This is a genomic window from Streptomyces sp. NPDC046197 (genome assembly GCF_040646295.1).
Lineage (GTDB): Bacteria > Actinomycetota > Actinomycetes > Streptomycetales > Streptomycetaceae > Streptomyces.
This window is the reverse complement of the sequence record NZ_JBEYZY010000009.1, coordinates 1-55,531: the sequence shown is the minus strand read 5'-3', so window position 1 is coordinate 55,531 and position 55,531 is coordinate 1. Positions and strand designations below refer to the sequence as shown.

47 protein-coding genes and 3 pseudogenes are annotated in these 55,531 nt (G+C 72.8%); 23 read left to right on the top strand and 27 right to left on the bottom strand.

What is annotated here, in order from left to right; translation table 11 throughout:
* The first annotated feature begins 181 nt into the window (after positions 1-181).
* Positions 182-3,490: a bifunctional lysylphosphatidylglycerol synthetase/lysine--tRNA ligase LysX gene (gene lysX / locus AB0A61_RS15005; RefSeq protein ID WP_361291656.1), complete on the top strand. Its 3,309-nt coding sequence runs from the start codon at positions 182-184 to the stop codon at positions 3,488-3,490.
* A 139-nt stretch (positions 3,491-3,629) separates the two neighbouring features.
* Entirely contained in the window at positions 3,630-4,469 is an 840-nt protein-coding gene (locus tag AB0A61_RS15000; protein ID WP_361291655.1) for a polysaccharide deacetylase family protein, read from the top strand.
* Positions 4,470-4,545: 76 nt separating this feature from the next.
* On the opposite strand, the gene AB0A61_RS14995 is transcribed toward AB0A61_RS15000, so the two are convergent.
* Positions 4,546-5,223, bottom strand: coding sequence for a class F sortase (locus AB0A61_RS14995; protein ID WP_361291653.1), 678 nt, complete (start codon positions 5,221-5,223; stop codon positions 4,546-4,548).
* A gap of 330 nt (positions 5,224-5,553) precedes the next feature.
* Here AB0A61_RS14995 and AB0A61_RS14990 point away from each other — a divergent pair, with 330 nt between their 5' ends.
* Positions 5,554-6,558: a hypothetical protein gene (locus tag AB0A61_RS14990; RefSeq protein WP_361291651.1), complete on the top strand. Its 1,005-nt coding sequence runs from the start codon at positions 5,554-5,556 to the stop codon at positions 6,556-6,558.
* Between the two features lie 332 nt (positions 6,559-6,890).
* Here the strand turns inward: AB0A61_RS14990 and AB0A61_RS14985 are convergent, their stop codons facing one another.
* The 3 genes from AB0A61_RS14985 to AB0A61_RS14975 all read right to left on the bottom strand — a co-directional run bounded on the left by AB0A61_RS14985 (position 6,891) and on the right by AB0A61_RS14975 (position 8,555).
* Positions 6,891-7,388, bottom strand: coding sequence for a hypothetical protein (locus tag AB0A61_RS14985; protein WP_361291649.1), 498 nt, complete (start codon positions 7,386-7,388; stop codon positions 6,891-6,893).
* 257 nt (positions 7,389-7,645) lie between these two features.
* Positions 7,646-8,410, bottom strand: coding sequence for a hypothetical protein (locus tag AB0A61_RS14980; protein WP_361291647.1), 765 nt, complete (start codon positions 8,408-8,410; stop codon positions 7,646-7,648).
* Between the two features lie 16 nt (positions 8,411-8,426).
* The gene (locus AB0A61_RS14975) at positions 8,427-8,555 is read right to left on the bottom strand and encodes a hypothetical protein (protein ID WP_361291645.1); all 129 of its coding nucleotides are present in this window, start codon (positions 8,553-8,555) and stop codon (positions 8,427-8,429) included.
* A gap of 741 nt (positions 8,556-9,296) precedes the next feature.
* On the opposite strand from AB0A61_RS14975, the gene AB0A61_RS14970 reads away from it, so the two are divergent.
* From AB0A61_RS14970 to AB0A61_RS14960, 3 genes are all read left to right on the top strand, one after another.
* Positions 9,297-10,262, top strand: coding sequence for an SCO0930 family lipoprotein (locus tag AB0A61_RS14970; RefSeq protein ID WP_361291643.1), 966 nt, complete (start codon positions 9,297-9,299; stop codon positions 10,260-10,262).
* 284 nt (positions 10,263-10,546) lie between these two features.
* Positions 10,547-11,359 (top strand): SAM-dependent methyltransferase, encoded by an 813-nt coding sequence (locus AB0A61_RS14965; RefSeq protein ID WP_361291641.1) that lies wholly within the window; start codon positions 10,547-10,549, stop codon positions 11,357-11,359.
* A complete protein-coding gene (locus AB0A61_RS14960; protein WP_361291639.1) occupies positions 11,356-13,497 on the top strand; it encodes an EAL domain-containing protein in 2,142 nt (713 codons plus the stop codon). The genes AB0A61_RS14965 and AB0A61_RS14960 overlap by 4 nt, the downstream gene beginning before the upstream one ends.
* 130 nt (positions 13,498-13,627) lie before the next feature.
* Here the strand turns inward: AB0A61_RS14960 and AB0A61_RS14955 are convergent, their stop codons facing one another.
* A complete protein-coding gene (locus AB0A61_RS14955) occupies positions 13,628-14,512 on the bottom strand; it encodes a LysR substrate-binding domain-containing protein (protein WP_361291637.1) in 885 nt (294 codons plus the stop codon).
* A gap of 120 nt (positions 14,513-14,632) precedes the next feature.
* Between AB0A61_RS14955 and AB0A61_RS14950 the strand changes: the two genes are divergently transcribed.
* The 5 genes from AB0A61_RS14950 to AB0A61_RS14930 all read left to right on the top strand — a co-directional run bounded on the left by AB0A61_RS14950 (position 14,633) and on the right by AB0A61_RS14930 (position 19,916).
* Entirely contained in the window at positions 14,633-15,304 is a 672-nt protein-coding gene (locus tag AB0A61_RS14950; RefSeq protein ID WP_361291635.1) for a succinate dehydrogenase, read from the top strand.
* A 1-nt stretch (position 15,305) separates the two neighbouring features.
* Positions 15,306-17,255 carry a fumarate reductase/succinate dehydrogenase flavoprotein subunit gene (locus AB0A61_RS14945; RefSeq protein ID WP_361291633.1) on the top strand — a complete coding sequence of 650 codons (1,950 nt, stop codon included), beginning with the start codon at positions 15,306-15,308 and terminating at the stop codon, positions 17,253-17,255.
* A complete protein-coding gene (locus tag AB0A61_RS14940; RefSeq protein ID WP_361291631.1) occupies positions 17,252-18,001 on the top strand; it encodes a succinate dehydrogenase/fumarate reductase iron-sulfur subunit in 750 nt (249 codons plus the stop codon). Before AB0A61_RS14945 ends, AB0A61_RS14940 begins: the two co-directional genes overlap by 4 nt.
* 350 nt (positions 18,002-18,351) lie before the next feature.
* Positions 18,352-19,122, top strand: coding sequence for a GNAT family N-acyltransferase (locus AB0A61_RS14935; RefSeq protein ID WP_361291629.1), 771 nt, complete (start codon positions 18,352-18,354; stop codon positions 19,120-19,122).
* Complete coding sequence (locus tag AB0A61_RS14930; RefSeq protein ID WP_361291628.1) at positions 19,122-19,916, top strand: lysophospholipid acyltransferase family protein; 795 nt, start codon at positions 19,122-19,124, stop codon at positions 19,914-19,916. The genes AB0A61_RS14935 and AB0A61_RS14930 overlap by 1 nt, the downstream gene beginning before the upstream one ends.
* A gap of 77 nt (positions 19,917-19,993) precedes the next feature.
* Here AB0A61_RS14930 and AB0A61_RS14925 read toward each other — a convergent pair.
* The 3 genes and pseudogenes from AB0A61_RS14925 to AB0A61_RS14915 form a co-directional block, all read right to left on the bottom strand.
* Positions 19,994-20,858, bottom strand: a pseudogene (locus AB0A61_RS14925) (hypothetical protein); the annotation flags it as partial.
* Between the two features lie 148 nt (positions 20,859-21,006).
* Positions 21,007-22,380, bottom strand: a complete 1,374-nt coding sequence (locus AB0A61_RS14920; protein ID WP_361291626.1) for an FAD-dependent oxidoreductase — start codon at positions 22,378-22,380, stop codon at positions 21,007-21,009.
* Complete coding sequence (locus AB0A61_RS14915; RefSeq protein WP_361291624.1) at positions 22,370-22,579, bottom strand: ferredoxin; 210 nt, start codon at positions 22,577-22,579, stop codon at positions 22,370-22,372. The genes AB0A61_RS14920 and AB0A61_RS14915 overlap by 11 nt, the downstream gene beginning before the upstream one ends.
* A 77-nt stretch (positions 22,580-22,656) precedes the next feature.
* Between AB0A61_RS14915 and AB0A61_RS14910 the strand changes: the two are divergent.
* The 3 genes and pseudogenes from AB0A61_RS14910 to AB0A61_RS14900 form a co-directional block, all read left to right on the top strand.
* A pseudogene (locus AB0A61_RS14910) lies at positions 22,657-22,887 on the top strand (PAS domain S-box protein); the annotation flags it as partial.
* Between the two features lie 7 nt (positions 22,888-22,894).
* Positions 22,895-23,140: pseudogene (locus AB0A61_RS14905) on the top strand (diguanylate cyclase); the annotation flags it as partial.
* A 367-nt stretch (positions 23,141-23,507) separates the two neighbouring features.
* Positions 23,508-24,905: an FAD-binding oxidoreductase gene (locus AB0A61_RS14900; RefSeq protein ID WP_361291622.1), complete on the top strand. Its 1,398-nt coding sequence runs from the start codon at positions 23,508-23,510 to the stop codon at positions 24,903-24,905.
* 15 nt (positions 24,906-24,920) lie between these two features.
* Here AB0A61_RS14900 and AB0A61_RS14895 read toward each other — a convergent pair whose 3' ends face one another.
* On the bottom strand, positions 24,921-25,154 hold the full coding sequence (locus tag AB0A61_RS14895; RefSeq protein ID WP_361291620.1) for a hypothetical protein: 234 nt from the start codon (positions 25,152-25,154) through the stop codon (positions 24,921-24,923).
* 70 nt (positions 25,155-25,224) lie between these two features.
* Here AB0A61_RS14895 and AB0A61_RS14890 point away from each other — a divergent pair, with 70 nt between their 5' ends.
* Positions 25,225-25,716, top strand: coding sequence for a hypothetical protein (locus AB0A61_RS14890; RefSeq protein WP_361291618.1), 492 nt, complete (start codon positions 25,225-25,227; stop codon positions 25,714-25,716).
* Positions 25,717-25,746: 30 nt separating this feature from the next.
* On the opposite strand, the gene AB0A61_RS14885 is transcribed toward AB0A61_RS14890, so the two are convergent.
* The 11 genes from AB0A61_RS14885 to AB0A61_RS14835 form a co-directional block, all read right to left on the bottom strand.
* Positions 25,747-25,962 carry a dodecin gene (locus AB0A61_RS14885; RefSeq protein WP_361291616.1) on the bottom strand — a complete coding sequence of 72 codons (216 nt, stop codon included), beginning with the start codon at positions 25,960-25,962 and terminating at the stop codon, positions 25,747-25,749.
* 320 nt (positions 25,963-26,282) lie between these two features.
* Positions 26,283-27,245 carry an L-histidine N(alpha)-methyltransferase gene (egtD, locus tag AB0A61_RS14880; RefSeq protein WP_361291614.1) on the bottom strand — a complete coding sequence of 321 codons (963 nt, stop codon included), beginning with the start codon at positions 27,243-27,245 and terminating at the stop codon, positions 26,283-26,285.
* Entirely contained in the window at positions 27,242-28,069 is an 828-nt protein-coding gene (gene egtC / locus AB0A61_RS14875; protein WP_361291612.1) for an ergothioneine biosynthesis protein EgtC, read from the bottom strand. Before egtC ends, egtD begins: the two co-directional genes overlap by 4 nt.
* Complete coding sequence (gene egtB, locus AB0A61_RS14870; protein WP_361291610.1) at positions 28,069-29,385, bottom strand: ergothioneine biosynthesis protein EgtB; 1,317 nt, start codon at positions 29,383-29,385, stop codon at positions 28,069-28,071. Before egtB ends, egtC begins: the two co-directional genes overlap by 1 nt.
* Positions 29,382-30,731: an ergothioneine biosynthesis glutamate--cysteine ligase EgtA gene (egtA, locus tag AB0A61_RS14865; protein WP_361291608.1), complete on the bottom strand. Its 1,350-nt coding sequence runs from the start codon at positions 30,729-30,731 to the stop codon at positions 29,382-29,384. Before egtA ends, egtB begins: the two co-directional genes overlap by 4 nt.
* Before the next feature lie 460 nt (positions 30,732-31,191).
* A complete protein-coding gene (locus AB0A61_RS14860) occupies positions 31,192-31,638 on the bottom strand; it encodes a type II toxin-antitoxin system PemK/MazF family toxin (protein ID WP_361291606.1) in 447 nt (148 codons plus the stop codon).
* Positions 31,639-31,782: 144 nt separating this feature from the next.
* A complete protein-coding gene (locus tag AB0A61_RS14855) occupies positions 31,783-33,207 on the bottom strand; it encodes a M1 family metallopeptidase (RefSeq protein ID WP_361291604.1) in 1,425 nt (474 codons plus the stop codon).
* Positions 33,204-37,367 carry a Pls/PosA family non-ribosomal peptide synthetase gene (locus AB0A61_RS14850; RefSeq protein ID WP_361291602.1) on the bottom strand — a complete coding sequence of 1,388 codons (4,164 nt, stop codon included), beginning with the start codon at positions 37,365-37,367 and terminating at the stop codon, positions 33,204-33,206. The genes AB0A61_RS14855 and AB0A61_RS14850 overlap by 4 nt, the downstream gene beginning before the upstream one ends.
* A gap of 317 nt (positions 37,368-37,684) precedes the next feature.
* Positions 37,685-39,196 carry an SPFH domain-containing protein gene (locus tag AB0A61_RS14845; RefSeq protein WP_361291600.1) on the bottom strand — a complete coding sequence of 504 codons (1,512 nt, stop codon included), beginning with the start codon at positions 39,194-39,196 and terminating at the stop codon, positions 37,685-37,687.
* A 133-nt stretch (positions 39,197-39,329) separates the two neighbouring features.
* Positions 39,330-39,548 (bottom strand): hypothetical protein, encoded by a 219-nt coding sequence (locus tag AB0A61_RS14840; protein WP_361291598.1) that lies wholly within the window; start codon positions 39,546-39,548, stop codon positions 39,330-39,332.
* Between the two features lie 176 nt (positions 39,549-39,724).
* Positions 39,725-41,197 carry an amidase gene (locus AB0A61_RS14835; protein WP_361291596.1) on the bottom strand — a complete coding sequence of 491 codons (1,473 nt, stop codon included), beginning with the start codon at positions 41,195-41,197 and terminating at the stop codon, positions 39,725-39,727.
* A 263-nt stretch (positions 41,198-41,460) separates the two neighbouring features.
* On the opposite strand from AB0A61_RS14835, the gene AB0A61_RS14830 reads away from it, so the two are divergent.
* The 3 genes from AB0A61_RS14830 (at position 41,461) to AB0A61_RS14820 (ending at position 44,232) form a co-directional block, all read left to right on the top strand.
* Positions 41,461-42,072: a hypothetical protein gene (locus AB0A61_RS14830; RefSeq protein ID WP_361291594.1), complete on the top strand. Its 612-nt coding sequence runs from the start codon at positions 41,461-41,463 to the stop codon at positions 42,070-42,072.
* A 259-nt stretch (positions 42,073-42,331) separates the two neighbouring features.
* The gene (locus AB0A61_RS14825) at positions 42,332-43,369 is read left to right on the top strand and encodes a permease (protein ID WP_361291592.1); all 1,038 of its coding nucleotides are present in this window, start codon (positions 42,332-42,334) and stop codon (positions 43,367-43,369) included.
* The gene (locus AB0A61_RS14820; protein ID WP_361291590.1) at positions 43,366-44,232 is read left to right on the top strand and encodes a TIGR03943 family protein; all 867 of its coding nucleotides are present in this window, start codon (positions 43,366-43,368) and stop codon (positions 44,230-44,232) included. The genes AB0A61_RS14825 and AB0A61_RS14820 overlap by 4 nt, the downstream gene beginning before the upstream one ends.
* Here the strand turns inward: AB0A61_RS14820 and AB0A61_RS14815 are convergent.
* Positions 44,216-45,208 carry an alpha/beta hydrolase gene (locus AB0A61_RS14815; RefSeq protein WP_361291588.1) on the bottom strand — a complete coding sequence of 331 codons (993 nt, stop codon included), beginning with the start codon at positions 45,206-45,208 and terminating at the stop codon, positions 44,216-44,218. The two genes, AB0A61_RS14820 and AB0A61_RS14815, sit on opposite strands and share 17 nt — an antisense overlap.
* Before the next feature lie 290 nt (positions 45,209-45,498).
* Here AB0A61_RS14815 and AB0A61_RS14810 point away from each other — a divergent pair, with 290 nt between their 5' ends.
* On the top strand, positions 45,499-46,380 hold the full coding sequence (locus AB0A61_RS14810; RefSeq protein WP_361291586.1) for an LLM class F420-dependent oxidoreductase: 882 nt from the start codon (positions 45,499-45,501) through the stop codon (positions 46,378-46,380).
* Between the two features lie 220 nt (positions 46,381-46,600).
* Here AB0A61_RS14810 and AB0A61_RS14805 read toward each other — a convergent pair whose 3' ends face one another.
* The gene (locus tag AB0A61_RS14805) at positions 46,601-47,164 is read right to left on the bottom strand and encodes an NAD(P)H-dependent oxidoreductase (protein WP_361291584.1); all 564 of its coding nucleotides are present in this window, start codon (positions 47,162-47,164) and stop codon (positions 46,601-46,603) included.
* A 122-nt stretch (positions 47,165-47,286) separates the two neighbouring features.
* Here AB0A61_RS14805 and AB0A61_RS14800 point away from each other — a divergent pair, with 122 nt between their 5' ends.
* On the top strand, positions 47,287-47,967 hold the full coding sequence (locus tag AB0A61_RS14800; protein ID WP_361291583.1) for a helix-turn-helix domain-containing protein: 681 nt from the start codon (positions 47,287-47,289) through the stop codon (positions 47,965-47,967).
* 7 nt (positions 47,968-47,974) lie between these two features.
* Here AB0A61_RS14800 and AB0A61_RS14795 read toward each other — a convergent pair whose 3' ends face one another.
* Entirely contained in the window at positions 47,975-49,111 is a 1,137-nt protein-coding gene (locus AB0A61_RS14795; protein WP_361291582.1) for an NAD(P)/FAD-dependent oxidoreductase, read from the bottom strand.
* Between the two features lie 38 nt (positions 49,112-49,149).
* On the bottom strand, positions 49,150-49,833 hold the full coding sequence (locus AB0A61_RS14790) for a TetR/AcrR family transcriptional regulator C-terminal domain-containing protein (protein ID WP_361291580.1): 684 nt from the start codon (positions 49,831-49,833) through the stop codon (positions 49,150-49,152).
* A gap of 172 nt (positions 49,834-50,005) precedes the next feature.
* On the opposite strand from AB0A61_RS14790, the gene AB0A61_RS14785 reads away from it, so the two are divergent.
* Positions 50,006-51,040, top strand: coding sequence for a LacI family DNA-binding transcriptional regulator (locus tag AB0A61_RS14785; protein ID WP_361291578.1), 1,035 nt, complete (start codon positions 50,006-50,008; stop codon positions 51,038-51,040).
* Positions 51,041-51,216: 176 nt separating this feature from the next.
* Here AB0A61_RS14785 and trxA read toward each other — a convergent pair whose 3' ends face one another.
* Complete coding sequence (gene trxA / locus AB0A61_RS14780; protein ID WP_361291576.1) at positions 51,217-51,603, bottom strand: thioredoxin; 387 nt, start codon at positions 51,601-51,603, stop codon at positions 51,217-51,219.
* 119 nt (positions 51,604-51,722) lie between these two features.
* Here trxA and AB0A61_RS14775 point away from each other — a divergent pair, with 119 nt between their 5' ends.
* Positions 51,723-53,153: an NAD(P)/FAD-dependent oxidoreductase gene (locus tag AB0A61_RS14775; RefSeq protein WP_361291574.1), complete on the top strand. Its 1,431-nt coding sequence runs from the start codon at positions 51,723-51,725 to the stop codon at positions 53,151-53,153.
* A gap of 26 nt (positions 53,154-53,179) precedes the next feature.
* Here the strand turns inward: AB0A61_RS14775 and AB0A61_RS14770 are convergent, their stop codons facing one another.
* The gene (locus AB0A61_RS14770; protein WP_361291572.1) at positions 53,180-53,824 is read right to left on the bottom strand and encodes a peptide deformylase; all 645 of its coding nucleotides are present in this window, start codon (positions 53,822-53,824) and stop codon (positions 53,180-53,182) included.
* Between the two features lie 115 nt (positions 53,825-53,939).
* Positions 53,940-54,287 (bottom strand): tetratricopeptide repeat protein, encoded by a 348-nt coding sequence (locus AB0A61_RS14765; protein ID WP_361291570.1) that lies wholly within the window; start codon positions 54,285-54,287, stop codon positions 53,940-53,942.
* 165 nt (positions 54,288-54,452) lie between these two features.
* On the opposite strand from AB0A61_RS14765, the gene AB0A61_RS14760 reads away from it, so the two are divergent.
* The gene (locus AB0A61_RS14760; protein WP_361291568.1) at positions 54,453-55,418 is read left to right on the top strand and encodes a pirin family protein; all 966 of its coding nucleotides are present in this window, start codon (positions 54,453-54,455) and stop codon (positions 55,416-55,418) included.
* Positions 55,419-55,531 lie beyond the last annotated feature (113 nt).

Here is a 55,531-nt window from a genome sequence, read left to right as displayed (position 1 = left end):
CCCTCGACGGCCGCCGCACGCAAGCCCTGGGGGTGTCTTTCGGATCACCGCGGACCCGGGGCGATGCGAACGACACCCCCTGGACGCCCTCGCACCGGGCACCGCGGACCGGACCCCTCGACGGGCGCCGCGGGCGGGGTGTTCCTACAGTCGGAACCATGAGCGCCACCCCGTCAATGCCATGACCGCCACAGTCAACGGCGCCCGCCGCCGGGACGCGGCGGGCCCCGGACAGCCGCCCGCACACGGCCTCCTGAACCGGGTGCCCGAAGGTTTCGCCGCCTTCTTCGGCGCCCTCGGCCTGCTCTGTGCGCTCCTGGACCTCATCGCCCCGCTGCGCGCCCTGCTCCGCCCGGTCGTCCACGTCCTCGACCTTCTGCTGGTCCCGGTCAGCGCGAACCTCGCCTACGCCGTCTTCCTCTTTCTGCTCGCCGGCGCCACCGCCGCCCGCAAACGGGTCGCCTGGTGGCTGGTCGTCGTCTACCTCGGTCTGCTGATCCTGACCGACATCGTCGGTGTGATCTTCGGCCGGTACGCCGAGTCGCTGCCGTCCCTGATCGTGTGCGGCCTCGCCCTGCTGGTGCTGATCGCCGCCCGCGGAGAGTTCTACGCCGCCTCCAGACGCGGCGCCGTATGGCGGGCGCTGGCCGTGCTGGCCGTCGGCCTCGTGGTGGCGATCGTGGTCGGCTGGGGTCTGGTCGCGCTCTTCCCCGGCACACTGCCCCAGGGCCAGCACCTGGCCTGGGCCGCCAACCGGGTCCTCGGCGGCCTGGCCGCCTCCGGCCGCGACTTCGACGGCCGCCCGCCCCGCGCCGTGACCTTCCTGCTCGGCCTGTTCGGCGCGCTCGCCCTGCTCAACGCCGCCGCGACGCTGTTCCGCTCGCAGCGCCTGGAAGCGGCCCTGCACGGCGACGAGGAACCGCGCATCCGCGCCCTGCTGAAGGCCTACGGCGAGGACGACTCCCTCGGCTACTTCGCCACCCGCCGCGACAAGGCGGTCGTCTTCTCACCCAGCGGCAAGGCCGCGGTCACCTACCGCGTCGAGGCCGGCGTGTGCCTGGCCAGCGGCGACCCCGTCGGCGACCGGGAGGCCTGGCCGCACGCCATCGCCGCCTGGCAGGACGTGGCCCGCCGCTACGCCTGGGCGCCCGCCGTGATGGGCGCCTCCGAAGAGGGCGCCACGGCCTACGCCCGCGCCGGACTCGGCGCCCTCCAGCTCGGCGACGAGGCGATCGTGCACGTCGCCGACTTCGACCTCGACGGCCGGGACATGCGGGTGACCCGACAGGCCGTGCACCGGGTGCGGCGCACCGGCGCCACCTGCCGGGTCCGCCGCCACGCCGCCCTCACCGAGGCGGAGATGGAGGAGGTCGTCGACAAGGCCGACTCCTGGCGCGACACCGAGACCGAACGCGGCTTCTCCATGGCGCTGGACCGTCTCGGCGACCCGGCCGACGGCGACTGCCTCCTCGTCGAGGCCCTCGGCACGGACGGCCGGCTGCTCGCCCTGCTGTCCTTCGTGCCCTGGGGCCGCGACGGTGTCTCCCTGGACCTGATGCGCCGGGACCGCGCCGCCCCGAACGGCGTCATGGAGTTCATGGTGGCCGAACTGTGCGCGGCCGCCCCGAAGCTCGGCGTGCGCCGGGTGTCGCTGAACTTCGCGGTGTTCCGCGCGGTCTTCGAGGAGGGCGCCCGCATCGGCGCCGGCCCGGTGCTGCGGCTGTGGCGCAGGCTGCTGCTGTTCTTCTCCCGCTGGTGGCAGCTGGAGGCGCTGTACCGGTCCAACGCGAAGTACCACCCCGAGTGGTACCCGCGGTTCATCTGCTACGGGGAGACCGCCTCCCTGGCCCGCATCGGCCTCGCCTCCGGCATCGCCGAGGGCTTCGTCCCCGTACCCTCGCTGCGCAAGCTCTGGGGCAAGGGCCGCCAGGGACGCGGTCCCCGGCCCGCCACCACGGAGGGCCTGCCCCCGCTCTCCGCGCTGGGCCTCGACGAGACGCCCGCGCCCGGCCCGGGCGAGGAGCACCCGGTCCGGCCCGGCGACCCGCTCGCCGGCCTGCCCGAACAGGTCCGCGTCCGGCACGCGAGGCTCGACCGGCTGCGCGCCGCCGGCGCCGACCCCTACCCGGTGGGCGTTCCGGCCCGCACCCACACCCTCGCCGAGGTCCGCGAGGGCGAACAGGCCACGGTGGCCGGCCGGATCATGCTGGTCCGCGACTTCGGCGGCATCGTCTTCGTCGTGCTGCGCGACTGGACCGGCGACCACCAACTGGCCCTCACCCGGTCCGGCACCGGCCGCAGCGCCCTCGACCGCTTCACCGCCGACACCGACATCGGCGACCACATCACCGCCACCGGCCGCGCGGGCGTCAGCGACCAGGGCGAACCGACGGTCTTCGTCACCTCCTGGCAGCTGCTCGGCAAGTGCCTGCGCCCGCTGCCCGACAAGCGCCGCGGCCTCGCCGACCCCGAGGCCCGGGTGCGCCGCCGTTACCTCGACCTGGTCGCCAGCCACGACGCCCGCGCCATGGTGCGCGTCCGCTCCACCGTCGTACAGGCCCTGCGGCAGGGCCTGCTGGACCGTGGCTTCCTGGAGGTCGAGACGCCGATCCTGCAGCAGATCCACGGCGGCGCCAACGCCCGCCCCTTCACCACCCACATCAACGCCTACGACCTCGACATGTACCTGCGCATCGCGCCCGAGCTGTACCTGAAGCGGCTGTGCGTCGGCGGCCTTGAGAAGGTGTTCGAGATGGGCCGCACCTTCCGCAACGAGGGCATCTCCCACAAGCACAATCCCGAGTTCACCATGCTGGAGGCCTACCAGGCCTACGCCGACTACGAGGTGATGCTCGACCTCACCCGCGAACTGGTCCAGGGCGCCGCGACCGCCGCCTTCGGCCGCCCGGTCGCCCGCAAGGACGGCACCGAGTACGACATCTCCGGAGCCTGGCCGGTCAAGACCGTGCACGGGGCGATCTCCGAGGCGCTCGGGGAGGAGATCGGGCCGGGCACGGACCTGGAGACGCTGCACCGCCTCTGCGACCGGGCCGGCGTGCCGTACACCGCGGGCGACGGCTCCGGCGACATCGTCCTGGAGATGTACGAGCGGCTGGTGGAGGAGCGGACGACGCTGCCCACCTTCTACAAGGACTTCCCGACCGACGTCTCCCCTCTGACCCGGCAGCACCGCACCGACCCGCGGCTCGCCGAACGCTGGGACCTCGTCGCCTTCGGCACCGAACTCGGCACCGCCTACTCGGAGCTGACCGATCCCGTCGAACAGCGCCGTCGCCTCACCGCCCAGTCCCTGCTCGCCGCCGGGGGAGACCCGGAGGCGATGGAGCTGGACGAGGAGTTCCTCGACGCCCTCGAGTACGCCATGCCACCGACCGGCGGACTCGGTGTGGGCGTCGACCGACTGGTCATGTTCCTCACCGGCCTGACGATCCGTGAGACGCTGCCGTTCCCCCTGGTGCGCCGCCGCTGAGCCGGGGCGCGGAGCTCTTTGCGCAGCCGTGGGCAGGGCGTTACCCGGCCTAGCGGCCACTGGGCCGGGCGAGTGTTTTCCTGCGCCCGCTCCGGTGCTCCAGGCGTGAGCCGGTCCCCGGCCGGGCGACTGATGAGTCATGCAAAAGGATCAGTTGCTCACGCGGCGCCGGGCTCTGCTCGCCGGGGTCGCCGCGCTGGGGACGGCGGGCGCGGCCGGCACGGCCGGTCTGCTGCTCTCCGGTTCCTCCGACACTCCGGCACGGTCCGCCGCCGCGGGCCCCCAGGCGCGCAGCGCCCTCAAGCCCGAGGCCTACCGTCTCCAGCCCCTGACCGGCGACGGCGCCGCCCACCCCGAACCTGCGGCGCTGCCGGTGCGGCACGAGCCCATCCTGCGCATGTCCGGAGGCGGCAACACCATGCTGCTGACGTTCGACGACGGCCCCAACCCCGAGTACACCCCGCACATCCTGGACACCCTTGCGAAGTACGACGTCCGCGCGACGTTCTTCGTGTGCGGGGAGATGGCCGACTGGAACCGGGACCTGCTGGCCCGGATGGCCGACGAGGGCCACGTCGTCGGCAACCACACCTGGACCCACCCGCTGCTCACCCAGCTCACCCGCGGCGAGATCCGCTCCGAGATGGAACGCACCAGCGCCGTCATCGAGAAGGCCTACGGCCAACGCCCCCTGTGGTTCCGTGCCCCCTACGGCGCCTGGAACCGGGCCGCCTTCCAGCTCGGCGCCGAGCTGGACATGGAACCGCTGGCCTGGACGGTCGACAGCCTCGACTGGACCGTCCCCGGCACCAGCACCATCATCGACCGCGTCGAGAACGGAGCCGGCCCCGGGGTCGTGGTGCTCTCCCACGACGCCGGCGGCGACCGCTCGCAGACCGTCCGCGCGCTGCGCAGCTATCTGCCGCACCTGCTGGAGGACGGCTACCACTTCACCGTGCCGCGCAGGAACTTCACCTGACCCGGCCCAGGGCGTCCGGACCCGCCCGCGGGGGGCAGGGCCGGACGCCTTGTGTTCTGTCCGGCCCACGGACCGCTCAGCGGGACTCGACCAGGCGGGCGAACACGACGACGTTGCCGTCGTACCCGGTCTGCTTGGAGTAACCGCCGCCGCAGGTGATGACCCGCAGTTCCGGTGTGCCCTTGGAACCGTAGACACGGTCGCCGGGGAAGCTGCTCTTTTCGAAGACCTCGATGCCGTAGATCTCGAAAACGGCCGTCTTCCCGTCCTGGCGGTGGATTTCGACGCGGTTGCCCTTCTTCAGCGCACCCAGCCCGTAAAAGACGGCCGGCCCCATCTTGTTGTCGACATGGCCGACGACCACGGCCGTCCCCTTTTCCCCGGGCGTGACCGCACCGGTGAACCAGCCGGCCAGATTCGGGTTCTCCGGCGGCGGCGCGGCGATCCAGCCGTCCTGGTCCAGACCGACCGCCGTGACGGGCGCGTCGACCTGGATGGTGGGAATCCTGATCCGGTCGGGCACCGAGTACGGCAGCGGTTGCGTGGTCCCGGGGGAGGCGCTCGGCGTGCGGGTGCTGTCCGGGGCGACCGCCGTCGCGGGCTGCGGAGGACCCACGTCGAACTCCCCCGAACCATTGCGGATGAGCGCAAGTCCGGTGAGCAGAACAAGCGCTATCACGCCCCACGGGGCGCGCTTCTTCTGCGGCTCCGGCTCCTCCTGTCCGGCAATCCTGGACAGCTCGCTCGCAGACATTCGCCATCCCCTCTCGACGCGGCCGTCGCCGCCGTCGTTCGCGCATACGGAAACGCTAAGTCCCGCGCGTCAAACCGGCGACGGGGCAGACACGAACGGGTGGCCACGCTCTTTGGTGCGCCATCCGAGTCGCCCCGGACGGGGAATTTCTGACGGTCCGTGACCTGCGGTGATGTTCGATCGGCGGAATTACTTCCGCGACTTGGCTCACCGGTACGGACCACTGCCGAAATGCGGCCGCGTGCCGGACATCTGAGGGTTTTTCCGGGAGGTGCTTTCTCGCCGAACCACCGGGTACGGGTCCCCGGGGTGCCTTCCGCGGAGGATCTCATGCGTACTACTCGTGCCCCGCTGGCCACTGTGGCCGCTGCGGTCGCCGCCCTGGGGCTCGCCGCCCCGGCGGCCGTGGCGAGGGGGAATGAGCTACCGGGCTTGGCAGGGGACGGCGGTGCCCCGGTGGTTCCGGGCAACGGTGTCGCCGTCGTTCCGGGCAGCGGTACCGGCGCCGTGCCGGGGAACGGAGCCGTCGTCGTTCCCGGCAATGGTCTCGGGAACGGCTTCGGCAACGGTTCAGGAGGTGGTCAGGGCAACGGCTCCGGCAACGGCCAGGGCAACAGCTTCGGCAATGCTCCGGGCGGTGGCCAGGGGAACGGATACGGTGCCGGCCAGGGCAATGGTCAGGGCAACGGCAACGGCAACGGCAACGGCAACGGGCAGGGCAACGGCAACAGCGGTCGGGCCAACGGCAGCGTGCAGGGCAACGGCAACGGGCAGGGCAACGGCAACGCCAACAACGGTCAGGCCGGCGGCGACGGGCAGGGCAACGGCGTCGGCGACGTGCCCGGCGGTGGCCAGGGCAACGGCCTCGGCGACGGGCAGGGCACCGGCGTCGGCGGCCAGGGCAACGGTGCCGTCGGCCAGGGCAGCGGTGGCGTCGGCATCCGCAACATCGTCGCCCAGCCCAGCGTGATCGCCCGCGGCGCTCAGCTGACGCTCACGGCCGACGGCTGCCGCAACGGCGGCACCATGTCCTCGCGCGTGTTCCCGGACACGCCACTGAGGCCGACCGGCAGCGGCGACCGTGCCACGGGCATCGGAACCGTCCGTGCGGACGCCAACCCGGGCACCTTCGACGTCACCGTCCGCTGCGACGGCCGGACCCTGACGCGTCCGGCGGCCCTCACCGTCCTCGGCGGCGTCCACGGCGGGGTCGGCGGCGGCACCTCGACCGGGGCGACCCCGACCGACATGGCGATCGGTGGCGGGATGGTGGCCGCTGCCGTGGTGGCGAGTGGCGTGTTCTGGAGGCGTCGCCGCTCCGAGAAGCAGATCTGACGGGGCGGCGCCGAGCACCCTGCCCGGCAGTCCGGCCGGTGATCCCCCGGCTCACCGGACCGCCTTCCCGTCCTCACCGGATCCGGCCTCCGCAGCCGCGGAGGCCGGATCCTTCTGTCTTCCCGGCCGGGTCTTCCCGACTGGGGGACCGGGTCCTCCCGGCCCCGGATCCCGCGATCTTCCCGGTCACCGATCGGCTGTGAGCCGTCGGCCGCCGCGCGCAAACAGGCCTTCGCCCTGGGAGCCGGCACGGTCCGCGCCCGCCCACACAGGCCTCCGCCCCGGACCTCGCAGGGTCCGGGGCGAAGGCGTGTGAGGTGGAAGAGGCGTGATCAGGCGGCTTCCTCGCCGGTGCGGCGGCGCGAGAGGTAGTACGCCGCGCCCACCGAGCCCGCGATGAGTGCGGTGCCCATGCCGATCTCCTTGAGGTCGAAACCGGCGATGGTGCCGCCCTCACCCGCGCGGACGCCGTGCTGGAAGTGCTCCGGCTTGCCGCCGTCGTCACCGCCGGAGCGGTCCTCTCCACCACGTCCGCCGGAGCGGTCCTCTTCACCGCGTCCGCCGGAGCGGTCCTCACCGCCACGTCCGCCGGAGCGGTCCTCACCGCCACGTCCGCCGGAGCGGTCCTCGTCACCACCGTCGTCGGAGTCGGAGTAGCTCTTGCCGCCTCCGCCCCCGGAGTGACTGTCTCCGCCACCCCCGTAGGAGCGGCTGTTGCTGCCGCCACCGTAGGAGTGACTGTCACCGCCGCTGGCTACGGCGGCCGGTGCGGAGAAGGTGAGTGCGGTCACGCCCAGCAGTGCGGCCGAAACGACGCGTATTACGCGCATGATGAATCCTCCGGTCCCCGAGGAGCAGCTGCGGACCTTTTCCGCTTGTGCCAGAAATGCACCTCGATGATCGAAACGCTAGGAACATGTGCGCCCGGGCGCGATCGCTCCCGGGCGAACGGGGCAACCGTGTGCGCCGCACAGGGGACGGCGTTCCTGCGGCCGGGGGACGGAACGCTCGACGGGCCTCACCCGACGGTCCGTCGGATGAGGCCGCGTCAGGCGCTGAGGGTGCCTCGGCGCCGGCTGAGACACAGTCAGTGCGGGATGTGCGGGAACATGTTCAGGTACGGCTGCGCCGACGCCGCGATCCCCCGGCTGTACGGCGCGTCGAAGTCCCAGATCAGGAAGAGCAGGAAGGCGATCAGCGCGGAGAACAACCCGGCGAGGATCAGCTCCCGTGCCGTACGCCTGATCTGCAGGGCGAAGATCATGCCCACGGTGATCACGGCCCCGGTGATCAGCCCGAACCACACAACGCCGGGCATGGTCTCCCCGGTGGAGTCGGAGCGTGCGGCGCGGGCCTGGTCGGCGGCGGTCACCTGGTCCACGAGCGGTTGGTAGGCCTGTGCCTCGAAGTCCGACTTCGGCCGGTAGTCCGTGACGTCCGCCCGGACGCGGTCGAGCAGCTGGTCGCCCTGCTTGGTGACGCGGCCGTGGTCGGCCATGGTCTTCCACTCGGTGCCGACGACGTGTCCGACATAGGCGTCGACATCGGTGCGGATCCGGTCGCGGACGTCCGCCGGATAGACCCGGACGCGCTCGGAGATCTCGTGCAGTGCCTGGGCCTCCGCCTGGACGTGGTCCTGGGCGGCGACACGTGCCTCCCAGACACCGGCGATGGCCAGGCCCAGCACGATGGCGTACACCACGCCGATCCACATCGTCATGTACTCGATGACGTCCGGGGTCTCACTGGGATCCTCGTCCTCGGCCGCCCGGCGGTGCCGCAGGAAGGTGACGATGACGACCACGACGCAGGCGGCCAGCATCGCGAGGGCGAGAACAAGCCATTCCGACAACAGGTGCCTCCAGTAATCAGCGCGGGCGGAGCGCGGCGACGGCGGCCAGTGCGGGCACCGCGATGAGCAGGACGTAGGTGACCGGCGACGGACCGTGCTGCGGTGCGGGCCGGTGCGGTTGGGGGTGGTAGCTCGGGTAGCTCACCGGCGACGCCGCAGGACGAGGTCTCGGGGCGGGTTTCGGGGGCGGTGCGGGAGCCGGCGGGGGCGGGGCCGCCGGCCGTGGCGCCGCGCGGGCCGGTCGCGGCGGCGGCGGAGGTTCCGGCTTCGGTGTGGGTCTGGGCGTGGGCGCCGGCTTGGGTGGTGGCGGCGGTTTCGGACTGGGCTTCGGAGGCGGCGGAGGCGGCGGAGGCGGTGGAGGGGGAGGTGGGGGAGGCGGCGGGGGAGGAGGCGTGGGGGTCGGCGTGGGCTTCGGGCAGGGCGGGGGCAGGGTGGGCCAGGAGTGCCCGCCGGCCGCCGCCACGGCCACCGTGCCGCCGGCTCCCGTGACGGCGTACGCGCAGGCGTCGGCCGCGGCCGGTGCGGCGGGCACGCCCACGCACATCCACGCCAGGGTCACCGGGATCAACGCCCTTAGCGCCAGGGCGAATCGTGTCGGTTCGGGTCGTTGCACGTCGGAGAGCATGAGCCTTGGCCGGTGCGGGCACGCCGTGGTGCCGGTGGATTGCCCCGAAGGAGGGATGAAGGCCGCTGGGCGGGTTTGATCGGCCGGCCGCGGTGGGGGGCGTAATACGCAGGTGTGTGCGGAGTTGGCTCGAAAGGTTCACAGCGTTCGGCAAGAAATTTGTGCTGCGGCTGAACACAACCGTCCCTCCGCTGCGTATCCAATGTCGTGCGGCGGCGCAGTAGGGCGCTGCAACACCCTTGTGATTATCGGGAGTTGACGATGAAGACCTCCTGGCGGAGCGCCTCGCTCGTGGCCACGGCCGCGGCCGTGCTGGCGCTGACGACGGCGTGCGGTCAGGAAAACGCAGCCCCGTCGGCGGGCAGCCAGAACGTGGGTGCGACGGCTCCGGCCGGTGGATTCGGCAGCGGCGGTGCGGGTGCGGGTACCGCAACGGGTGCCGGGGCGGGCAACGGCTACGGTGCCGACGGCCAGCAGGGCGCCGCCGCCGCGGCGAAGCCCGCGGGTCAACTCGCCGTCTCCGGCAACGCCCGGCTGGGCAAGGTGTTGACGGACAGCGCCGGAATGACGTTGTACCGCTTCGACCAGGACACGGCCGAACCCCCCAAGTCCAACTGCGACGGCGACTGCGCGAAGGCCTGGCCTCCGGTCCCGGCGAACGATGCCACGGCGGGCGCCGGCATCAACAAGGCCCTGCTGGGCGAGGTCACCCGCTCCGACGGCACCAAGCAGCTGACCATCGGTGGCTGGCCGGCGTACCGGTACGCCAAGGACACCAAGGCCGGCGAGATCAACGGTCAGGGGGTGGGCAGCAAGTGGTTCGCCCTCGCCCCCGACGGCAAGAAGGCCTCGCTGGCGAGCCTGCCCGGTCTGTCGGTGAAGAAGACGGAACTGGGCGACATCGTCGTCGACAAGAACGGCATGACGGTCTACCGCTTCCTGAAGGACCAGGCGTGGCCGAAGCCGGTGTCGGCGTGCACCGGCAGCTGCCTGGACAAGTGGCCCGCCGTGGCGCCCGTCGCCCCCGAGGACACCAAGGGTGTCCAGAAGAAGGGCCTGATGGGCTTCACCCGGCCGGACGGCCCCAAGCAGATGACCGTCGACTGCTGGCCGATCTACACCTTCTCCGGCGACAAGGTCCCCGGCGACATCAACGGTCAGGGCGTCGGTGGCACCTGGTACGCCGTGTCCCCCGAAGGAAAGCCGGTCGGCGCGCCGGCGAAGTAGGCATCACCCGCGACAGACGACCGAGAGTGCCGGACGAAACGGCACGCACCGGACCGGACCGCCCCCTCCGCACCGCACGGAGGGGGCGGTTCGCCGTGCGGTGCGGGCGCCCGTCCGGTGGTTGCGCCAGATCCCCGCAAACCGTCGTGACGCGGGCCCGAACGGGCAAGTGCCGCAGGTGGTGACCTAGAACGGATGGTCAATTTCCGGTTCCGCTCGCCCCTTTGGCGGGCGATCAGTAGCCTCAGCTCGAACACCGGATCGCCTACGCCTTGGAGAGACAGATGGAGCGTCCTGCTTGGGCCCCACGGAGTATTGACATCTCGGTGCCGAGCGTCGCTCGTATCTACGACTACTACCTGGGCGGATCGCACAACTTCGAGGTGGACCGGGTCGCGGCCCGCAGGGCGATGGAGTTCATGCCGGGACTGCCCAAGATCATGCAGGCGAACCGGGCGTTCATGCGCCGGGCCGTGCGTCACGCCGTGGCCGAAGGCGTCACCCAGTTCCTGGACATCGGCTCCGGCATCCCCACCTTCGGCAACGTCCACGAGGTCGCCCGGGCCGCGTGCCCCGGCGCGCGCGTGGTGTACGTCGACCACGACCCGGTGGCCGTCGCGCACAGCCAGGCGGTCCTGGCCGGCGACGACGGCACGGACGTCGTCGCGGCGGATCTGCTCAAGCCCCAGGAAATCCTCAACAGTCCCCAAGTGCAGCGGCTGATCGACCCGAATCGGCCAGTTGGGCTGCTTCTCGTTGCCATACTGCACTTCGTGGAGGACGCGGACGACCCGTACGGTGCGGTGGCCGAGTTGCGCGACGCGCTCGCGCCCGGCAGCCTGCTCCTGCTCACGCATGCCTCGTACGAGGGAGTCCCGCTGCCGCCGGAGCGGAGCGAGGGCGCGGTCGACGTGTACAAGGACATCCGCAACCCGCTGATCATGCGCTCGCGCGAGGAGATCGCGCGGTTCTTCGAGGGGTACGACATGGTGGAGCCCGGACTGGTGCCGATGCCGCACTGGCGGCCGGAGACGGCACCGGAGGACGAGGATCCTTATGCCTTCTCCGGCTTCGCGGGCGTGGGGCGTACGGCGTGATCGCGGGGCCGGACGAGCCGGAGGACAGACTGCGCCGGTTTGCGACGATCTGGAGCCGGGCGGTCTTCCCGGTGACCTCGACCTCGCTCACCCGGCCGGAGCTCGAGGAGCAACTGCTTCCGCTCGCCCGCCGGTTGAGCCGGGCGCTGCTGGCCAGGGGCTTCGACGCGGGTGAGGGCGAGGCGGTCGGCGGTGCCCTCGTCGGCGCGCACTGCACCTCCCCCGAGGCGCTCAGCCGCTCCCTGGACTGCGTGGACGCCTACCTCGTCCTCTACTGCGGCGAGGACGGCCCCCAGGAGGACCTGCGCGCCCGTTCCGCGCGGCTGCAGCACGCCATGGCCGCCGGGTTCGCGCGGGCGCTGCGCGAGCGGACGCTGGCCGAGCAGGAGGCGATCGCGCAGGCCGCGCTCCGCGCGCAGGGCGTGGTCGCGCAGGCGCTGCACGCGAGCGAGGCCCGCTTCCGGGCGGTGTTCGAAGGGGCGGCGATAGGAATCGGCATCGCCGACCTGGACGGAAACGTGCTCCAGGTCAACGGCGCGCTGCTGCGCATGTTCGGCGGTTCCGAGCAGAACGTCCGCGGACGCAACGTCAGGGAGTGGACGCACGCCGAGGACGCCCCCCAGGTCTGGCGGCTCTACGACGAACTGGTGCGCGGCGAGCGCGAGCACTACCACGTGGAAAAGGCCTTCTACCGGCCCGACGGAACGGTCCTGTGGACCAACCTCACCGTCTCCCTGCTGCGCGACGCCGACGGCATGCCCCAGTACCAGCTCGCCCTCATGGAGGACACCACCGAGCGGCGGCTGCTCAACCTGCGGCTGCGCTACGAGGCCACGCACGACGCGCTCACCGGTCTGCCCAACCGCACCCTGTTCTTCGAACGCCTGGAGAAGGCGCTGAACGCCGGCGAGGGCCAGCGGTTCGGGCTGTGCTACCTCGACCTGGACGGCTTCAAGACCATCAACGACAGTCTCGGCCACGCGGCCGGCGACCGGTTGCTCGTCGAGGTCGCCGACCGGCTGCAGTCGTGCGCGACCGCGCCCGGCGAGATGGTCGCACGGATCGGCGGCGACGAGTTCGTCGCGCTGACCACCGGTCCGGACACCCAGCGCGAGGTCGACGAGCTCGCCGCCCGCATCATGAACGCGCTGGTGGCCCCGATCGGCGTCGACGGACGCGAACTGACCGTGCGCGGCAGCATCGGCGTCGTCGAGGGACCGGTGGGGGAGCGCAGCGCGGCAGAGGTGCTGCGCAGCGCCGACATCACCATGTACCGGGCCAAGTCGGCCGGCGGCAACCGCTTCGAGCTGGCCGACCCGGAGGCCGACGCCCGTGCCATCACCCGGCACGGTCTGACCACGGCGCTGCCGACCGCCCTGGACCGGGGCGAGTTCTTCATCGAGTACCAGCCGCTGGTGCACCTGGGCGACGGCAGCGTGCGGGGCGCCGAGGCGCTGGTGCGCTGGCTGCACCCCCAGCACGGAGTGCTCGGTCCCGACCGGTTCATCCCGCTGGCCGAGCACACCGGCCTGATCGTCCCGCTGGGCCGCTGGGTGATGGAACAGTCGGTGCGCCAGGCGCGTGAGTGGCGCCGGCTCCACGGCGACGGCGGCACGGAGCGGCTGCGCATCAACGTCAACCTCTCGCCGTGCCAGCTCGGCCACCCCTCACTGGTGCAGGACACCGTCGACATCCTGGAGCGGGCGGGCGTGGAACCCGACGCCCTGTGCCTGGAGGTCACCGAGTCGGCCCTCATCGGAGCCGACGACGATCTGCTCAAACCGCTGCGCCGACTGGCCGAGATGGGTGTCGACATCGCCCTGGACGACTTCGGCACCGGGTATTCCAACCTGGCCAACCTGCGCCGCCTGCCGGTGAGCGTGCTCAAGCTGGACCGCTCCTTCACCCAGGGCATGCAGCAGTTCCCGGCCGACCCCGTCGACCTCAAGATCGTCGAGGGGATCGTTTCGCTTGCCCACAGCCTGGACCTCGCGGTCACCGTCGAGGGCGTGGAGACCAGCGCCCAGGCCGAGCAACTGCGCATCCTGGGCTGCGACACGGCCCAGGGCTGGTACTACGCCCGCCCGGGCCCACCGGAACGGCTGCACGAACTGGCCCTGGTGGACGCGACGGGGTGAGAGCAGCGCCCCGGAAGGGGCGCGGGGCCGTGTCGGACTGCGGCTGCACCGCGTGGGCGCGAGCAATCACCGCCAACCCGCGCTCCCCAACGGCGCTTCCGAGGCAGACGCATCCGGGCGGGACCCCGTCTCACCGCTCAAGCAACATCCGCTGCAACTCACGCGCGGCCCGAGGTGGAGCCACATCACTGCGGTGAGCCAGCGCGATGATCCGGTGCAGCCCCGGCCGGGCGAGCGGAGTCACCCGCAGCCCCCGCCCCGACCGCGTCGCGACCATGCGCGGGACGACGGCCACGCCCAGCCCGGCCCGGACGAAGCCGAGGACCGCGTCCATCTCGCCGCCCTCCACCGCGAGGTCCGGCTCGAAGCCCTCGGCGCGGCACGCGGCGACGGTCAGTTCCCTCAGGTCGTAGCCGTGCCGGAACATCACCAGGCGCTCGCCCTCCAGGTCCGCGACCCGGACGGTACGCCGTCCCCGGCCGGGCGCGGGCGCCTCCGGCGAGGACACCACCACCAGGTCCTCGCGCAGCAGCTCCACCGTGGTCAGCGCGGGGGAGGGGGTGGGCAGTGGCAGCACGACCAGGGCCAGGTCGAGGGAGCCGCGCGCCAGCTCCCGCACCAGGTCGTGCGAGCCGCCCTCCTCGATCAGCAGCCGGATGCCGGGGTAGCGGTCGTGGAAGGCGCGCAGGACGTCCGGCAGCAGGCCCGTGCACAGGCTCGGGGTCGCGCCGAGCCGCACCCGGCCCCGGCGCAACTGCGCCAGTTCCTGCACCTCGTGCCGGGCCGTGTCCGCGTCGGCCAGGATGCGCCGGGCCAGCGGCAGCAGCGCCTCGCCCGCGTCGGTGAGCGTGATGTTGCCGCGGGCCCGCAGGAACAGATCCGCCCCGAGCTCCCGCTCCAGCGCCTTGATCTGCTGGGACAGTGACGGCTGCGCGACATGGACCAGTTCCGCGGCCCGGGTGAAGTGCCGGGTCTCGGCCACCGCCACGAAGTACTGGAGCTGCTGGAACTGCACCCTGCCATCATAGCCCTCAGCTATTGAAACGAGCCGCACCATGTCTTGGACCGATGAGGACCTTCGGCCCTAGCGTGCTGTCCCATGGCTCTGGCAACGCGGACGGACCGACGGCCGTCCATGGCACGCACCGTGTGGGACTCCACCGTCGGCAAGAAGACGGTGATGGCCGTCAGCGGTCTGATCATGCTGCTGTACCTGGTCGCCCACATGATCGGCAACCTGAAGATCTACTTCGGGGCGGGCGAGTTCAACCACTACGCCCACTGGCTGCGCACCGTGGGCGAGCCCTTCATGCACTACGAGTGGACGCTCTGGCTCGTCCGGATCGTCCTCGTGGCGGCGGTCGTCGCCCACGCCGTGTCCGCCGCCCAGCTCAGCCGCCGCGACATCCGGGCGCGCCCCACCAAGTACGTGCACTCAAGGGCCCGGGCGAGCTACGCCACGCGCACCATGCGCTGGGGCGGGATCATCCTCGGTCTGTTCATCGTGTGGCACCTCCTGGACCTGACCACCGGCACCGTGCACTCCGGCGGCTTCCAGGAGGGCCACCCGTACCAGAACGTCGTGGACACCTTCTCCACCTGGTACGGCAACGTCATCTACATCGTCGCGATGCTGGCCCTCGGCCTGCACATCCGGCACGGCTTCTGGAGCGCCGCCCAGACCCTGGGCGTCGGCAGCCGCACCCGCGACCGCGCCCTGAAGACCGTCGCCAACGTCCTCGCGCTGCTGCTCACGGCCGGTTTCATCGCCGTACCCGTGGGCGTCATGACCGGAGTGGTGAGCTGACATGACCGAATACGTGAACTACGTGACGGGCGAGCCGGTCACCGACTCCACGGCCCCGTCCGGCCCGATCCACGAGCGCTGGGACAAGCGGCGCTTCGAGGCCAAGCTGGTCAACCCCGCCAACCGCCGCAAGCACACGATCATCGTCGTCGGCACCGGACTCGCCGGCGGCTCGGCCGGTGCCACCCTGGCCGAGCAGGGCTACCACGTCGTCCAGTTCTGCTACCAGGACTCCCCGCGGCGCGCCCACTCGATCGCCGCGCAGGGAGGCATCAACGCGGCGAAGAACTACCGCAACGACGGCGACTCGGTGCACCGTCTCTTCTACGACACCGTCAAGGGCGGCGACTTCCGGGCCCGTGAGTCCAACGTCCACCGCCTGGCCCAGATCTCCGTCGAGATCATCGATCAGTGCGTGGCCCAGGGAGTGCCCTTCGCCCGCGAGTACGGCGGCCTGCTCGACACCCGCTCCTTCGGCGGCGTCCAGGTCTCGCGTACCTTCTACGCCCGCGGCCAGACGGGCCAGCAGCTCCTGCTCGGCGCCTACCAGGCGCTGTCGAGGCAGATCGCCGCCGGGAACGTCGAGATGCACCCGCGCACGGAGATGCTCGACCTCATCGTCGTCGACGGGCGGGCCCGCGGCATCGTGGCGCGTGATCTCATCACCGGGAAGGTCTCCACGTACTTCGCCGACGCCGTCGTCCTGGCCTCCGGTGGCTACGGCAACGTCTTCTACCTGTCGACGAACGCCATGAACTCCAACGCGACCGCCGTCTGGCGGGCGCACCGGCGCGGCGCCCACTTCGCCAACCCCTGCTTCACCCAGATCCACCCGACCTGCATCCCGCGCACCGGCGACCACCAGTCCAAGCTCACCCTGATGAGCGAGTCGCTGCGCAACGACGGCCGCATCTGGGTGCCGAGGGCGAAGGGCGACGACCGGCCGCCGAACGAGATCCCCGAGGACGAGCGCGACTACTACCTGGAGCGCATCTACCCGTCCTTCGGCAACCTCGTCCCCCGCGACATCGCCTCCCGCGCCGCCAAGAACGTCTGCGACGAGGGCAGGGGCGTCGGCCCCGGCGGCCAGGGCGTCTACCTGGACTTCGCCGACGCGATCCGGCGCATGGGCCGCAAGAAGGTCGAGGAGAAGTACGGCAACCTCTTCGAGATGTACGAGCGGATCACCGCGGAGAACCCGTACGAGGTGCCGATGCGGATCTACCCCGCCGTGCACTACACGATGGGCGGCCTGTGGGTCGACTACGACCTGCAGACCACGATTCCCGGCCTGTTCGCGATCGGCGAGGCCAACTTCTCCGACCACGGCGCCAACCGGCTCGGCGCCTCCGCGCTCATGCAGGGCCTGGCCGACGGCTACTTCGTCCTCCCGGCGACGATCAACGACTATCTCGCCCGCAACCCGCACCAGGACCCGGTCACCGGCGAACACCCGGTCGTACAGGAGGTCCTGGCCGAGACCGAGGACCGGCTCAGGCTGCTGCTGTCCGTCGACGGCGACCGCACCCCGGACTCCTTCCACCGCGAACTGGGCGAGCTGATGTGGGAGTTCTGCGGCATGGCGCGCACCGACGCCGGACTGCGCAAGGCGCTGGAGCGGATTCCGCAGATCCGCGAGGAGTTCTGGCGGCGCATCAAGGTGCCCGGCACCGGAGAAGAGCTCAACCAGTCCCTGGAGAAGGCCAACCGCGTCGTCGACTACCTGGAGCTCGCCGAGCTCATGTGCCTCGACGCGCTGCACCGCGCCGAGTCCTGCGGCGGCCACTTCCGCGAGGAGTCCCAGACCGCCGACGGCGAGGCCGCCCGCAAGGACGACGAGTTCGCCTACGCGGCTGCCTGGGAGTTCACCGGCACCGGCGAGGCACCCGTCCTGCACAAGGAAGACCTGGTCTTCGAGTACGTCCACCCCACCCAGCGGAGCTACGCATGAAGCTCACCCTGCGCGTCTGGCGGCAGAAGAACGCCGACGCCGACGGTGCCATGTCCACCTACGAGGTGGACGGCATCTCGCCCGACATGTCCTTCCTGGAGATGCTGGACGTCCTCAACGAACAGCTCATCCTCTCCGGCGCGGACCCGGTCGCCTTCGACCACGACTGCCGGGAGGGCATCTGCGGCGCGTGCAGCCTGGTCATCAACGGCGACGCGCACGGCCCCGAGCGCACCACCACCTGCCAGCTGCACATGCGGTCCTTCCGGGACGGCGACACCGTCGACGTCGAGCCATGGCGTGCGGCCGCCTTCCCGGTCGTGAAGGACCTGGTCGTGGACCGCTCGGCGTTCGACCGGATCATCCAGGCCGGCGGCTACATCACCGCCCCCACCGGCGCCGCGCCCGAGGCGCACGCCACGCCCGTGCCGAAGCCGGACGCGGACCAGGCCTTCGAGCACGCCGAGTGCATCGGCTGCGGCGCCTGCGTGGCGGCCTGCCCGAACGGGGCGGCAATGCTCTTCACCTCCGCCAAGATCAACCACCTCAACGTCCTGCCGCAGGGCGCGCCCGAGCGCGAGACCCGCGTGCTGGACATGGTGGCCCGGATGGACGAGGAGGGCTTCGGCGGCTGCACGCTGACCGGCGAGTGCGCGACCGCCTGCCCGAAGGGCATCCCGCTGACCTCCATCACGAGCATGAACAAGGAGTGGCTGCGAGCGACCCGCAAGGTGTCCAGGCGCTAGCGCCCCAGCAGGCAACGTTCGCCCCGTCACGACGCCCGGCACTCCCCCAAGCTCTTCGAGCAGGGGGACCCCCATGACGCCGCTCCTTGACGGGCGAACGATACCTGCCGGGGCACTGGACACCGCAGCTCAGCGAGCGTTCGCCGACAGGGTGCGGACGGGTGGGACCGGGTGTGGTGCTCATCCCCGGTCCCGCCAGGCACCCCTGGCATTCAGCAACCTCACACCCGGCCTCTCCGCGCCGGTCACGCGAAGGTCAGCCGGCATCGGAAGAACAGGTGCGGACGGACCGCACTCCACCGGTCCGCCACGTCGCCTCGCCGAATCCGGCCCGTGACCAGGAGAGAGCCATGACCGGCGTCACCACGCTCGACCGTCCCCCGCAGCCCGCGGCGCCCACCCGTTACACCGTCACCCTGGCCCGCGACGAGGCGGACGTCCGGGCCGCGCAGCGGCTGCGGCACGACGTCTTCGCCGGGGAGATGGGCGCCCTGCTGTCCACCCCGCAGCCGGGTTACGACATGGACGCCTTCGACGCCTACTGCGACCACCTGCTCGTGCGGGACACGGTCACGGGGCAGGTCGTCGGCACCTACCGGCTGCTGCCGCCGGAGCGTGCCGCCGTCGCCGGGCGCCTGTACTCGGAGAGCGAGTTCGAGCTCGCCTCGCTGGACGGGATCCGGCCGGGCCTGGTGGAGGTGGGCCGCTCCTGCGTGCACCCCGACCACCGGGACGGCGCGGTGATCGGGCTGATCTGGGCCGGGATCGCGCGCTACATGGTGGACCGCGGCCACGAGTGGCTGGCGGGCTGCTGCTCCGTCCCGCTGGCCGACGGCGGCGCGCTCGCGTCCGCCACCTGGGACCGGGTCCGGGCCAAGCACCTGTCCCCGGAGGAGTTCCGGGTACGTCCGCTGCTGCCCTGGCGCCCGGACACGTCGGAGCCCGCCGCCCGCACCGAACTCCCGGCGCTGCTGCGTGGCTACCTGCGCCTGGGCGCCTGGGTGTGCGGCGAGCCCGCGCACGACCCGGACTTCGGGGTGGCCGACCTGTACGTGCTGCTGTCGATGCGCCGGGTCAACCCGCGCTACCTGCGGCACTTCCTCTCCCTCGTACCGGCCTGATGAGCGTCTGGCTGCCCAGCGCGCCCTGCACCCCGGGGACGTGCGTGGAGCCGACGGGGGCCGCGGCGGCCGTACCGCGCGCCGTGCTGCGGCTGATGGCGGTGGTGGTCCTGGTGTTCGCCGGGACCGTGCTGTCACCGTTCGGCGGGAGGATCCCCGCCGACCTGGTCAGGCGGTGGTGCCGGGCGGTGGTGCGGGCCGCCGGAGTCCGCGCCCGCATCACCGGCACCGCCGCACCCGACGGCGGCCTGCTGCTGGTGGCCAACCACATCTCCTGGCTGGACATCCCGCTGCTGGCCGCGGTGCGGCCGGCCCGGATGCTGGCCAAGACCGAGATCCGCCAGTGGCCGGTCGCGGGCGCCCTGGCGGCCCGCGGCGGCGTCCTGTTCATCGAACGGGACCGGCTGCGCGCCCTGCCGGACGCGGTCGCCCGCATCGCCGAGGCGCTGCGCGGCGGTGCCGCGGTCGCGGCCTTCCCCGAGGGCAGCACCTGGTGCGGCCGTGCCCAGGGCGACTTCCACCGGGCGGTCTTCCAGGCGGCCCTGGACGCGGGCGCCGCCGTCCAGCCGGTCCGCATCCGCTACCGGCTGGACGGCGGCGCGGCCACCACGGCCGCGGCGTTCGTGGGCGAGGACACCCTGCTGGCGTCCCTGTGGCGCGTGGTCTCGGCACGCGGACTGGTGGGTGAGGTCGAGGTACTGCCCGCGATTCCCGCGGACGCACACCCCGACCGGCGATCGCTCGCCGCGGCGGCACGACGCCGTTGCGGGCACCCGGGTGCCGCTCACCCCTGACGCTCGCCCCGGCCACGGGATCCTGGCCCGCCGCGTTCGAACTCCCGCGCGAGATAGGGTGCGGTGCGGCTGCCCGCCGCCTGCGCCACCCGCCTCGGCGGCCCCGTCGCCACGATGCGCCCGCCCGCGTCGCCACCTCCCGGGCCCAGGTGGACGACCCAGTCCGCGCCCGCGACGACGGACATCTCGTGCTCCACGCGCCCGCCGCCTTCAGCCGCTGCAGCACCGTGAGCAGGGCCTCGGTGTCCGCCGGGTGCAGGCCGGCGGACGGCTCGTCGAGGACGTAGACCACCCCGAAGAGGCCGGAGCGCAGCTGGGTGGCCAGTCGCAGCCGCTGGAGTTCGCCCGCGGAGAGGGTGGGCGTGGCGCGGTCGAGGCTGAGATAGCCGGCCGGCAGTTCGCGCCACGGCCGGTCCACGTATTCCCGAGCGCGTCGAGGATGTCCCGCAGGTTCTTGCCCTGCCAGGCACCCGGCCACGCGGCGATCGCGCCGGCGCGGATCGACAGTGACGGGTCCGGGACCAGCAGTTCCCCGGTCGTACGGTGCACCCGGCCCAGCCCGTGGCACTCCGGGCACGCCCCGGTGGCGGTGTTGGGCGAGAAGGCGTCCGAGTCGAGGCGCTCGGCGCCGGGCGGATGGTCACCGGCGCGGGAGAACAGCATCCGCAGCCAGTTGGACAGGTTCGTCGCCGTGCCCACCGAGGAGCGCGAGGTCGGTGCCGAACGCCGCTGCTGGAGCGACACGGCCGGGGGCAGCCCGGTGATCTCGCCGACCTTCGGCGCACCGACCTGGTGGATCAGCCTGCGGGCGTACGGCGCGACCGACTCGAAGTAACGCCGCTGCGCCTCGGCGTAGACCGTGCCGAACGCCAGGGACGACTTTCCGGAGCCCGACACACCGGTGAACACGGCCGGCGCGTCCCGCGGGACGTCCCCGTCCACGCCCTTGAGATTGTGCTCGCGGGCACCGCGGACACGGACGTACGGGTCGTGGGGGCTGGACGTGGCGGAGGGCTCCGTACGGACTGCGGCCGGCGCGGGACAAACTCCGCGATTCCAGTGCCGGCAACGGCGTTGGGCCGGACGTGGGTCAGCCGTGCGGCGGCACCACGGTCAGTCGGCGGTCGGGCAGGTACCCGGTGAGCGCCACGGTGGGGCCGTGCGACAGCTCCCGCGGATCCGGCACGTCGGAGGGAATCGGCACGTCGGCCGCGATCGGCCGGTCCGCCGCGCCGGGCGGGGGCGGGAACGGGGCCGCGGTCTCGATCAGGTGCTGGTAGTACCCGAGCCACTTGGCCATGTCGACGGTGACCGCGGCGGTGACCCGCCCCCGGTAGCCGTAGACCATCGCAAGCCGACGGGCCTCCAGAGAGCCCTGGGCGATGACCACGTGGTCGGAGTAGGTGGGTACGCCCACCGACTTGATGTTGAGTCCGAACTGGGTCGACCAGAACGTCGGCACGGTCAGGTGCGGGCGCCGCAGCGGCCCCGGACTGACCATGTTGTGGGCCGCCACCTCGGCCTGCGCGACCGCGTTGCCCCAGTGCTCCAGGGAGAGCATCTGGTACCCGAACAGCGGGTGCGGGAACCGGGACACGTCACCGGCCACGAAGATGTCGTCGGTGACGATCCCGTACATGGTGAAGGCGCGGCACCCGGCGTCGCAGGCGATTCCGCGCGGGCCCGCTGCCAGCCCGGACTCCGCCACCCACTCGACGTTGCGGACCGCCCCCAACGCCACGACGCACACGTCCGCCTCGACCCGGCTGCCGTCGGACAGGTCGGCACCGCTGAACCGGCCGTTCCCGTCCCCGTGCAGGGCGGTGACCGTCACCCCGCAACGCAGATCCACGCCGTTGTTGCGGTGCATGACGGCCGCCAGTTTCGACAGCGTCCCGCCGAGCGCGCCCACCAGGGGTGCGGGGCCGCGTTCGGCGACCGTGACCTCGATGCCCTGCTCCCGGCAGCCCGAGGCGATCTCCGAACCGGTGAAGCCGGCGCCGATCACCAGCACCCGCCCCGGCCCGGCGGCGAGCCGCTCGGCCAGCACCCCGGCCTCGTCGCTGGTGCGCAGGGTGAACACCCCGTCGAGGGAGGCCTCCTCAGGGTTGGGCCAGGGCCGCGCCCGGGTCCCCGTGGCGATCAGCAGCCGGTCGTACGGCAGCGACTCGCCGTCGGCCAGCATCACCCGTTTCCCGAGCGGGTCCAGGCCGGTGGCGGGTACGCCCAGCCTCCACTCGGCGTCGGGGTCCCGGCGCATCGGCAGTCCCGTGGTGTCCGCCGGCGCCCGGCCGAGCAGCACCTGCTTGGACAGCGGAGGCCGGTCGTAGGGCGGATGGGACTCGTCCCCCACCACGGTCAGTGAACCGGTGAAGCCCTCCTCGCGCAGTGACTCCGCGGCCCTCAGGCCGGCCAGCGACGCGCCGACGATGACGATCCGGCCGTCCGTCAGATCACCGGGCATCGGCGGTCACCCCCTCGCCGAGGAGGATGGCCTGGACCGGGCACGCCGCCGCGGCCTGGCGCACGCGCTCGACCTGGTCGTCCGGGACGGCCGTGCTGTACAGCAGCCCCTCGTCGCCGTGCAGCTCGAACACGTCCGGTGCGAGGAAAACGCACTGCGCGTAGCCCTGGCAGCGGGTGAGATCCACAACGGTCTGCATGGCCGGCCACTCCCTGAGTCGTACGGGCGTTCCCTTCCTTTTCTACGCCGGTATCGCACACGCCGCTCGTTGCGCAGATGTCACACCGGGCGACCGCGGTCACGGCCATGCGCTGCACGACCATGAGGCACTGCACGACAAGGGAGGCGCCGACGCCGTCGTCCCAGCGACGGAGGTGGTTTCGCATGCCCAGCGATGACGTGCTCGCACTCATCGACGAGGGCGGACGGGTGATCGAGTGGGGACGCGCGGCACAGGAGTTGTTCGGGCGGTCCGCCGAGGAGACCGTCGGCCGGTCCGTGACCGCGCTCATGCGTGAGGTCGCCGCGGACGCCCAAGGGCGGCCACACGGATACCCGGAGGCGGCCGGCCCGCCGCCGGCTGGAGTACTGGGAGGTCGACGAGGACACGGCGTTCACCGCCGAGCTCATCGTCCGCGAGCTCGTCGGCAACGCGGTCCGCCACGGTGCTCCGCCCCTGCAACCGCGCATGATCTTCGAGCGCATGCTGACCTGCGAGGTCAGCGATGCAGAGGCCGGCGCTCCGCACGTGAAACACGCCCGCACCGTCGATGAGACGGGTCGAGGGCTGTTCATCATCGCGAGCCTCGCGGACCAGTGGGGCTGTCGCTATCAGGGACTCAGGGACAGGGAAAGACCGTCTGGGCCCAGCAGCCGGTCAGCGCCCCGGTTGCGGGGGGTGACGGGCGGCACGAGACTGGAGCCTTGTGGGGCAGGCCGCCCCACAAATGGGCCTGTCCCGAGCGGTGCTGATCCAGCACCACCACTCACAGCGGCGAAGCGAAGCGCGAACGGATCGACGTCACCCTCCCCGACCGATCCGCGCACCCCACGCCCCCCGCCCCCCGCCCGGACGTGCCGCGCTCCCCTCCGTCCGCGGATCACCACGTCCGTCTGGGGTGTTGGCCATGGGCGACATCAAGGCAACGGCTCTGGAAAGTCTCCGCGAGGCCCTTCGAGGAGCCGTCGTCACGCCGCAGGACCCGGGCTACGACGAGGCCCGTGGCATCTACAACGCCATGATCGACCGACGTCCCGCCGCCGTGGCGGGCTGCGCCGACGTCGCGGACGTGGTCACCGTCGTCTCCTTCGCCCATGACACGGGGCTGGACCTCGCCGTGCGCGGCGGTGGCCACAGCGGGCCGGGCCTGTGCCTGGTGGACGACGGGCTCGTGCTCGACCTGTCGCCGATGCGCTGGGTCCGGGTGGATCCGGCGACGAACACCGCCCAGGTGGGCGGCGGGAGCCTGCTCGGCGACCTCGATCACGCGTCCCACACGTTCGGCCTCGCCGTGCCGGCGGGAATCGTGTCCACCACCGGGGTCGGCGGCCTGACCCTGGGCGGCGGGCACGGCTATCTGACCCGCCGGTACGGGCTCACGATCGACAGCCTGGTCTCCGCCGACGTGGTGCTGGCCGACGGCTCCTTCGTCACCGCCTCCGCGGACGACCACCCGGACCTGTTCTGGGCGCTGCGGGGCGGCGGCGGGAACTTCGGGGTCGTCACCTGCTTCACCTTCCGGTTGCACCCGGTGCACACGGTCGGCTTCGCCGTGACGGTGTGGCCGGTCGACCGCACCCCCGAAGTGCTCCGCTGGTACCGGGACTTCCTGCCCGCGGCCCCGGAGGACCTGTTCGGCTTCTTCGTCCTGCTGGCCGTGCCGCCGGGACCGCCGTTCCCCGAGCCGATCCACGGGCACAAGATGTGCGGTGTCGTGTGGTGCTACACCGGCGACCTGGAGACCGACCGACTGGACGAGGTCCTGGCCGTGGTGAACGATCCCGCACCGCCCGCCTTCCACTTCGCCACGCCCATGCCGTACCCCACCCTGCAGGGCCTGTTCGACCCGCTGTTGCCGCCGGGCCTGCAGTGGTACTGGCGCGGCGACTTCTTCGACACGATCTCCGACGCCGCGATCGACGTGCATCTGAAGTACGGGGAGAACATCCCCACGGAGCTGTCGACGATGCACCTGTATCCGGTGGACGGGGCGCCCCGGCGGGTGGGGGCCGACGACACGGCCTGGGGGTACCGGGACGCCGTCTGGTCGGGCGTGATCGCCGGGATCGATCCGGACCCGGCCAACGCCGAGCCGATCCGGCAGTGGTGCGTGGACTACTGGAGCGACCTGCACCCGCATTCGATGGGCGGTTCCTACATCAACTTCCTGGGCGAGCGGGAGAGCGCGGACCGGGTCCGGGCCACCTACCGCGGCAACTACGACCGGTTGGCCGCAGTCAAGCGCACCTACGACCCGGAGAACTTCTTCCACGCCAACCAGAACATCCCGCCGTCGGCCGGATGAGGAACGCCGCGGCCCTCAGGGCGAGGCCTGGTCCGGTTCCGGACCCCAGTAGTCCGGCCCGCCCCCACGCCAGTCGATCAGCGGGGAGACGGCGACCTCCCCGGGTTCGACGTCGAGGCCGGCGCGGCGGAGGAACTCGGCGACATCCGCGACGCTGTAGGCCAGCCCCAGGATCTCGCCGTTCACACGGACGCGCCGGCCGCCCGTCGGGGAGGGCGGGTGCACAATCACGGGCAGTGGTCCGGACATGTACCCAGCATCGGGCGCCCGGTCCCCCCACGCATCCGGACGGCGCCGGTCGGTGACTAGGCTGGGCGGCGTGACGGACAGCGACAAGCGCCCCCTCGCCGTGTTCGACCTGGACAACACCCTCGCCGACACGGCACACCGGCAGCGGTTCCTGGAGCGCAGGCCCCGCGACTGGGACGCCTTCTTCGCCGCGGCACCCGCGGACCCGCCCCTGGAGGAGGGCGTGGCGCTCGTCCGCCACAGCGCGGCCGAGTGCGAGGTCGTCTACCTCACCGGGCGGCCCGAGCGCTGCCGCCGGGACACGCTCGACTGGCTCGCCGTCCACGGGCTGCCCGAAGGACGGCTGCACATGCGGCGCAACGACGACCGCAGACCGGCCCGCCGCACCAAGGTGGAGGTTCTGCGCCGCCTCGCGCGGGACCGGGAGATCCGTGCCGTGGTGGACGACGACGAGCTGGTCTGCGACGACGCCGAACGGGCGGGCTTTCGTGTGGTCCGGGCCCGCTGGGCGGCGCCGTCCGCCGACCTCACGGACGCGCAGGAGCGTGAGGGGCGCACCTGAGGGCACCCGGCGCCGGGCGCCCCGTCGCGGTCAGCCCGCGTCCTCGAGGCGGAAGCCGACCTTCAGACCGACCTGGTAGTGCTCGATGCGGCCGTTCTCGATCTGGCCCCTGACCTGGGTCACCTCGAACCAGTCCAGGTTGCGCAGGGTCTGCGAGGCCCGGCCGATGGCGTTGCGGATGGCTTGGTCGACACCCTCGTGCGAGCTGCCGACGATCTCGGTGACCCGGTAGGTGTGGTCGGTCATGCGGGTGCTCCTCTCCGCCGGGACGGGACCGTCACGTCCGTCCGAGGCGCGTGTGTCAAGCGTCACTCCACGGTGCCGTACGCGGAGGCAGAGCGCGACATGGGCGGCCGACGGCCGCGGCTCCCAGCGCCGACCCACTGCGCAGGCGCGGCGCGCCTCCCGCCGGATCACCGAGGCACTCGCGCCCGGTTGGGCTGACGGCTCCGGTCGGCCGGCACCGTCCGCACGGCACCGGCCACAGGCGCCGGTCCGAGGGCCGGCCCGCGGGCGCCGGGAGCCCGTCCCGGCGCCCGCGAACAGCCCGCCTCACGGTGCCCGCCTCAGCGCACCGTGCTCAGCGACAGCGCGAAGCGGCCCTCCGCGTCGGTCCACCACCGGGACAACTCCAGGCCTGCAGCGTCCAGTTCGGTCCGTACACCTTCCTTCCGGAACTTCGCCGACACCTCGGTGCGCAGCTCCTCACCCGCCGCGAAGTCGACGGCGAGACCGAGCGCGGCGATCTTCACGGTCTGTGCCGCACGGGATCGCAGCCGCATCTCGATCCACTCCTGCTCGGCGTTCCACAGCGCCACGTGCTCGAAGGCGCCGGGATCGAAATCGGCGCCCAGTTCGCGGTTGACGACGGCCAGCACGTTCTTGTTGAACGCGGCCGTCACTCCCGCCGCGTCGTCGTACGCCCTGACCAGGACCTTCTCGTCCTTGACCAGGTCCGTGCCGAGCAGCAGCGCGTCACCGGGCGAGAGCAGGGTGCGCACCCCGGCCAGGAACTCGGCGCGCTCCTCGGGCAGCAGGTTGCCGATGGTGCCGCCGAGGAACGCCAGCAGCCGGGGGCCGGGCGCGTCCGGCAGCGTCAGACCGGCGGTGAAGTCGGCGATCAGCGCGTGCACGTTCAGGTCCGGCCGCTCGGCGACCAGGGCCTGCCCGGCCTGGGTGAGCGCGCTGTCGCTGACGTCGACGGGCACGTAGCTGTGCAGACCGCTCAGCGCGTCGAGCAGGTACCGGGTCTTCTCCGAGGAGCCGGAGCCCAGTTCGATCAGGGTACGGGCGGGCAGCGCCCCGGCGATCTCACCGGCGCGGGTGACGAGGATCTCCCGCTCGGCGCGCGTCGGGTAGTACTCGGGCAGTTCGGTGATCCGCTCGAACAACTCGCTGCCGAGCGCGTCGTAGAACCACTTCGGCGGCAGCGCCTTGGGCAGGAAGGTCAGGCCGGTGAGGACGTCGGCGCGCAGGGCGGCGGCCATGGCGTCCTCCGGCAGGGTACGGGTGATCTGGAACGGACTCACGTACGGGGCTCCTCGGGTGGTACGGATGCCAGGTCCTCGGTGAGGTCCTTGAGCGGGGTCAGCAGGACGTCCGTGCGGCTTGCCGCGAGCAGTGTGCGGTCGGGAACCTCCCGCCAGTGCGGGTCGTCGTCGTAGGGTTCGGAGGCCACGACCGTGCGCCGGCCGGGTTCGGCGAGGTACCACAGGGTGTCGCCCCAGGCGGTCGCGAGGATCGTCTCGCCGTCGGTGAGCAGCAGGTTGAGCCGGGAGCCGGGGGCCGCCGCGGCGACCTCCAGCACGGTGTCGGCCAGCGCCTGGCCCGCCTCCGTCCGATGCGCGGCGCTCCCCGTCGGCCCACCCGGGTCGCCGCCGCGCAGCCGGGCCAGGACCAGCGCCCACACCAGCGCCGAGTCGTTGCGCGCCTCCAGCGACAGCAGGTCCTGCGGCGGCAGGGTCCGCGCCGACTGGGCGAGCGAGCCCGGCCAGCCGGTCACGGCCCCGTTGTGGCTGAACAGCCAGCGGCCCGCGGCGAACGGCGCCGCCGCGGCCTCCGCGTCCGCGCCCGCCAGGGTCGCGTCCCGCACCGCCGCGAGCAGCGCGGTGCTGCGCACGACCCGGGCCAGGTCGGCGAAGGACAGGTCCGCCCACACGGGCCCGGCCCGGCGGTACCGGGCCGGTACCGGATCGCCCTCGGCATACCAGCCCACGCCGAACCCGTCGGCGTTGACCGTGCCGTACCGCTGCCGCCGTGGTGCCCACGACTGCCGGTAGAGGCTGTGCGGGGGTTCCACCAGGAGCCGGCCCAGCGGCTCCGCGCGCCCCAGATACGCCAGGTGACGGCACATCAGGAGCTCACCGAGCGGGCGGTGCGGAAACCGGAGAAGATCTGCCGCCGGATCGGGTAGTCCCAGTTGCGGAAGGTGCCCCGGCAGGCGACCGGGTCCACGGCGAACGAACCGCCGCGCAGCACCTTGTACTCCGGCCCGAAGAACACCTCCGAGTACTCCTTGTACGGGAACGCGGTGAACCCCGGGTACGGCAGGAAGTCGCTCGCCGTCCACTCCCACACGTCGCCGATCAACTGCCGTACGCCGAGCGGCGACTCGCCGGCCGGATAGCTGCCCGCGGGGGCCGGACGCAGGTGGCGCTGGCCGAGGTTCGCGCGCTCGGGTGTCGGGTCGGCCTCGCCCCACGGGTAGCGCATCGAGCGCCCGCCCGCCGGGTCGTGACGGGCCGCCTTCTCCCACTCCGCCTCGGTGGGCAGCCGGCGCCCGGCCCAGCGGGCGTAGGCGTCGGCCTCGTACCAGCTGACGTGCAGCACCGGCTCGTCGGGCGGGACCACCTCGGTGACGCCGAAGCGCCGCCGCAGCCACTGACGGCCCTCACGCCACCAGAACAGCGGCGCACCGATGCCCTGCTGCCGTATGTGGGTCCAGCCCTCCGGCGCCCACCAGCGCGGGTCGTCGTAGCCGCCGTCCTCGATGAACGCCTGGTACGCGGCGTTCGTCACCGGAGTGGTGTCGATGTGGAACGCGGCCACCTCGCGCACGTGCGCGGGCCGTTCGTTGTCCAGCGCCCACGGCTCGGTGGAGGTGCCCATGGTGAACGGCCCACCGGGGACGAGGACTTCGGCCGGTCCGGTGAACGGTGCGGCCGCAGCCGGATCGGGGGCGGTCAGCGCCTGCGGCCCCCTGCGCAGCTGATGGGTGATCAGCATCGTTTCGTCGTGCTGCTGTTCGTGCTGGGCGATCATCCCGAAGGCGAAGCCCGCCTCCGTCAGCCGGGTGCCGTGGAACGCGGTGCTCTCCAGCACGTCCAGCACCCTGCCGCGCACCTCGGCCGCGTAGGCGCGGGCCTCGCCGGGCGGCAGCAGCGGCAGCGAGGGGCGCGCGGCGCGCGGGTGCTCGAAGGCGTCGTACAGGCCGTCTATCTCGGGCCGCATCGCCTCCCGTCCGGCGACCGCCCGCAGCAGCCACAGCTCCTCCTGATTGCCGATGTGGGCGAGGTCCCACACCAGCGGAGACATCAGCGGCGAGTGCTGGGCGGTGAGATCGGGTTCCTCGACGCAGGTGGTCAGGAGCGTGGTGCGGTCACGGGCCGTGGCCAGCGAGCCGAGCGCCCGTTCGCGCAGCGCGTCGGAGTCGAGGGTGGGGTCGGTCATGTGCGGATGTCCTTCCCGTGGGCGGTCGGGGATTCCCCGGTCGGGCGAGGCCCGGGTCCGGTGAGGTCCATGCCGCGCAGTCGGTCGAGCAGGTCGTCGGCGGGGCACCGGCGCTTGCGGACGTAGCGGTCCAGGAACACCGCGACGGCGTCGGTGACCTCGGTGGTGGCACCGAGCCGCGGCAGGGCCTCCAGGGCCGCTCCGAAGCAGGTGACGGCCGCGTCGTACAGCTCCGGGTCGGCGAGCCCGGACCGGGCCGCCTCCAGCCACAGCGGATTGTGCGGTGCGGGCAGGGGCAGTGCCCGCTCGGCGAGCGGCTTCACCGCCCGGTACGCGGCCTCCGCCGCCTCCGGGTCGTCGAAGAGCGCCGCCGTCACCGCGAGCGGCACGATCCACCCGTCGTCACCGGGCTGCGCGTCGATCATGCGCAGCTCCAGATGGCCCCGCGGCCGTACCGGCGGGAACAGGGTGGTGAGGTGGTAGGCGAGATCGTCCCTGGTCGGCGGCCTCGGCAGGCCGGACCGGATCCAGTGGCGGAAGGTCAGCCCACGCGGCACGTCCCACGGGCCGTCCTCGTGCCGTACGCACATCACCGGTGCGTCCAGGGCGTGCCTGGCCCAGGCGGCCCGCGGATCGCCGTTCAGCGGGGGCGCGCCCGCCCGGCCGGGGCCGATTTCCATCCACACCAGCTGCCGGGTGGACAGCCAGCCCGTGGGCCGGCGTCCGACCAGCGGGGAGTTGGCGAACGCGGCGACCAGGACCGCGCCCAGCTGGTGCGCGAGCCACCAGCGCCGCCCGTGGCCGAGTGGCCCGGGTTCCTCGTGGCCCGCGTCCAGGCACACCTGCACGGAGGCGGACGCGCACATCATGTGACGGCCGGCCGGCCCGTCACGGTCCAGGCAGGCCTCCAGGGCGTCGTAACGCCGCTCGTGCAGGAAACGACGTGGTGGGTGCCAGGGGTCGTGACCGACACCGACGAGGCCGAGGCCGTCCCGTGCGAGGACGGCGCGAACGGCGCCGAGGTCGGCGGAGACGGTACCGACGCACTCCATCAGGGAGCCGGCGGGCGGCGAGCTCAGCTCCAGCTGACCGCCGGGTTCGACGGTGAGTGCCGACCTCAAGGGCACGGCCCGCAGTGCGGTGTAGGCCGCTTCGAGACGTTCGGGTGTCACGGGGAGCTGCGGCCGGCGCAGCTCGTGGACGAGCCATTCCACTTCGACCCCGAGGACGCGGGGTGGTCCGGTCTTGAAGCAGATGCCGCGGACCAGGGCTTCGACCTCGGCTTCGGTGACGGCAGTACGGGACTCCGTACAGTCACCCGCCGAGGCAGTCGATGCATCGGACATGCTGGGATCCTCCAGAGCTGCCACGACGTCGCCGACCCGGATTCGACGGCCCGGACCGGCATCGCTCCGTCTACCCAAGACGCTCTTGTCGCTCCGCACAAGAGTGCAGATCATGACGAAGCCCTTACGCACCCTTCCTTTCCGACCCGTTCTCCGGATGCTCCGGGACCGGAAAACTTCGTTGCACCGCAGGACCAGGATCGCTCAGGATGCGTTCGTGAGCACGACGGGGGAGGCTGCGCGGGCCGCGGTCGTGGCGCGCACGGGGGTCGCGCCATGAGCGCGGGCCTGCGCGGCGGCGGACGGCGGACGGCCGCAGGCCATCCGCCGCTCCCGGCCGGCCGCCGTGCCGCGGGCTTCCGCCGTGCCGCGGGCTTCCGCCGTGCCGCGGGCTTCCGCCGTGCCGCGGGCTTCCGCCGTGCCGCGGGCTTCCGCCGTACCGCCGGCCTCCGCCGTACCGCTAGCTCCAGCCGTACCGCTCCCGCAGCCGGTGGACCACCAGGTTGAACCGCATCCGGTCCAGCGCGCACGCCTCGCGGCGCATGCCCTCCTCGTGCAGCCGCAGCACGCGGTCGACGTCCACCCAGGAGTCGCGCCCGGACCGGTCCCAGGGGCCGCTGCCGATCGGCACCCACTCCCGGTCGCCGTCGTGCCGCTTGCTGGACAGCTGAACGGCCAGGAAGGTCCCCGCCGCCTCCCGGGCCACGACGAGCACCGGCCGGTCCTTGCCCCGCCCGTCGTTCTCCTCGAAGGGCACCCACGTCCACACGATCTCCCCGGGGTCGGGGTCGCCGTCGTGTGCGGGCGAGTACTCGGTCCGCACCCGGCCGACCTGGTGGGGGTCGGCCTCGGTGGTGGCGGAGGGGCCGTAGCGGCCGGGGACGTTCTCGTCTATGAAGGCAGTCACGCAGGCACCTTAGGGCTTGCGCCGAGGCGCCGTTGAACCGCCTGCCACGACCGACGCGCTCGACCGGCGGACCGAGGAGCAGCTTCCGCGCCTGCCGAACGCGCCTGCCGCCCCGGCCTGTTGCCGAGGGTCCGGCTCACGGCTTCACGAAGTGTCCCCGGTGTGCCGGTCCGCGGGCAGTGGTGGCAGGGGTTCCTCGTAGAGCCATGCGCGTAGCAGCGGCTCGGTCGCCGGCGGTGAGCAGCGCCGGACGTGGGCGATGAACGCGGGGGTGTGGGCGCTGCCGCCGCGGTGGCAGCGGTGCCAGGCCCGCAGCATGGCGAAGAAGCGGTCGTCGCCCATCGTCAGACGCAGCGCGTGCAGTGTGCACGCGCCGCGGGTGTAGACGCGGTCGTCGAAGATGCGGAGCCGGCCGGGGTCGGCGAGCCGCAGGTCCTGCGGGCTTGCCCGGAGTCTGCGCCACTCGGTCCGGGCGATGGTGTCGGCCGTGTCCTCACCGATGTGCTCCGACCAGAGCCACTCGCAGTAGGTGGCGAAGCCCTCGTTGAGCCAGATGTCGCGCCAGTCCCGCAGACTCACGCTGTTGCCGAACCACTGGTGGGCGAGTTCGTGGGCGACGAGCGTCTCCCACCCGCGGCTGCCGTCGACGTGGTTGCTGCCGAACAGGGACAGCGTCTGGTTCTCGACCGGCTGGTCCAGTTCGGTGTCCACGACCACCGCGCCGTACGTCTCGAAGGGGTACGGCCCGAACCAGGCGGTGAAGGCGCCGAGCATCCGCGGCTGGCGGCCCAGGTCGTGCCGGGCCTGCCGGGCGAGCCGCGGGGGATAGGCGTTGCGTCCGGTGACCGTCCGGCCGGTCGACCCGTCCCTGGCCGTCCAGGACTCGTGGTCGAAGCGGCCGGTGTACAGCGCGGCGAGGTAGGGCGCCATCGGGCCCGGGTGGTGGTAGGTCCAGCACTCCGCCGCTCCGTCGCGGCGCCGCTCGCGCAGGGTGCCGTTGGCGAGCGCCTGGTGTCCGTGCGGCACGGTCACCCGGAAGGTGAACTCGGCCTTGTCGTCCGGGCGGTCGTTGCAGGGAAACCAGGACGGGGCGCCGAGCGGCTGCGCCGCCACCAGTGTCCCGTCGTGCGCGTCTCCGGTGCGGTCCCAGCCGATCGGTCCGAACGGCGTACGTACCGGGCCCGGCCGGCCGCCGTAGCCGACCTCGACGGTGAACGCTCTGCCCGCGGTCAGCGGACCCGGGGTCGGCAGCAGCAGCTTGTGCTGCTGCTGCCGGGCACGGACCTCCACCCCGTCCACCCGCGCCGCGTGCACCCGCAGCCGGGCGAGGTCCAACTCCACCCGGGTGAGCGGCTGGTCGGCCACCGCCCGGATGCGGGCCCGGCCGTCGAGCCGCCCGGCGGCCGGATCGTAGGCGAGCCGGAGGTCGTAGGAGAGGGTGTGGTGGTCGTACGATCCGTGGCTCGCGAAGTAGCGCCGGGCCGGCGCCACCAGGGCGTCCGCGCCCACCGCGACGAGCGGGGCCAGCGCCGCGCCCCGGATCAGGGCACGTCGGCTGCACCGCTTCACGCCGCTTCACCGCCTCCCGTGCACGGAGTGACCGCGCGGGCGGCGGGAGCACCGGCGATGGGGTTGCCCGCCCAGCGCGTTCCGGCGGGCACGCTCTCGCCGCGCATCACGAGCGAGCAGGCGCCGACCGACGTGCCGGCGCCGATCGCGGTGCCGGGGAGGGCGATGCTGTGCGGTCCCAGCGACGCCCCGGCAGCCAGGTGCACGGTGTCCATCCGCATGATGCGGTCGTGGAACAGGTGGGTCTGCAGGACGCAGCCGCGGTTGACGCTGACGCCGTCGCCGAGGCCGACCAGATCGGTCTCCGGCAGCCAGTAGCTCTCGCACCACACCCCACGCCCGATGCGGGCCCCGAGGCTGCGCAGCCACCAGTTGACCGCGGGGGTGCCAAGGAAGGCCCGCACAGCCCAGGGCACGGCCAGCGTCTCCACGAACGTGTCGTACAGCTCGTTGCGCCACACGAACGAAGACCACAGCGGGCGCTCGACCGGCCTGAACCGGCCCACGAGGAGCCACTTGGCGCCGGTGGCGGTCAGGCACGCCAGCAGGCCCGCGGCCAGCAGCAACGGAGCGCCGGCCAGCGCGGCCAGCGGCAGACCGCCCCGGAACAGGGCGTCCTGCTCTCCCAGCAGCACGCACTCGGCCAGCGCGGTGCTCACCATCAGCGGCAGCACGCGGCACGCCTCCACCGCCGCGCGCGCCGCCACCAGCCGGCGGGAGGGGGCGAAGGTGCGCGCCGGGTCGATCCTGTCCGGCACCCGGGGCAGCGGCATGGCAGGCCGCCCGATCCACGACATGCCCGCCTCGCCCCGCTCCGGCGCGTCGGACAGCACGCCGACCAGGCTGTGGTCGGCGACCTCGCGCCCGGGACCGACGATCCCGGAGTTGCCGACGAACGCCCGGGTGCCGATGCGCACGTGCCCCAGTTCCATCCGGCCGCCGCGCAGTTCGAACGGTGCGACGAGGGTGTCGTCGGCGAGGAACGCCCCGTCCTCGATGTGCAGCAGGGACGGCAGCGGCAGCACGGTCGAGATCTCGGTGCCGCGGCCCACCCGGGCGCCCAGCAGACGCAGCCAGTACGGCGTGGCCAGGCCGGCGTAGACGGGGAAGAGACTGCTCCGGGCGCCGTCCAGCAGCCGGGTCACCAGCCACACCCGCCAGGCGACCCCGCCGTCCGCGCGGTGCGTGCCCGGCGTGATCGACCGGCCGAGCAGGCGCACCGTGACGGCGACCAGGAGTGACCAGCAGATCGCGGTCGTGACCGTGAACAGGGGTACGGCGGCGAGCAGACGCAGGGCCGCCGACGCCAGCGTCGGAGTGTCGCGCAGCAGCAGGTAGGTGACGAACAGGGCCGGTACGGAGGCCAGCAGCGGCACCAGCGGCAACGTGGCCAGGGACAGGGCGTAGGCCGGGTGCCAGCGGCGCCCGAGGCCGACCGGAGCCCGGGACGGCTCCCGGCCCGCGAAGGGACCGGCGGCCCCGGCCGAACCGGCCGAGTCGGTCGAACCGGCCGGACGAGCCGACACGGTCGCACGGGTCGAACCGGCCGAACGCGCCGGCACGGTCGGACGGGTCGAACCGGCCGGACGAGCTGAACCGGCCAAACCGGCCAAACCGGCCGAACGGGCCGGGGAACCGGCCCAGCTGTGGCCGTCCGGGATGCGGCCGTCCAGGCAGCTGCCGGCCGTCAGTTCCGCGTCCCGGCCCACGACGGAACCCGGCAGCAGGGTGCTGCGGTGCCCCACCCGGGCGCCCGCGCCGATCGTCACGCTCCCGACGTGCAGCGTGTCGCCGTCCAGCCACCAGCCCGAGATGTCCGCCTCCGGTTCCACCCCGCATCCGTCGCCCAGCCTGGCCAGGCCGGTCACCGGGGGCATGGTGTGCAACTGGACGTCCCGGCCCGTGGCGCAGCCCAGCAGCCTGGCGTACCGGCCCGCCCAGGGCGTCCCGAGCAGCGACGGCACACCGAACACCGCGACCGCCCGCTCGGCGCTCCACAGCCGCAGATGCGCGCCGCCGCCGCGCGGGTAGGCGCCGGGCGTGAGGGATCCGGCCAGCGCGCGGGCCAGTCCCGCCCCGATCAGGCACCGGAACGGGGCGCTGAACAGCACCAGCCAGCCGGCCAGGATCAGCCACCACGCGGTGTGCGGCGCCCAGGCCTGGGGCGCGACCCAGCCGATGATGTCGTCCGCCGCGGCCAGACCGACCAGGCCGCGCAGCCCCGCGATGCCGTAGGCGACCAGCTGCACCACGAACTGCACCGCGGCGGCACGCCGGGGGACCGGCCGCACGGGACCTGTCCCTTCCCGCCCCTCTTCCCGGTGGCCCGCCCGTGCGACCGGCCGCACCGGGTGCGATTCCTCCGCGGCGCCGTCCAGGGAATCCAGGTGCTCCGCCATGCGGTGCAGCACGGAATGGCGGTACAGGTCGGCCACCGACACCCCCGGGTGGTGCTCCCTGAGCACCGAGGCCATGCGCGCGGCGGTCAGGCTGGTGCCGCCGAGGGCCACGAAGTCGCTGTCCGGGCCGGGCCGGACGCCCAGGAGCTGCTCCCACACGTCCGCCAGCCGGGCGGCCGAGCCCTCCAGCCGGCCCGCCGTGCCGTCCGCGCCGCCGTCGGTGAGCGGCACCGGCCAGGGCAGCGCCCCGCGGTCCACCTTGCCGGATCCACGGGTGGGCAGGTCCGCCACCTCGACCAGCACGGGCACCAGCGGCGCGGGCAGCCGCTCCGCCAGCAGCGCCCTCGCCTTGTCCGTCTGGAACGCCGGGCCGTGGTCCGCGGACGACTCCGGGACGACGTAACCGACCAGCACCTGGGTGCCGGCCGCTGTCGTCTGCACGGCGGCCGCGCCACCGCGCACACCGGGCAGGGCGCACAGGGCCGCGTCGATCTCACCCAGCTCGACCCGCCGCCCGCCGAGCTTGACCTGGTCGTCGGCGCGCCCCACGAACACCAGGCCCTCGGCGTCGGCACGCACCAGGTCGCCCGAGCGGTAGGCGCGGGGCGAGTCCAGCGCCGGACAGGGCCGGAAGCGCTGCGCGTCCTTGACCGGATCGAGATAGCGGGCGGTGCCCACCCCGGAGATGACCAGCTCGCCCTCCGCCCCGTACGCCACCGGCGCACCGGACTCGTCGACCACCGCCAACTGCCAGCCGGCGAGAGGCAGTCCGATGCGTACGGGGTGGCCGGGCCTGAGCCGGGCCGCACAGGCCACCACCGTGGTCTCGGTCGGTCCGTAGGTGTTCCACATCTCCCTCCCCGGCCGGGCGAACCGGTCGACGAGCCCGGGAGGGCACGCCTCGCCCCCGAGGATCAGCAGTCGCACATGCCGCAGTGCCTCCTCGGGCCACATCGCCAGCAACGTGGGCACGGTGGAGACGACGGAGACACCGCGTTCGACGAGCCAGGCGCCCAGGTCGTGACCGGCCCGCACCAGTGCTCGGTCGGCCGGCACCAGGCAGGCGCCGGACCGCCACGCCAGCCACATCTCCTCGCAGGAGGCGTCGAAGGCGACGGACAGCCCGGCGAGCACCCGGTCGCCGGGCCCCAGCGGCCGCTCCCGCAGGAACAGAGAGGCCTCGGCGTCGACGAAGGCCGCGGCCGACCGGTGCGTGACGGCTACGCCCTTGGGCGCGCCCGTGGAACCGGACGTGAAGATGATCCAGGCGTCGTGCTCGGGCGCGGGCACCGGCGCGCCGCCGCCCGGCCGGGCCGCACCCGACGGCACGGCGAGGCCCCCCGGCTCCGGGCAGGGCCCGAGGACGGCGCACACGCCGGCCTCGCGGAAGACGGTGGCGGCCCGCTCGTCGGGATCGTCGGCGTCGACCGGTACGTAGGCGGCACCGCAGCGCAGTACCGACAGGATCGACAGGTACAACTCCGCCGTGCCGGACGGCACCCGGATGCCCACCCTGTCACCGGGGCCGATCCCGCGCTCGGCCAGGCGTCCGGCACGGCGGACGACCTCGGCGCGCAGCTCGCGGTAGGAGAACACCTCGGCGCCCGTGTCCAGGGCCGGGGCCTGCGGGTGTGCCGCGGCGGTGGCTTCCAGGACGTCGATGAGAGTGCGGGGCGAAGGGGGTTCCGCGGTGCGGAAGAGAGCCCGGTCGCCGGGTGGTGCCGGCGACGCGGGCGGCGGCTCGGATGCGGGCGAAGCCATGTGGTGCCTTTGCTGTGGTGCTGGAGGGCGCAAAAACCCTTGACGGTCAGACAGATACCTGGCAGCACCGGTGAGTTCATCGCCCTTCAGTAAGCAATGCACTGGAATTTACCCACTTCAGGGCGAGTTTCCCTTACGCCCTTAACGTCTGCACACCTGATTCCCAACCACTCATGGCACAGCCCGGGTGTGTCTCTCACTTTGCGTTCGGATTGCCCCGGTGCGTTCGAGCGCCGCACTACGCACGGGCCGCCCCGGTCCGCGCCACCGCGGGACCGGGACGGCCCGAATGCGTTGTCCGTTCCGCCGCTCGGTGCTCAGCCCTTCCTGTTCTCACCCTCGGTGCCGTCCACCGGCACCTTCTGCTTCTGCGCCACAGGCGGCACGGCCCCGTTGAGGGACGGTGAGGTGCCGTTCGGGCTCTGCCCGTTCTGGTTCATCGACGCGAGCAGCTGGCGCGCGAGGCCCAGTCCGGTGCCGCCCATGGTGAGCGCCTTGGCGAACAACTCGGCCATGCCGTCGGCGCCGTTGAGCAGCACCATGTTGTCGACGTTGCCGAAGGCGGACGCGCCGGCCTGGACGATCTCCGGCCACTTCTCGGCGAGTTGCTGGGCGACGACGGCCTCCTGGTTCTCGGCGAGGGCGGCCGCCCGTGCCTTGATGGCCTCGGCCTCCGCCAGACCCTTCGCCTTGGTCGCCTCGGCCTCCGCCAGGCCCCTGGCCTGGGCGGCGGCCGCCTCGGCCTCACCGGTGGCCCGGGTCGCCGCGGCCGTGGCGGTACCCCGGGTCTTCGTGGCCTCCGCCTCGGCGCCCGCGGCCGTCTTGACCCGGGTCGCCTCGGCCGCCGCAGCGAGCTCCGTCTCCTTCGCCTTGGCCTGCGCCGCCGAGATCCGCGCATCGCGCTCGGCCTCGGCCAGCGTGCGCTTCTCGTACGCCTTGGCGTCCGCCGGCTTGCGGACGTCCGCCTGGAGCTGCTGCTCCCGCCGGTGGGCCTCCAGCTCGGCGACCCGGGTCTCCTGGACGACGACCTCCTGCCGGGCGCCCGCGTCGGCGAGCGGACCGGCCTGCCGGGCCTTCGCCGCCGCCTTGTCCCGCTCGGCCTGATAGCCGGCCTGCAGGATCTCGCTGTCCCGGGTGGCCTCCGCCATCCGGGCGAACGACTGCTGCTCCGCCTCGGTGGCGAGACGGTTCGACTCCGCCTGCGCGATGCGCGCGTCCCGCTGGACCGCCGCCGCGTGCGGGGCGGCCAGGTTCTGGATGTAGCCGGTCGGGTCCTCGATCTCGTGGATCTGCAGCGAGTCGACGATCAGGCCGAGCTTCTCCATCTCCGTACCGCACGCCGCCCGGGTCTGCCCGGTCAGCTTCTCCCGGTCGCGGATCATGTCCTCGACCGTCAACCCGCCCACGATCGACCGGAGATGACCGGCGAAGACGTTGTGCACCCGCTCCGACATCAGCTTCTGCTGGTCCAGGAAACGGCGTGCCGCGTTGGCGATCGACACGAAGTCGTCGCCCACCTTGAAGATGACCACGCCCCGCACCTTCAGCGGAATTCCCTGGTGGGTCACGCAGTCCACGTGAAGTTCGGTCTCGTTGAGGTCGAGCGAGAGCTTGCGCACCGCCTGCACCCCGGGCAGCACCAGAGTGCCGCGCCCGGTGACGATGCGGAATCCCATGCCCTCCTCGAGCCCCTCGGTCCTGTGTTTGGAGCCCGAGATGATCAGTGCCTCGTTCGGTTCCGCGACACGCCACATCATCTTGAACAGACCGATCACAACGAGGACGGCAACGACCGCCACCCCCGCAACGACGCCGACGATCATCGGCATACGCCCCCTTTGCATGGTGCCCTTCCGGCACCGAACGAAGGGAGTCTGCTCCTGGGCAAGCCCCGGGTGAAGACGCTGACGGATCCTTGTTGCAATCTTGACGCGTAAGGCTCTCACCTGCGGCGAAGCGGGCTCAACTGTCGTAGGCGGCCGCGACGTAGACCGTCCTCGGTGGCAGGTACTCGACGACCATCACCACCGTGCCCCGCTCGATCCGGCCCGATCCGTCGGCCGGATGGGCGAGGAAGTGCTCCGCGCCGCCGCGCACCCGGACGATCACCTCACCGACGAGCCCGGGCCCGACCGTTCCGGTGACCCGCCCCATCAGCCCGACCATCGACGCATCGTCCATGGTCACAGCGTACGGGCGGAACGCGGTTCCACGGCCGGTGAAGTGCGGCCGGGAACGCACGGGCACGTCCGGACGGGCGCGTCGGGACGGGCACGTCCGCACCGGCGCGGCACTCCCACGACGGCACGGCCGGACCCGGGATGCCCGCGCCCGGCACGTGGGGCCGGACAGCACACCTAGACGGCCGGGGTGGCCGGGGAGTCCTCGGCGGCGCTCTCCGGCGGCCACAGCTCGTGCCAGCGCAGCTCCGCCTCCAACTGCGCGGCGAGCGCGACCAGTAGGGGTTCGCTGTTCGCCGGGCCGAGCAACTGGGCGCCCACGGGCAGCCTTGCGAGGTCCCGGCTCTGCCCGGACGGGGAGGCGCCCCCGTCGGTGACGAAGCCGGCGGGGACGTTCACACCGGGCCAGCCGAGCACGTTCCACGGCCAGGCGTAGGGGCAGGCGGCGATCATCGCCCGGTCGGTGGCCAGGCCGCCGAGGTTCTGCAGTGCGCCGATCCGCGGCGGGGGAGCGGCCGTCGTGGGCGCGAGGACCACGTCGTACGACTCGAAGAACGCCCCGATGCGCCGGTGCAGGACCGCCTCGGCCCGCCGGGCCGCCCGCAGCGGAACCCCTCCGAGCAGCCGGCCCAGCCGCGCGGCACCGTGGGTGCGCGGGTCGAGCAGGGCGGGATCGGGCGCGTCGCGGACCCGCTCGGCGATCCCGGCCGTGGCGCGGGGCACGAAGGTCAGCCCGATCTGCCCGTAGGGCGGATCGGCCTCCTCCACGTGGTGTCCCAACTCCTCCAGTTTCCGGGCGAGTCGGACCACCCGGTCCCGTACCTCCGTATCGAGGCGTGCGGGTACGGCGGTGAAGGGCGGCCTGAGGGAGAGCGCGATGCGCAGCCGGCCGGGGTCGCGGCCCACCGCCGCGAGGACGTCGAGGGCCGGGGGCCGGTGCGGGTCCCGCGGGTCGTTGCCGCTCGCCGCGTCCAGCAGCAGGGCGGCGTCGCGGACCGTGCGGGCCAGGGTGCCGTTGACCGTGATGCCCTGGAAGGACTCTCCGCGCGGCCAGGTGGAGATGCGGCCGCGCTGCGGCTTGATGCCGATCAGATGCGTCCAGGCGGCCGGGATACGGACCGAGCCGGCGCCGTCCGAGCCGAGCGCGGCCGGGACGAGCCCGGCGGCGACCGCGGCCGCCGAACCGCCCGACGAGCCACCCGGTGTGCGGTCGGTGTCCCACGGGTTGCGGGTCGCGCCGAACGCCGGCCCTTCGGTGAACGGCCACTGCCCGAACTCGCAGGTGTTGGTCTTGCCGACGATCACGGCGCCGGCCGCGCGCAGCCGCCGTACCGCCTCACCGTCCTCGGCCACCGGCGGGAACTCGCCCCGGCAGCCGAACGCGGTCGGCTCGCCCGCCACGTCCATGTCGTCCTTCACCGCAACGGGCACCCCGAGCAGCGGGCGCCGCACCCCGGCGGCCAGATCCCGGTCCGCCGCGTCGGCCTCGACGAGCGCGGCCTCGGCCCGCACGATCCGGAAGGCGTTCAGGGACGGCTGCGTCGCCTCGATCCGCGCCAGGGCCTCTTCGACCAGCCCGCGGGACGACACCTCCCCGTCGGCCAGTGCACGGGCGGTCTCGGCCAGACCTGCGGCACGGTCGAGCGTCATGCGGGACACCTCCGGGAGCGCGTTGTCTACTGAACGGTAACGTCAGAAGGAGTGCAGCGGAACGACCCAGGCACGGAACGGGAGTTCGCGTCGTGTGCCGGTCGCCGTCGCGTGCTGTCCTGGAGGCCCCCGCGGCCCGGATCCGACCGTGCCGCCGAAGCCGCCGCCGCCCCCGTGCGCCCCGGACGGGCTCCCCGAATCGCGTGCCGTGCCCGCACCACCGACGATGGGCTGCAGTCCCTCTCGCAGGAAGCGCTGACGCCATGCCCGATCGTTCCTCCCGAATCTCCGTGCTGCTGGTAGCTGCTCTGGCCTGTGTCGTCGTGGCGGGCGCCGTTTCGGGGTGCTCCGGCAAGGGCAACAAGGGCGCCTCCACCGGTCTCACCCCATCGGCGCCGAACACGGCGTCGTTCTCCGGGACGATCCCCTCCGCGCCGGCGTCCTCCGCGTCGTCCGCCATCGCCTCGGCACGCGCCTCGGCCTCGGCCGCGGCCTCCTCCGCGGCGGCGCGCGCCTCGGAGTTCGAGGCGTCCGTGTCGGCCGACACCGCCCGGGCCGCCGCGACCGCGGAGAAGGAGCTCAAGAACGTTCAGGGGCGCGGAAACGCGATCTCCGAAGTCGCGATGACCGGGCTGCCCAAGGCACAGACCGGAGGTGTGACCGCCGTCCTGGTCGCCATCACCAACAAGAGCGGTCACACCGCTTCGTACGCCGTCCAGATCGACTTCGAGGACACGGGCGGCCATGTCGTCGAGACCAGATACGTCGGTGCGCAGAACCTCAAACCCGGACAGCGGGCAGAGCCCATCGCGTTCAGCCGGAAGTCCGCCGGGCAGCAAGTGACGCCCCGCCTGGCCAAGGCCCAGCGCTACTGACGGCCGTCGGGGCGACGGCGTCCGTGGCGACGCGCGCGGTCGGCGCGCGGACCACCGCCGATGCGTGGACCAACTCCTCGACTCCCTCGCCACCCGCATCGACGGACCCCCGCCTGAACACCCGCCCGACCGTCGACCCGCACCACCGTCCCTGACCCGTGCGGACGGGTGTGCTCGGGGGTTCGTCTGCGGGTGCGGCACGGAGACGGGCCCGTCGCCCGCTATCTTCGAGCCGAACATCCGATCAGACGGAGCCGGTATGCAGACGACAGATGAACTGGCCGGGGAGGCGCAGGCCGCCGTCGCGGCCCCGGCCGCGGCCGGCGCGACACCCGCACGCGGCTGGCCCCGGTTCTGGCCGCTGTTGCTGCTGGGTGCCGCCGTGCTTCCCGGCGTGGTGGTCTTCGTCGTCGGGCGGTGGTCGGATGCTCCGGCCCTGCAGGCCTGGCGGACCGTCTGTCTCGCCGTCACCGTGCAGGCACTGCCCTTCCTGCTGCTCGGTACGGCCCTGTCCGGCGCCATCAACGCGTTCGTGCCGGAGCGGGTGTTCACCCGGGTGCTGCCCAGGCGGCCGGTGCTCGCCGTCCCCGTCGCCGGGGTCGCCGGGGCCGTGCTGCCCGGTTGCGAGTGCGCGTCGGTGCCGGTCGCCAACAGCCTGATCGGCCGGGGCGTCACCCCGGCCGCCGCCTTCGCGTTCCTGCTGTCGGCGCCCGCGATCAACCCGGTGGTGCTGACCGCCACGGCCATCGCCTTCCCGGGCAACCCCGCCATGGTGCTGGCCCGGCTGCTGGCCTCGCTCGCCACCGCCGCCGTCATGGGCTGGCTGTGGCTCTTCCTGGGCCGCGAGAAGTGGCTCCGCCCGACCGTGCGGCACACCGGACACCGGCCGGGACACAGCCGCTGGACGGAGTTCCGGCTCGGCTTCCAGCACGACTTCCTGCACGCGGGCGGCTTCCTCGTGGTCGGTGCCATGGCGGCCGCCACCTTCAACGTGGCGGTCCCGCGCTCCGTGCTGGACACGTTCTCCGGCTCGCCCTGGCTGTCGGTGCTGTTCCTGGCAGGGCTCGCCGTGCTGCTCGCGGTGTGCTCGGAGGCCGACGCCTTCGTCGCGGCCTCGCTCACCGGTTTCTCGCCGCTCGCGCGGCTGACGTTCATGGTGGTCGGACCCATGGTCGACCTGAAGCTCATCGCCCTTCAGGCGGGCACGTTCGGCCGGGCCTTCGCGTCCCGGTTCTCCGCTGCCACCACGGTCGTCGCCGTCCTGTCCAGCGTGCTGATCGGAGGGGCCCTGCTGTGAAACGCCCGCTGCAGGTGACCCTGCTCGTACTCAGCGGCCTCGGCCTGCTGCACGTCTCCCTCTTCACCGACCTGTGCCTGAGATACGTCCGGGAGGGAATGCGTCCGATGCTCATCGCGTCGGGCGCGGTACTGCTCGTGCTGGGCGTGGCGGAGGCGGTGTCACGCCCGAAGCCGCCGGTCACCGACGAACACGGCACCGGTCACGAGAGCGCGGGGCCCGGTGCCGGCGTCCACGACCCGGGCACCCACGAAGCGGGCGTCCCCGACGACGACGGCCACGACCGGGAAGGCAGCCCTCACGGCCACGACCAAAGCGACCACGGGCACGCGCACGGCCACGACCACTCGACCGTCCCCCGCGTCGCCTGGCTGCTGTTCCTGCCCGCACTGAGTCTGCTCTTCTACGCCCCGCCGGCCCTCGGCGCGTACACCGCCTCCCGCGAGGCCCCCAAGGCCGTCGCGCAGCAGAAGCACTTCGACCCGCTGCCCACGACCTCGCCGGTCCCGATGACCCTTTCCGAGTTCACCGGCCGGGCGCAGCAGGACCGCGCGCAGTCCATCAAGGGCCGCAGCATCCGGATGACCGGTTTCGTCACGCCCGACAAGCGGGGCGGCAGCTGGTACCTGACCCGGATCATCATCTCGTGCTGCGCCGCGGACGCCCAGTCCGTGAAGGTACGGATCTACGGTGATCCCGCCCTGCCCGCCAACACCTGGGTGGCCGTCACCGGCACCTGGCACCCCCACGGCACCCTGGGCACCAGGACCGCCGAGGCCGCGCTCGACGCCCGTACGGTCGAGAAGATCGAGCGACCGGTGAACGGGTACACGGACGACCTTCCGCTCACGCCCTCTCGCTGACGGCCGCCGCAAGCAGCCTGCGCAGCCAGTCCGTGCGCGCCGCTCGCGTGGCACGCGACAGTGCCGCCTGCGGCGCGAAGGCGTCGTAGCCGTGGAAGCCGCCCGGCCAGACGTGGAGTTCGGCCACACCGCCGGCCTGCCAGATGCGCGAGGCGTACGTGACGACCTCGTCGCGGAAGGTCTCCGCGGAGCCGACGTCCAGGAAGGCGGGCGGCAGGGAGGAGAGGTCCTCGGCGCGGGCCGGGGCTGCGTACGGTGACACGTCCGGGCCGCCGCGCCGGTCGCCCAGCAGCGCGGTCCAGCCGGTCTCGTTGGCCGCACGGTCCCACACGCCCGTGCCCGCCATCTGGTGGACGGACGGTGTGTCGTTGCGGTCGTCCAGCATGGGGCACATCAGCATCTGCCCGATCGGCCGCGGGCCCTTGCGGTCCCGCAGGAGCAGGGCGAGCGCGGCGGTCAGTCCACCGCCCGCGCTCGCCCCGGCGATGACGATCCGCCCGGGGTCGCCGCCGAGTTCCCCGGCGTGCTCCGCCGTCCACAGCAGGCCCGCGTACACGTCCTCCACCGGCGCGGGATGCGGATGCTCCGGCGCCAGCCGGTACTCCACCGACACCACGATCGCGTCCAGTTCCCTCGCCCAGGCCAGGGGCGCGTTGACGCCGACCCTGCTGCTGCCGAGGACCATGCCCCCGCCGTGGACGTGGTAGATGACGGGCCGGAGCACGTCCGGCCGCGGCCCGGTCGGGCGGCAGATCAGCAGGGAGATGTCGGGTGCACCCTCCGGACCCGGCACCGCACGGTCCTCCACCTCGAAGGCGCCGTCCATCGTCAGGTCCAGCGCGTCCAGCAGCTCCATGCCCGGGCCCTGCCGTGCCGCCTCGACGTCCTCCATGGTGAAACGCGGCGGCAGCATGTCCCTGAGCGTCTCCAGGGCTGCGGTGAGCTCGGGGTCGAACGGGGGCGGGACGGGCGTCATGGTTCCTCCTTGCGCGAGATCCTGGCGGCTCGTACGGCCACGGTGCGGGACGGCGTCAGGTCCGCGGACACCACCCCACCAAGCACGTTCCCCGCCGACGGCACTGTGGACCCGCATATTCCGGTCACCCGGTTCGGGTCGCCCGGTCCGATGCCGGTGCGCGCCCGGCCGTTCGGCGCAGTCCGCCCGGTGACCGTCCGGCCCGACACGGCGGTGAACCTTGACTTGGAGCACGCTCGAAGACCTAGCGTCGCAAGGGACGGTGACGGTCCGGGCGAACGGAGACGGCCATGCGGGTCGGCGTGCACATCAACCGGTTCAACCACACGGAAGGCGCCGCCGCCCTCGGCGCCGAACTGGCCGCCGCGGGACAGGCGGCCGAGGCGGCGGGCGTGAGCTGGCTGTCGGTCATGGACCACTACTTCCAGATGGAGTTCAACGGCGGCGCCGAGGACCCCATGCTGGAGGCGTACACCACGCTGGGCTTTCTGGCCGCCCACACCTCCACGGTGCAGCTCGGCGCGCTGGTGACCGGGGTGACGTACCGGTACCCGGGACTCCTCGCGAAGATCGCCACCACGCTCGACGTGCTGTCCGGCGGACGGGCCACGCTGGGCATCGGGGCGGCCTGGTACGAGCGGGAGCACCACGGCCTGGGCGTGCCTTTCCCGCCGCTCGCGGAGCGCTTCGAACGGCTGGAGGAAACCCTGCGGATCTGCCTCCGGATGTGGGACCCGCAGGCGGTTGGCCCCTTCGAGGGCAAGCACTACCGGCTCACCGAGCCCCTGTGCGTGCCGCCGCCGCTGAGCTCGCCGCACCCGGAGATCCTGATCGGCGGCGGTGGCGAGCGGAAGACCCTGCGCCTCGTCGCCCAGTACGCCGACGCCTGCAACCTGATCCCCGCCTCCCCCCAGGAGCTGCGGCACAAGTTCGATGTGCTGCGCGGGCACTGCGACGCCGTGGGGCGGGACTACGACGCGATCCGCAAGACGATCGCCTGCACCGGCGAGGCGGTCACCGACGAGGACCTCGACGCCTTCCTGCGGGACGTCGAGGGATACACGAAGCTCGGTGTCGACACGGTGATCCTCGCGCCGCGCGTGGGTGAGCCGGCGGGGTGGATCGAGCGCTTCGCGTCCCGGGCCGTCCGGCGCCTCGCCGAGCTGGACTGAGCCGAGCCGAGCCGAGCCGCGCCGCACAGCACCGCCCCTGCCCTGCACTGCACCGCCCTGCACCGCACAGCACCGCCCCTGCCCTGCACTGCGCCCTGCACCGCCCCCTGCCCTGCACCGCCCCGCGCCGTCCGGACACGGGAAGGGGCCGGAGCTGCGAGAGCGCCGGTCCCTTCCCGTGCGCACCGGTTCGGCGCCCACCGGTGATCCGGTCGGCCGGTCAGGCGGCCACGGCCTCGCCGGCGTGGCCGTGCAGGCGGGCGACGACCTCGGTCAGCTGCGCGGCGACCTCGGCGTCGTCGACCGGGTGGGTCTCGGCGAAGCGGGTCACGGAGCCCGGGATCGACAGCTTGAGGTCCTCGATCACCTTGCCGCCTGCGATGCCCACGGCCTTGCGCGTGTCGTCCTGCGCCCAGACGCCGCCGTACTGGCCGAAGGCGGTGCCGATGACGGCGACGGGCTTGCCGCCGAAGGCGCCGGCGCCGTAGGGGCGGGACAGCCAGTCGATGGCGTTCTTCAGAACGGCCGGGATGGTGCCGTTGTACTCGGGGGAGAAGAGCAGGAAGGCGTCGGCGGCCCGGGCGGCCTCGCGCAGCTTGGCGGCGGCGGCCGGCACGTTGCCCTCGACGTCGATGTCCTCGTTGTAGAAGGGGATGTCGGCCAGACCCTCGAACACCTCCACCTCGGCGCCCTCGGGGGCGAGCTTCACCGCCGCCTCGGCAAGCTGACGGTTGTGCGAACCGGCCCGAAGGCTGCCGACGAGCGCGAGGATGCGAACAGACATGGGGGACTCCAAACAAGAGGCTGAAACACTGGCGTCACGATCCGGACCGAGGTCCGGTTAATTTCCTACCAGGATAACCGGACCGCGGTCCAGTTTTGTTCCCCATGCTTTACGCTGTCTTCATGCCCAGCGCCCCGCCGCCCTTTGCCGACCCTCAGGAGCCCGTGAAGACGCCGGTGCTGATCCAACTCGGCGCCGGTGAGGACGAGCCCTGCCTGCGGGCCGACGCGGCACGCAACCGGGCCCGGCTGCTGGACGCGGCCGCCCGCCTGGTGGCCGAGCACGGCGCCTGCGCCGTCACGATGGAGGCCGTGGCGGCGGCCGCCAACGTGGGCAAGGGCACCGTCTTCCGCCGCTTCGGCGACCGCACCGGCCTGCTCAGGGCTCTGCTGGACCACTCCGAGAAAAAATTCCAGGCCGCGTTCCTCAGCGGTCCGCCCCCGCTGGGCCCGGGCGCGCCGCCACGGGAGCGGCTGAGCGCCTTCGGCTGCGCCGCCCTGCGGCGGGCCGCCGACGAGCTGGAGCTGCAGCTCGCGGCCGATCCCGGGCCGCAACGACGCTTTTCCGTACCGGCCCGCCAGGTTCACCACGCCCACCTGGCCATGCTGCTGCGGCAAGTGGTTCCGCACGCGGACAGCGAGCTCCTCGCGCAGACGCTGATGGGATATCTCGACCCCGCTCTGGTCCACCATCTGACCAAGGAGTGCGGGATGCCGATGGAGCGGGTGCAGGCCGGCTGGCACGACCTGGTCGCGCGCGTGACCTGTGCGTGCACCGACAGGGGTGCCGAGCCGCAGAAGTGAGCTCGGCTCAGCCGTGGTCGGCGAACATCTCCAGCAGCCCCTGCGGCGCGTCGTCGCGGAAGAGCAGGTCCGCGTTGGCGGCCGATCCGGCCGCGGCGGCCTCGCCGCGCGCGAAGAGCTTCTCCTCGTAGGCGGCCAGCGCGGCTTCGACGTCGCCCGGCCGGGCGGCCAGGAACTGGGCCAGTTCGGCGCCGTCGAGCATGGCGAGGTTGGCGCCCTCGCCGGCGAACGGGGACATCAGGTGGGCGGCGTCGCCCAGCAGCGTGACGCCGGGGACGCGGTCCCAGCGGTGACCGACCGGCAGGGCGTGGATCCGCCGCGGCACCAGCGCGCCGTCGGCCTCGCTGATCAGGGCCCGCAGGGTCTTGTCCCAGTCGGCGAAGTGCTCCAGCAGTCGGGCCTTCGCTCCCTCGGTGTCGGTGAAGTCGATACCGTCGAGCCAGTCCTCAGGGGCCCGGACCGCCACGTACACGTGCACGCTGCCGTCGGTCTCGCGGTGGGCCAGGAAGCCCCTGCCCGCGCCGAGCGCGAAGAAGAACCCGGTGCCGACCACCTCGGCGGTCACCGGGTGGCGTACGTCGGCCTCCAGCAGGTCGGCCTCGACGAACGACACGCCGCTGTAGGCGGGCCGCGCGGCCGAGACCAGGGGCCGGATCCGCGACCAGGCACCGTCGGCGCCGACCAGCAGGTCGGTGGTGAAGACCGAACCGTCGGCGAGGGTCACCTCGTGGCGTCCGCCGTCCAGCGGCCGCGCGCCGGTGACCTTGGCGTTCCAGCGGACGGTGCCCTCGGGCAGTGAGCCGAGCAGGAGGCCGCGCAGGTCGCCGCGGTCGACCTCCGGGCGCCCGCCGGTGCCGTCGTCGGCCTCGTCCATGAGGACCGTGGCGTGCTGGTCGAGGACCCGGGTGGCCTCGCCGCCCGGCAGGACGAGTTCCCGGAACCGCTCATGCAGCCGGGCGGCACGCAGCGCCTCCTGGCCGGAGTCCTCGTGGATGTCGAGCATGCCGCCCTGGGTGCGGGCGGAGGGGGAGGCGTCGAGGTCGAAGACGGCCGCCTCGATGCCGTGCACGTGCAGGACGCGGGCGAGGGTGAGCCCGCCGAGTCCGGCGCCGATCACGGCTATGGGGTGATGGGGCATGGCCATGGGACCCTCCTGGGGTCGGATGGGAGTGGCTGGTCGGGTCAGTCGGGAACGGCTGTGCGTTCGATCCCGTTGATCAGCGTTCGCAGGCCCCAGGACAGACGGTCCTCGGGCGTTCCGGACAGCAGTGGGCCGGCGAGTGCCGCGATGTGCGGATGGGTCCGCTCCGAGGCGCCGTGCAGGGCGCGGGTCAGGGCGTCCCACTCGTCCTGGACGGAGCCCGAGGCGTCGCGCCCGCTGTGTTCGGCGGCCGTGGCGGTGGCGTGCTGGAGCAGCAGGTCCACACCCCATGCGGCCTGCGCGGGCGGCACCCCGCCCTCGGCGAGCAGCACCAGCAGCGTCTCGATCAGGTTCAGGTAGTGCGGGCCGCTGGGCCGCGCCGTGAGGGCGGAACGGGCGATGCCCGGGTGCTCGAAGAGCATCGCGGTGTACGCGGTCAGCAGTCCTTCCAGACGGTCACGCCAGCTGCCCTCGGCGGACGGCGGCCCGACCGTGCCGAGCAGCTCGTCCAGAACGGCCGCGTGCAGCTCGGCGGTGTTGCGCACGTACACGTACAGCGAGGCCGGGCCGGTGTCGAGCTCCTGGGCCAGGCGTCGCATCGTCACCTTCTCCAGGCCTTCGGCGCGCAGGACGGCGACGGCGGCGGCGACGATGCCCTCCCTGGTCAGAGCGGGCTTGGCCGGACGTTCACGGCGGCTGCGCGGGTTCGTGGGGCGTGCTGTCATGCCGACACGGTAACGAACATGTTCGGTGCGAACAAGTTTGTTACGAACGTGTTCGCCAGTGGGTCGGGCGCCCCGTCCCCGTCCCGTCTCCTTCCCGTCCCTGTCTCGTCCCCGTCCCGTCCCGGACCCGCCCCCTGCCGCCGCCCCGGCTTCTGCCAAGATGCGGTGCGTCATGGTGCAGATACCGAAACCGCCCGCGCCCCCGCCGCCCGGACCGCGCTCCGCGCCCACGAGCGCCGACGTGGCGCGCCTGGCCGGCGTCTCGCGCGCGACCGTCTCCTACGTCCTGAACAACACCGGTGCCGTGCGGATCAGCGAGCCCACGCGCCGCCGGGTCCAGGAGGCCGCCAGGGAACTCGGGTACGTGCCGCACGCCGCCGCCCGCAGCCTGCGCGCCGGGCACAGCCGCATGGTGCTGATGCCCGCCCCCGCCATTCCGGCCGGCCCCCTCTACAGCCAGTTCATCAACGAACTCCAGTGGGCCCTCGGGCGCCTCGACTACACCGTCGTGCAGTACGGCACCGTCGGCCTGCACGGTGACGAGGCCGCCCGGGCCTGGGCCGAGCTTCGGCCCGTCGCCGTCCTGGTGCCCGGCTCGGGCCTCGGCCCCGACGGGGTGGCGGTGCTCAAGCGTTCCGGCGCCCGCGCCGTGGTCATCCTCGGACCGGAGCCCGTCGACGGAGCCCACGCCCTGCTCATGGACCACGAGTCCGTCGGCCACTGCGCGGGCGCCCACCTGTACGCCCGCGGCCGGCGCCGCATCGGCGTGGTCGTGCCCGGGGAACCCGGTCTGGAGCCCTACTCCCGGCCCCGCCTCGACGGCGTACGCCGTGCCCTGCACGGCACCGACGGCACGGTCACCGCGCTGCCCCTCGCCTTCGAGGAGCGAGCCGCGGCCCTGCTCGCCGCACGCTGGCGCGGCCTCGGCCTGGACGCGGTGTTCGCCTACAACGACGAGTACGCGATGCTCCTGATGCGCGCCCTGCAGGACGAAGGTGTCCGCATCCCGGAGGAGACGGCCGTGATCGGCGCGGACGACCTCATGCTGGGCCGGCTGCTGCGCCCCCGGCTCAGCACGGTCCACCTCGAACTGCCCTCCGGCCGCGACCTCGCCGAACTGGTCGACCGGGCCGTGCGCGACCCCGGCGCCGTGCCCGAGACGCACAAGGCGCTGGGCGCGACGGTGGTCCACCGCGAATCCAGCTGACCGGGCCGGAACACGGCGAGGCGGACAGGGGATCGGGACCGGGCGGGCCGGAACACGGAAGGGCCCCTTTCCGCCATCGCGGAGGGGCCCTGCGCGCCGTGGGAAAGCCCTGCCGGGTCGTGCCGGCCGTACCGGGTTGTGACAGCCGGCCGTACGGATGCCGTGGTGAGGAGCCCCTACTGGCCGTCCTGCTCCGCCTGCGCCTGCTGCTCGGCGACCGCCTTGCGCACCTCGTCCATGTCCAGCTTGCGGGCCTGCCCGATCACGTCGGTGAGGGCGGCCTCGGGCAGCGCGCCCGGCTGTGCGAACACGGCCACCTGGTCGCGGACGATCATCAGGGTCGGAATGGACTGGATCCCGAAGGCCGCCGCCAGCTCCGGCTGGGCCTCGGTGTCCACCTTCCCGAAGACCAGGTCGGGATTGTCCTCGGCCGCCTTCTCGTAGACCGGCGCGAACTGACGGCACGGCCCGCACCAGGACGCCCAGAAGTCGATGAGAACGAAGTCGTGGTCCGTGACCGTCTGGTCGAAGTTCTCCTTGGTGAGCTCCACGGTGCTGCTCATGGCGAATTCCCTCTTCCTGGTGTCGGGGCGAAGCCGTCGGCACAACACGGCCGACCCTACGGCTATTCCGCGCGCGTACCCGTGTGGCCACCTGGCACACCACCCGACAGACTGACCCCATGACGGAAACGGAATCCATCGCGTACGACGTCGTGGTGCTCGGTGCCGGACCCGTGGGGGAGATCGTCGCCGAGCGCACGCGCGCCGCCGGCCTCGCCACCGCGATCGTGGAGAGCGAGCTGGTCGGCGGCGAGTGCTCGTACTGGGCCTGCATGCCCAGCAAGGCACTGCTGCGCCCGGTCATCGCCCGCGCCGACGCCCGCCGCCTGCCGGGCCTGAGCCAGGCGGTGCAGGGCCCCCTCGACGCGACCGCGGTCCTCGCCCGCCGGGACGGGTTCACCTCCCACTGGGACGACACCGGCCAGGTCCAGTGGGTCGACGGCATCGGCGCCGAACTCCACCGCGGGCACGGCCGTCTGGCCGGTGCCCGCACGGTGACGGTGACCGGCCCGGACGGCGAGCGGACGGTGCTGACCGCCCGGCACGCCGTCGCGGTCTGCACCGGCAGCCGGGCCCAGCTGCCCGACCTGCCGGGCCTGGCCGACGTCAAGCCGTGGACCAGCCGTGAGGCCACCAGTGCCAAGCAGGTGCCGGGACGGCTGATCGTGGTCGGCGGCGGAGTGGTGGCCACCGAGATGGCCACCGTCTGGCAGGCCCTCGGCTCCCGGGTCACCGTGCTCGTACGCGGAAAGGGACTGCTGTCCCGCATGGAGCCCTTCGCCGGTGAGCTGGTCGCCGAGGCGCTCACCGAGGCCGGCGCCGACGTCCGCACCGGCACCTCGTTGGAGTGGGTGACCCGGGAGAACGGCACCGTCGTCGCGGTCACCGGCACCGGCGACCGTATCGAGGCCGACGAGATCCTCTTCGCCACCGGACGCGCGCCCCGCACCGAGGACCTCGGCCTGGACACCGTGGGCCTGGAGCCGGGTTCCTGGCTGGAAGTGGACGACACGCTGCGGGTGACCGGCAGCACCTGGCTGTACGGCGTCGGCGACGTCAACCACCGGGCCCTGCTCACCCACCAGGGCAAGTACCAGGCCCGGATCGCCGGTGCCGCCATCGCCGCCCGGGCCGCGGGCGTGCCCCTGCTGGAAACCGATCCCTGGGGAGCGCACGCCTCGACGGCGGACCACCATGCCGTCCCCCAGGTCGTCTTCACCGACCCCGAGGCCGCCGCCGTGGGCCTGTCGCTGGCGGAGGCGGAGCAGGCCGGGTACCGCGTCCGTGCCGTCGACGTGGACTTCGCCTCGGTCGCCGGGGCCGGCCTGTACGCCGACGGCTACCGTGGCCGCGCCCGCATGGTCGTCGACCTCGACGAGGAGATCCTGCGCGGCGTCACCTTCGTCGGCCCCGGTGTCGGCGAACTGCTCCACTCGGCGACCATCGCCGTCGCCGGACAGGTCCCGATCGACCGCCTGTGGCACGCGGTCCCCTCGTACCCGACGATCAGCGAGGTGTGGCTGCGGCTGCTGGAGGGGTACCGCTGCTGACCGCCCCGGCGGGCCGGTGCGGTGCGCTACGGCAGCTCGAAGCCCAGGGCCCGCGCGGCCTCCTTCGGTGTCGGCTGCGTCCAGAGCCGCGCCATCGCCTCGTGCGAGGACAGCGAGCGCAGCTCGGCGCGGTCGAGGTACAGGAGGCCGTCGAGGTGGTCCGTCTCGTGCTGCACGATCCGCGCCGGCCAGCCGCTGAACTCCTCGTCCACCGCGGCCCCCTGCTCGTCGTGGGCCCGCAGCCGCACCGTGGCGTGCCGCGCCACCACCGCCTGCCAGCCCGGGACGCTCAGACAGCCTTCGAAGAAGGCGGCACGCGCGGTGCCGACCGGCTCGTAGGACGGATTGACCAGCACGCGGAACGGCTGCGGCACCCGCCCGCGGGCCTGCCGTACCTCCTGGGGCACCGGTGCCGTGTCCTCGACGACCGCGATCCGCAACGGCACACCTACCTGCGGCGCGGCCAGGCCCACGCCCGGCGCGGCGTGCATGGTGCTGCGCAGTGCCTCGACGAACCGGGCGAGCAGCGCGGGCTCCAACTGGCCGTCGAACGGCGGGGTGCCGCGTCGCAGCACCAGGTCACCCGCCGCCACGATGGGCAACGGGCCTCCCGGGGCCAGGAGTTCCTCGACCTGCTCGGCAACGGGCGTACGCGGGCTGGGAGATGCCATCACGCCAGCATGCCACGGCCTGACGTCCTGCCCACCGCCAGACCGGGTTGCCGCCCCGCACGCCAAGGAGCCCGGCTCCCCTCGGGAACCGGGCCCCGAGCGGGCGGTCACCGCCTCAGACGGACTCGAAGTCGCCGGCGAGGGCCGAGGCGATCCGCAGATGCGACTGCGCCTCCTCGTGACGCCCCTGCCGCTGGAGGGTGCGCCCCAGCATGAGCCGGGCGTAGTGCTCCACCGGGTCGCGCTCGACGATGAGGCGCAACTGGGTCTCGGCGCGCCGAAGTTGGGCCGAGTGATAGTAAGCGCGCGCCAGCAGCAGCCGGGGTCCGGTCTGCTCCGGCACCTCCTCGACCAGCCCGTCCAGGACGCGTGCCGCGGCGACGTAGTCGCTGGCGTCGAAGAACGTCCGCGCGCGCTCCCAGCGCTCCGCCGGCGTTCCGTGCTCGTAGTACGTGCTGTCCACTCGTGACCTCCTTCCCCGCCGACAACAGAGCCAGATGGTTGAAAATTCCACCACCCGGGGCGGCTGTCGTCCGGCCCCGGTGATCGGAGCCCGACCGGGCGGCCTCCTGACGCAGGCCGGGCGACGCGCTGACGGAACAGCCCCCGCGGGTCTAGGTTGGGCGCCATGAGCAATCTTGATCGCGAGGCGGTTCCTGCCGTGTGCGGCGGCCGTGGTTTCGTGGTGGCGGAGCCCGTGCGCGAACTCCTCAGCCCTCGCGGCGTCAGGCTCGGCGAGTCCACCGAAGTGCGCCGCCTGCTGCCGAACCTGGGCCGCCGCATGGTGGGCGCCTGGTGCTTCGTCGATCACTACGGCCCCGACGACATCGCCGACGAGCCCGGCATGCAGGTGCCCCCACACCCGCACATGGGCCTGCAGACGGTGAGCTGGCTGCACGAGGGGGAGGTGCTGCACCGGGACTCGACCGGCAGCCTGCAGCTGATTCGCCCCGGCGAACTGGGCCTGATGACCTCCGGCCGGGCGATCAGCCACTCGGAGGAGAGCCCCCGGTCGCACGCCCGGTTCCTGCACGGAGCCCAGCTCTGGGTCGCCCTGCCCGACAGCCACCGGCACACCGACCCGCGCTTCGAACACCACGCCGAGCTGCCCGTCGTCACGGCACCGGGTCTGAGAGCCACGGTGATCCTCGGCGAGCTCGACGGCGCGACCTCGCCCGGCACGGCGTACAGCCCGATCGTCGGCGCCGACCTGGCGCTCGATCGCGGGACGGACGTGCGTCTCCCGCTGGACCCGGACTTCGAGTACGCCGTGCTGTCCATGTCCGGCGAGGCCCAGGTCGACGGCGTGCCGGTCCTGACCGGTTCGATGCTCTACCTGGGCTGCGGCCGCACCGGACTCCCCCTGCGCGCCGAGTCGGACGCCGGCCTGATGCTCCTGGGCGGTGAGCCGTTCGAGGAGGAGCTCATCATGTTCTGGAACTGGATCGGACGGTCCCAGGAAGAGATCGTGCAGGCTCGTGAGGACTGGATGACAGGGACCCGGTTCGGGGAGGTGAAGGGGTACGAGGGGACTCCGCTGTCTGCGCCGGAGCTTCCTTCGGTGCCCCTGAAGGCACGCGGAAGGATCCGCTGACCACGGCGCCCACGGCGCCCACGGCGCCCACGGCGCCCACGGCGCCCACGGCGCCCACGGCGCCCACGGCGCCCACGGCGCCCACGGCGCCCACGGCGCCCACGGCGCCCACG

What these genes read in the sequence shown, in the direction of transcription:
- AB0A61_RS14935 (WP_361291629.1), top strand. Translation starts at nt 18,352, where the DNA reads ATGACCGGCGTCACCACGCTCGACCGTCCCCCGCAGCCCGCGGCGCCC.
- AB0A61_RS14950 (WP_361291635.1), top strand. Translation starts at nt 14,633, where the DNA reads ATGGCACGCACCGTGTGGGACTCCACCGTCGGCAAGAAGACGGTGATG.
- lysX (WP_361291656.1), top strand. Translation starts at nt 182, where the DNA reads ATGACCGCCACAGTCAACGGCGCCCGCCGCCGGGACGCGGCGGGCCCC.
- AB0A61_RS14845 (WP_361291600.1), bottom strand. Translation starts at nt 39,196, where the DNA reads ATGCCGATGATCGTCGGCGTCGTTGCGGGGGTGGCGGTCGTTGCCGTC.
- AB0A61_RS14885 (WP_361291616.1), bottom strand. Translation starts at nt 25,962, where the DNA reads ATGACCGACCACACCTACCGGGTCACCGAGATCGTCGGCAGCTCGCAC.
- AB0A61_RS14895 (WP_361291620.1), bottom strand. Translation starts at nt 25,154, where the DNA reads ATGTCCGGACCACTGCCCGTGATTGTGCACCCGCCCTCCCCGACGGGC.
- AB0A61_RS14990 (WP_361291651.1), top strand. Translation starts at nt 5,554, where the DNA reads ATGCGTACTACTCGTGCCCCGCTGGCCACTGTGGCCGCTGCGGTCGCC.
- AB0A61_RS14915 (WP_361291624.1), bottom strand. Translation starts at nt 22,579, where the DNA reads ATGCAGACCGTTGTGGATCTCACCCGCTGCCAGGGCTACGCGCAGTGC.
- AB0A61_RS14790 (WP_361291580.1), bottom strand. Translation starts at nt 49,833, where the DNA reads ATGACAGCACGCCCCACGAACCCGCGCAGCCGCCGTGAACGTCCGGCC.
- AB0A61_RS14965 (WP_361291641.1), top strand. Translation starts at nt 10,547, where the DNA reads ATGGAGCGTCCTGCTTGGGCCCCACGGAGTATTGACATCTCGGTGCCG.
- AB0A61_RS14775 (WP_361291574.1), top strand. Translation starts at nt 51,723, where the DNA reads ATGACGGAAACGGAATCCATCGCGTACGACGTCGTGGTGCTCGGTGCC.
- AB0A61_RS14945 (WP_361291633.1), top strand. Translation starts at nt 15,306, where the DNA reads ATGACCGAATACGTGAACTACGTGACGGGCGAGCCGGTCACCGACTCC.
- AB0A61_RS14985 (WP_361291649.1), bottom strand. Translation starts at nt 7,388, where the DNA reads ATGCGCGTAATACGCGTCGTTTCGGCCGCACTGCTGGGCGTGACCGCA.
- AB0A61_RS14920 (WP_361291626.1), bottom strand. Translation starts at nt 22,380, where the DNA reads ATGCCCGGTGATCTGACGGACGGCCGGATCGTCATCGTCGGCGCGTCG.
- AB0A61_RS15000 (WP_361291655.1), top strand. Translation starts at nt 3,630, where the DNA reads ATGCAAAAGGATCAGTTGCTCACGCGGCGCCGGGCTCTGCTCGCCGGG.
- AB0A61_RS14795 (WP_361291582.1), bottom strand. Translation starts at nt 49,111, where the DNA reads ATGGCCATGCCCCATCACCCCATAGCCGTGATCGGCGCCGGACTCGGC.
- AB0A61_RS14850 (WP_361291602.1), bottom strand. Translation starts at nt 37,367, where the DNA reads ATGGCTTCGCCCGCATCCGAGCCGCCGCCCGCGTCGCCGGCACCACCC.
- AB0A61_RS14805 (WP_361291584.1), bottom strand. Translation starts at nt 47,164, where the DNA reads ATGTCTGTTCGCATCCTCGCGCTCGTCGGCAGCCTTCGGGCCGGTTCG.
- AB0A61_RS14830 (WP_361291594.1), top strand. Translation starts at nt 41,461, where the DNA reads ATGCCCGATCGTTCCTCCCGAATCTCCGTGCTGCTGGTAGCTGCTCTG.
- AB0A61_RS14995 (WP_361291653.1), bottom strand. Translation starts at nt 5,223, where the DNA reads ATGTCTGCGAGCGAGCTGTCCAGGATTGCCGGACAGGAGGAGCCGGAG.
- AB0A61_RS14800 (WP_361291583.1), top strand. Translation starts at nt 47,287, where the DNA reads ATGCCCAGCGCCCCGCCGCCCTTTGCCGACCCTCAGGAGCCCGTGAAG.
- egtB (WP_361291610.1), bottom strand. Translation starts at nt 29,385, where the DNA reads ATGACCGACCCCACCCTCGACTCCGACGCGCTGCGCGAACGGGCGCTC.
- AB0A61_RS14970 (WP_361291643.1), top strand. Translation starts at nt 9,297, where the DNA reads ATGAAGACCTCCTGGCGGAGCGCCTCGCTCGTGGCCACGGCCGCGGCC.
- trxA (WP_361291576.1), bottom strand. Translation starts at nt 51,603, where the DNA reads ATGAGCAGCACCGTGGAGCTCACCAAGGAGAACTTCGACCAGACGGTC.
- AB0A61_RS14900 (WP_361291622.1), top strand. Translation starts at nt 23,508, where the DNA reads ATGGGCGACATCAAGGCAACGGCTCTGGAAAGTCTCCGCGAGGCCCTT.
- AB0A61_RS14815 (WP_361291588.1), bottom strand. Translation starts at nt 45,208, where the DNA reads ATGACGCCCGTCCCGCCCCCGTTCGACCCCGAGCTCACCGCAGCCCTG.
- AB0A61_RS14835 (WP_361291596.1), bottom strand. Translation starts at nt 41,197, where the DNA reads ATGACGCTCGACCGTGCCGCAGGTCTGGCCGAGACCGCCCGTGCACTG.
- AB0A61_RS14825 (WP_361291592.1), top strand. Translation starts at nt 42,332, where the DNA reads ATGCAGACGACAGATGAACTGGCCGGGGAGGCGCAGGCCGCCGTCGCG.
- AB0A61_RS14940 (WP_361291631.1), top strand. Translation starts at nt 17,252, where the DNA reads ATGAAGCTCACCCTGCGCGTCTGGCGGCAGAAGAACGCCGACGCCGAC.
- AB0A61_RS14760 (WP_361291568.1), top strand. Translation starts at nt 54,453, where the DNA reads ATGAGCAATCTTGATCGCGAGGCGGTTCCTGCCGTGTGCGGCGGCCGT.
- AB0A61_RS14810 (WP_361291586.1), top strand. Translation starts at nt 45,499, where the DNA reads ATGCGGGTCGGCGTGCACATCAACCGGTTCAACCACACGGAAGGCGCC.
- AB0A61_RS14930 (WP_361291628.1), top strand. Translation starts at nt 19,122, where the DNA reads ATGAGCGTCTGGCTGCCCAGCGCGCCCTGCACCCCGGGGACGTGCGTG.
- AB0A61_RS14840 (WP_361291598.1), bottom strand. Translation starts at nt 39,548, where the DNA reads ATGGACGATGCGTCGATGGTCGGGCTGATGGGGCGGGTCACCGGAACG.
- egtC (WP_361291612.1), bottom strand. Translation starts at nt 28,069, where the DNA reads ATGTGCCGTCACCTGGCGTATCTGGGGCGCGCGGAGCCGCTGGGCCGG.
- AB0A61_RS14770 (WP_361291572.1), bottom strand. Translation starts at nt 53,824, where the DNA reads ATGGCATCTCCCAGCCCGCGTACGCCCGTTGCCGAGCAGGTCGAGGAA.
- AB0A61_RS14785 (WP_361291578.1), top strand. Translation starts at nt 50,006, where the DNA reads ATGGTGCAGATACCGAAACCGCCCGCGCCCCCGCCGCCCGGACCGCGC.
- egtA (WP_361291608.1), bottom strand. Translation starts at nt 30,731, where the DNA reads ATGTCCGATGCATCGACTGCCTCGGCGGGTGACTGTACGGAGTCCCGT.